This window comes from Rhodococcus sp. NPDC060084 (assembly GCF_042730335.1).
GTDB lineage: Bacteria > Actinomycetota > Actinomycetes > Mycobacteriales > Mycobacteriaceae > Rhodococcus.
Map to the genome: position 1 here is coordinate 1 of NZ_JBHWWX010000018.1, position 56,650 is coordinate 56,650.

The following is a 56,650-nucleotide window of genomic DNA, read 5'->3' on the forward strand; positions in this document are numbered from 1 at the left end:
TTGACCATCCACAAAAGCGGATGATCGCACCAAATAATTGGCACTGACATTCATCGGCACACTGTTGAGTTCTCAAAGAACACGCACACACCATCACTCGCAAGTTTCTCAACTTGTTCGATCCGGGGTTTGTTGTCCCACCGGGTTCCTCATCGGCTCCCTGGGGCGAACACCAACCTTACCAGAAGATTGTGTGTCGTGTAAACGTGCAGGCGCCTTCGTCCAACCTCGTTGCCCCAGTCCCTCAGGTCCGGGTCGGTGTCCGTGTCGCTCTGACTTGGACTAAGTTACGCGACGATGAACTGCCCTGCAAATCCCCTGGTCAGCAGCCATTCAGGGAAGGAAACCCCAGGTGAGCGGGCCTAGCGTCTACCCCGCGCACCGGGATCTTCAATCGTGACGCCGCACACATGCCACGCCGGGCCTCATCCGCGCAGGAGAGTGGGCTCGCCGGCCCCGACCCGCTCGATGTTGCCGCCCAGCTCCTGGATGATTTCCACGAACCTCGGGTAGCCGCGATCGATGTGGTAGACGTCGTGCACTTCGGTCACCCCGTCTGCGCACAGCCCGGCAAGCACCAGTCCGGCCCCTGCACGGATATCCGACGCCCATACCGGAGCACTCGACAGTTCCTCCACGCCGCGGATCACCGCATGGTGTCCGTCCGTCCGCGCGTCGGCGCCCAGACGCACCATCTCCTCCACGAAGCGGAACCGCGCCTCGAAGACGTTTTCGGTGATCATCGACGTGCCGTCCGCCACCGCCGCGAGCCCGATGGCCATCGGCTGAAGATCGGTAGGGAAACCGGGGTACGGAAGTGTCGCGAAGTTGACCGCCCGCGGACGCTCCCTCTGGACCACGCGGAACCCGTCCACGAGCGGAGCCACTTCGGCGCCGGCTCCCCGCAGCTTGTCGAGCACGAGCGCGAGGTGCTTGGGATTGACTCCGCGCACGGTCAGATCCCCGCGCGTCATCGCCGCCGCGATCCCCCACGTCGCCGCCACGATGCGGTCACCGATGCAGCGATGACTCGTGGGCGAGAGCGCAGGAACGCCGGAGATCCGAAGAGTCGTGCTCCCGGCGCCCGTGATCCGGGCGCCCATCTGGACGAGCATGGTGCACAGGTCCACGATCTCCGGTTCACGCGCGGCATTGTCGATAGTGGTGTCGCCCTTTGCGAGGACAGCAGCCATGAGGATGTTCTCGGTGGCACCCACCGACGGGAAGGCCAGCCGGATCGTCGCGCCGTGCAGTTCGTCCGCCTCGGCAACGACGCAGCCGTGCTCGATGGTGCTGTGCGCCCCCAGCAGACGGAGACCGGACTGGTGCATGTCGAGAGGGCGGGAGCCGATCGCGTCTCCGCCCGGCAGGGCGACCACCGCGCGGCGGCATCTCGCGACCAAGGGTCCGAGGACACATACGGAGGCACGGAACTGCTTCACCGCAGCGAAGTCCGCGTGGTACGACGGCTGCGCGGGGGTCGTGATCCGTACTTCGTCACCGTCGAGTTCGACCTCGCAGCCGAGACCCCGCAGGACCTCCGCCATCAAGGGCACGTCGAGGATGTCTGGACAGTTCGTAATCGTCGTGGTGCCCTCGACGAGAAGCGCGGCAGCCATCAGCTTGAGCACGCTGTTCTTGGCACCACCGACGACGACATCACCAACGAGCCGGTTTCCCCCGGTGACAAGAAAGCGTTCACTCACAGCGACACAGCCTAACGTCGTGTCTGTCTCTACAGCGGAACCGGTACCGTGGCGGCCATGGCAGTGCATCTCACCAGGATCTATACCCGTACCGGAGACGACGGTACGACGGGCCTCAGTGATTTTTCCCGGGTATCGAAGAACGACCCGCGATTGATCGCCTACGCCGATTGCGACGAGACGAACGCGGCGATCGGGGTAGTGCTCGCACTCGGTTCCGTCCCCGAGCGGCTCGTTCCCGTGCTGCAGCAGATCCAGAACGACCTGTTCGATGCGGGCGCCGACCTGTCGACGCCGATCGCGGAGAACCCGAAGTACCCGCCACTGCGCATCACCGAGCCGTACATCGACCGGCTCGAGGCGTGGTGCGACGAATTCAACGAAGAGCTGGGACCGCTCGATTCGTTCATTCTTCCGGGCGGAACCCCGGCCGCGGCGCTCCTGCACACCGCTCGCACGGTGGCGCGCCGGGCGGAACGTTCGGCATGGGCTGCGGTGGACGCCGCACCCGAGACCACGACAGTCTTGCCGGCGAAGTACCTCAACCGTCTGTCGGATCTGTTGTTCATCCTCAGCAGGGTCACCAATCCGGAGGGCGACGTCCTGTGGAAGCCCGGAGCGGGCGCGTAGGTAGGTCGATCTAGTAGGGACGGCGGCGCTGCGAGCGTCCCGACGGCCTGGACTCCACCCAGGACAGGAACGCCGTCTTCGCGCCGCTGTCCAGAGCGATCTCGTAGGATCCGTCGCCGTCGACGATCTCGAGGATCACGATGTCCTCGGTCATGATGTCCGTCTCCGCTGCAGTGGCGTACCGGCGCGAACGCACCTCGATGCCCTGGCGGGAAATCCGCGTATCCGGCCCGGGACGCAGACTCGAGAGCTTGTAGAAGGCGAGCGTCTCGTCGCCGTAGCGGATGATCCCGTGGCGCCATCCGGCGCAGTCACTGCGCGGGAGAACCCGCAGAATCGCAGCAGTGCCCCCTCCCCGAAGGGAGAAGGCACGATAAACGAGAGCCGCGACGGCAACCGCAAGCAGCACCACAAGGATGATGAGAACAATCATTCCGAGTGACACTGCTTGTCGGCTCCGTCGCGGCTCTTCGTTGTGTATCCGACGATCAGGCCCGTTCGACGGCCCGCAGGCGGCCCTTGGCCGCTGCGACTGCCGCCTCGTCCTGACTTTCGGCCAGGGTCGACTTCGCTGCCTCGACGTCGATGTCTTCGGCAAGAACGGCCGCTTCGGCAAGAACCGTCACGGTCGTGGCGGTCACCGAGAGGAATCCGCCGTCGACTGCCATGACGATACGCTCCCCGTCGGCGGTCTTGACCGACACGACACCGCCCTCGACGAGCTGGCCGAGGACCGGCTCGTGTCCGGGCATGACGCCGATTTCGCCTTCGGTGGTCTGGGCGGTGACGAGAGTCGCCTCTCCCGACCAGACACGTTCCTCGACGGCAACGATGTCTACGCGCATCTCAGCCACGCCGGCCTACTTCCCGGAGATCTTCTTGGCCGCGGCCTCGACATCGTCGAGTCCACCGCAGCTGTTGAAGGCCTGCTCCGGAAGGTGGTCGAACTCGCCCTTGCAGACGCGGTCGAACGCCTCGATCGTGTCGCTGAGCGGCACGACCGAACCGGGCTGACCCGTGAACTTCTCGGCAACGATGAAGTTCTGGCCGAGGAACTTCTGGAGACGACGGGCACGGTTGACCGTGACCTTGTCCTCTTCGGAAAGCTCGTCCATACCGAGGATGGCGATGATGTCCTGCAGTTCCTTGTACTTCTGAAGGATCCGCTTGACCTCGTTGGCGACACGGAAGTGATCCGCGCCGACGATGCCGGGCTCGAGGATGCGCGAGGTCGACGTCAGCGGGTCCACAGCGGGGTAGATACCCATCTGCGAAATCGGACGCGAGAGCTCGGTGGTCGCATCGAGGTGCGCGAACGTGGTGGCCGGCGCCGGGTCGGTGTAGTCGTCGGCGGGAACATAGATCGCCTGCAGCGAGGTGATCGAGCGACCACGCGTCGAGGTGATGCGCTCCTGGAGCTCACCCATCTCGTCGGCCAGCGTCGGCTGGTAACCCACGGCCGAAGGCATACGACCGAGAAGGGTCGACACCTCGGAACCGGCCTGGGTGAACCGGAAGATGTTGTCGATGAAGAGCAGCACGTCCTGGCCCTGCACATCGCGGAAGTACTCCGCCATGGTCAGTGCGGACAGGGCGACGCGCATACGCGTGCCCGGCGGCTCGTCCATCTGGCCGAAGACAAGGGCGGTGTCCTGGAGGACGCCCATCTCTTCCATCTCGAGGTGGAGGTCGGTGCCCTCACGGGTGCGCTCGCCGACGCCGGCGAACACCGACGTCCCGGAGAACTCACGCGCGATACGGGTGATCATCTCCTGGATCAGAACGGTCTTGCCGACACCGGCACCACCGAACAGACCGATCTTGCCGCCCTTGACGTACGGGGTGAGCAGGTCGATGACCTTGATGCCGGTCTCGAGGATTTCGGTCTTTCCCTCGAGCTGGTCGAAGGCCGGGGGCTTGCGGTGGATGCCCCACTGCTCGCCGTCGCGACCCGTTCCGGGTGCATCGAGGCAGTCGCCCAGGGCGTTGAAGACGTGGCCCTTCACGACATCGCCGACCGGCACGGAGATCGGGCGACCGGTGTCGGTGACGGAGGTGCCGCGCACCAGACCGTCGGTGGGCTGCATCGAGATCGTGCGGACCAGGTTGTCACCCAGGTGCTGCGCGACCTCGAGGGTCAGGGTCTTCGCCACGGACGGCAGAGTGACCTCTGCGTGCAGGGCGTTGAACAGTTCGGGTACGGCGCCACGCGGGAACTCCACGTCGACGACGGCGCCGATGACGCGGACGACGCGCCCGGCAAGGGCCGACGCCGCACCGGCGTTTTTGTCGGTAACTGCTGCGGTCATTGTGGTTCAGTCACTTCCTGCACTCGAGGCGAGCGCACCGGCACCGCCGACGATCTCGCTGATTTCCTGGGTGATCTGGGCCTGGCGGGCCTGATTCGCCTGACGGCTGAGGGTGTTCACCAGATCCGTGGCATTGTCCGTCGCGGCCTTCATCGCGGTACGACGGGCAGCCGACTCGGAGGCTGCGGCCTCCAGCAGCGACGCGAAGATTCGCGTGCTGACGTACTTCGGCAGAAGCGCGGACAGAAGCGTCGACGCCTCGGGCTCGAAGTTGTAGTCGGCCGTGGGTCCCTCGGATACACGATGACCGTCGCTCAGCATGTCCGAACCCAGTTCGATCTCGTCCTCGGTGACACTCACCTCGAGCGGCGCCATACGACGCACCTCGGGGATCTGGGTCAGCATGGACACGAACCGGGTGTAGACGATGTGCAGCTCGTCGACGCCCTCGATGGTGCCTTCGCCGTTGGGTGCAGGCACCTCGGAACCGGATCCGGCCATGAACAGCTCGACCAGGTGCCGGCTCGCCTTCGCAGCATCCGTGTAACGGGGTTCCTGCGAGAAGCCTGTCCAGGCACCCGCGACGGGACGCTCACGGAAGGTGTAGAACGACAGGCCCTTACCGCCCAGCACGTACAGCACAGGCTCTTTGCCCTCGCTGACGAGCAGCTGGCGCAGCTCCTCCGCCTCCTTCAAGACGTTGGAGTTGTAACCACCGGCCATACCGCGGTCGCTGGTCACAACCAGCACTGCCGCACGCTTCGGGTTCTCGCGCTCGTTGAGCAGGGGGTGATCCAGCGACGAGGACGCGCTGGCCAACTCCGAGAGGACCTTGGTGATCTCCTCGGCGTAGGGCTTCGATGCCGCCACTCGGGCCTGAGCCTTCGTGATGCGCGACGTCGCGATCAGTTCCTGCGCCTTGGTGATCTTCTTGGTCGAGTTGACCGACTTGATCCGCGAGCGCAGCTCACGCAAGTTCGCCATTCGTCGATCACACTCCCTTCACTGGACGCTGGGTCATGGCCGCCCCGTTCACTTGCGAACGGAGGTGCGCTTGACGGAGACCTGCTCCTGCGCCACTTCGTCGGCGCCGAGAGCCTCTGCTTCGGCCTCGTTCACGACGCGGCTGCCGTCGGAGGCGAGGAAGCCCTCCTTGAACTTGGCGGTCGCGGCGGTCAGTGCCTCGATCGACTCGTCGGTCAGGGCCTTGCCACCGGCGATCTGCTCGTAGACGCCCGAAGCGTTGCGATGCAGATCCTCGAGAAGCTCGGTCTCGAAACGACGGACGTCGCCGACGGGAACGGAGTCGAAGACACCCTCACCGGCAAGGTAGATCGAGATGATCTGGTCCTCGACGGCGATCGGCGAGTACTGATCCTGCTTGAGGAGCTCGACGAGCCGCTGTCCGCGCTCGAGCTGCGCCTTCGATGCGGCATCGAGATCGGAAGCGAAGGTCGCGAATGCCTCGAGCTCGCGGTACTGAGCAAGTTCCAGACGCAGGGAGCCGGAGACCTTCTTCATGCCCTTGGTCTGCGCGGCGCCACCGACTCGGGAGACCGAGATACCGACGTTGATCGCGGGACGGACGCCCTTGTTGAAGAGGTCCGACTCGAGGAAGACCTGACCGTCGGTGATGGAGATGACGTTGGTCGGGATGTAGGCCGAGACGTCGTTCGCCTTGGTCTCGATGATCGGCAGTGCCGTCAGCGAGCCGCCACCGAGCGCGTCGGACAGCTTGGCCGAACGCTCCAGCAGACGCGAGTGCAGGTAGAAGACGTCACCGGGGTATGCCTCACGTCCCGGCGGGCGACGCAGCAGCAGCGAGATGGCACGGTATGCCTCGGCCTGCTTGGTCAGGTCGTCGAACACGATGAGGACGTGCTTGCCCTGGTACATCCAGTGCTGGCCGAGGGCCGAACCGGTGTACGGGGCGAGCCACTTGAAGCCGGCGGAGTCGGAGGCCGGAGCTGCGACGATGGTGGTGTACTCCATCGCGCCGTTCTCCTCGAGGGCCTGCTTGACGCCCGCGATGGTGGAGCCCTTCTGGCCGATCGCGACGTAGATGCAGCGCACCTGCTTCGACGCGTCGCCGGACTCCCAGTTGGCCTTCTGGTTCAGGATCGCGTCGATGCAGACCGCGGTCTTGCCGGTCTTGCGGTCGCCGATCACGAGCTGGCGCTGGCCACGCCCGATCGGGGTCATCGCGTCGATGGCCTTGATGCCCGTCTGGAGCGGCTCCTCGACCGGCTGGCGCTCCAGCACGGAAGCGGCCTGCAGCTCGAGCGCACGGGTCTCGTCGGCTTCGATGTCGCCGAGGCCGTCGATCGGCTGACCGAGCGGGTTCACGACGCGTCCGAGGAAGTTGTCGCTGACCGGGACGGACAGAACGTCGCCGGTCCGCTTTACTTCCTGGCCTTCCTGGATGGACTGGAAGTCGCCCAGGATCACGGCACCGATTTCGGTGGCTTCGAGGTTGAGGGCCACGCCCAGAACGCCGCCGGGGAATTCCAGCAGCTCGTTGGACATCGCCGACGGGAGGCCGCTGATGTGCGCGATGCCGTCACTGGTGTCGACGACCACGCCGACCTCTTCGCGGGAGGCCTCCGGGGAGTAGCTCGCGGTGTAATTGTCAATCGCGCTACGGATCTCGTCGGAGGAGATCGTCAGCTCCGCCATGTTCTTCCTGCTCTCGGTATCAGGTCTTCGGAAAGATCTATGTGTGTGTTCGGAAGTGGACTACGTGAGGCTCTTGCGCACTGCCGCGAGTCGACCCGCAGCACTGCCGTCGATGACCTCGTCGCCCACCCGGACGACCAATCCACTGAGAAGCTCGGGATCGACCTCGACGTGCACCGTCACAGGCTTCCCGTAGATACGGCCCAGGGTAGCGGCGAGCCGCTCTTCCTGCGTCGCATCGAGGGGTGCCGCGCTTCGGACGTGCGCAACGGCACGATCGCGCTGTGTTGCGGCGAGCGCCGACAGTTCGTCGAGCGTCTCGGCCGGCGGCTTGCGGAGCCGACCGACGGCATGAACCGCCAACGCTTCGGTGATCGCGGTCACCTTGCCGTAGAGCAGACGCGACAGCAGCTCCCGCTTGGCCGTAACCGTGGTGCTGCGGTCGGAAAGTGTCCGCTCGAGGTCCGGGTTACCGGCCACGATGCGTCCGAGGCGGAAAAGCTCGTCCTCGACGGTGTCGAGCTGGTTCTGCTCCGCTGCCGCCTTCAGCAACGCCTCACGACCGAGCTGGACGAGAGAGTTGGTCAGGTCGGACTGTGCCGACCAGTCCTGCCCCGCCGCGGCTTTGACGGTCGCGAGGGTCGAGGCCGAAACCTTCCCCCCGAAGACCTGCTCGGCCAGCGTCACCCGAACGGCGACCGGGGCCGAGGCGTCTGCCAGCGCGCTCCGGAGAGCCCGCTGGTTGTCGAGCGCCTCGACCACCGAGAACAGTTCGGAACCGGCCTGAGCCGCAGCGGCAGTCGCGGCACCCGAGCCCAGGGCGGACTGCAACGCGGAACGCGTATGAGCGAGTGCCTCACGGCTTGCTGCGTACATGGTGCTCACTTTCCGGATGCAGAGTCAGCGCTGAGGGAGTCGAGTTCGTCGAGGAATCGATCGATCGAGCCGGCACGCTTCACATCGTCGGCGAGTGTCTCGCCGATGATCTTCTCGGCGAGATCCACCGAGCTACGTCCGAGATCGGTGCGCAGTTCGGCCACGATCTGCTGGCGCTGGGCCTGCAGCTGGTTGTGACCTGCAGCGACGATGCGGTCGCTCTCTTCCTGAGCCTGTGCCTTCATGTCGGCGATGATCTGCTGGCCCTGCGTACGGGCCTCTTCACGGATCTGCGCCGCCTCGGTACGGGCTTCGGCGAGCTGGGCACGATACTGCTCGAGCGCGGCCGCAGCCTCTGCCTGAGCTTCCTCTGCCTTCTTGATGCCGCCTTCGATCAGCTCCGAACGCTCGTCGAGAACCTTCTGGAACATCGGAAGTACGAACTTCCAGAAGACGATGCCGACGATGATCAGGGCGACGAGCGACCAAACGATGTCGTATGTCGCGGGCAGCAGGGGATTGGGTGTCTCCCCCTCCGCTGCCGCGAGAATCAGGATGCTGTCAGCCATGGTTGTCGTCGAATCAGAAGATGAAGCCGGCGACGATACCGATCAGCGCCAGTGCCTCGGTGAATGCGATACCGAGGAACATGGTGGTACGCAGCTGACCGGCCATCTCGGGCTGACGAGCCATGCCCTCGATCGCCTTACCGACGACGATGCCGATGCCGATGCCGGGGCCGATCGCAGCGAGGCCGTAGCCGACCGCACCGAGTCCACTGATGGTGGTCTCCGACTGGGCGAGGACGTCTGCTGCCTGAAGCGCAACGCTCATTGGTGTTCCATTCCCTTTCTTGTGGCCCGGCCCCGGGGATCGGCGACCGAGTCAGTCTGTGTGTAGAGATGTAGGTCGTGCAGTTCGGGGAGCTAATGCTCTTCGGCGTGCAGCGCCAGATCGATGTACACCGCTGTGAGCAGCGCGAAAATGTAGGCCTGCAGGACGATCACCAGAAGCTCGAAGAAGGTGAACGCGACTCCGCCGATGAGCGAACCGATACCGAAGAACCTCATGATGCCGTCGGAGTCGAAGAAGAAGAACTGCGTGGCGCTGAAGAACAGCACCAGCATGATATGTCCGGCCAGCATGTTCGCCATGAGACGAATGGTGAGGGTGAACGGCCGCAGCAGGAATGTCGAGACGAACTCGATCGGGATCACCAGAAGGTGAAGAGCCGGCGGCAGGTTCGGAATGACGATGCTGCTCTTGACGTAGCGGAAGAATCCGTACTTCTTGATGCCTACGTAGTTGAAGACGATGTAGGCGAGCGCAGCAAGGACGATCGGCATGCCGATTCGCGCATTCGACGAGATGTTGAGGAAGGGGATGATCGAGGTCAGGTTGAGCCCGACCACCAAGAAGAAGATGGTGACGATCACCGGCAGGAACCGGCGCCCCTGCTCTTTGCCGAGGATGTCCTCGGCAATGTGGATACGAACAAAGTCGAGCATGATCTCGGCGACGTTCTGCACGCCTCGCGGCACGATCTTCGGACTCCGCATGGCGAAGAAGAAGAAGACTGCGACGAGCAGTGCAACGACGACGCGGATAAGCATCAGTCGATCCATCTCGAAGGGGGTGCCCTCGAAGAGGATTGGCGGTGGGAAAAAATCAGCAAGTGACGGCGCGTGGAATTCTCCGGCTGCCAAGGTGGTGACGCTCAGCGCTCTCTCCCGTAGTCGGCCGCAGGCATTGCCGTCTGCGGTTCGATCGGACATTGACGATCCAACAAGTCGACCAGGTCGGCTCGCGTATTCGCCAGTGTTCCGAACCGCCGAAGCGGTTCCGCGTCCTGCCGGTGTCGGCGACTCTCGTCGACTCGGCGGTCATTGAACACGACCGCCTATGAAGTCACAACCGCGTGCTCGGCCCAGGGCCCTCGCGTGCAGTGTCACCTTCGTGAAAACCACACTACCAACTGCTCTACGACAGGGCGTAGGTGGGTACCCTACCCGCGGGTAATTGACACACGTATCTACTACTGATCGTCGTTTCCGCTGCCGGCCGACGGCTCCGGATCGACGTAGAGCGCGCGCTGGGACACCACGCCGTACGTTTCCGCACCGAGCACGATCACCAGCGCCAGCACGATCGTCAGGACGAGCGCGTTCCGGTTGTAGAAGTCCAGCGGATCGAGCGTCGCCATCACCACGATGGCGAGGATCAGCTTGAGTAGCCACGTTCCGAGCAGTACCGCGCCCGCGGTCATCGCCGGGAGTTTCGCGGTCAGCAGCACACCGAGCGCGGTGAACAGGATGAACCCGCCGCCGACGGCCGCACCGATCAGCGCTCCCCACAGGCCGGGCGTTCCCGCGACGAGCACGGACACGATCGACGCCACGACGGCCAGCGCGAGCAGTCCGAGTACGCCGTACCGGACGGCCGCGCGCATGGGTGCCGACGCGTCGGGCAGGGTGGGCAGGGAGTGTTCGGGTTCGGGAAGATCCGGGGAGGTCACAGTAATCGAGCCTAACGGACCCGGCGGAAGCGCTTCGGCGGTGCATCCCCGTCACCGTCGTGATGACGCAGCGATGGGACGGCGGTCACCACGAGCGCGAACAACAGGCCGGCGGCGGTCATCAGCACGACCACCCTGCGGTCGAGCAGCGACGAACCCACGGCTCCGAAGGCCAGGACACCGACCCACAAGTAGAGGAGCAGCACCACACGCCGGTGCGAATGGCCGATCTGCAACAGCCGGTGATGCAGGTGCATCTTGTCCGGGCTGAACGGGCTCACGCCGGCGCGCGTGCGCCGGACGATCGCGAGGAGGAGGTCGAGAATCGGGATGAACATGACAGCGCCGATCAGGATGAGCGGCGACAGGAGACCGAGAAGGTCGCGGGAACCATAGGCACTGAGGGGAATTCGGCCCGACGCGCTGGTCGAGATGGCCGCGAGCATCAGGCCGATCAACATCGAGCCCGAGTCCCCCATGAAGATCTTCGCGGGCTGGAAATTGAACGGCAGGAACCCCAGGCACGCCCCCGCCAGCGCGGCCGCGATCAGCGCCGGCGGATACGCCGAGACGTCTCCGCCCTGATCGAGCAGCAGTCCCACCGAGAACACACAGATCGCGACCGCGGCGATCAGTCCGAGACCGGCCGCGAGACCGTCGAGGCCGTCGACGAAGTTCATCGCGTTGATCATCACGGCGGCCACCGCGACCGTGATGAGTCCCCCTTGCAGCTGGTCGAGCACGAGCGTGGAACCGCTGAAGGGGTCGTAGATCACGATCCAGCTCACGCCCATCACCACCAGCACCCCGGCAGCGGTCACCTGCCCCACGAACTTGGTGAGGGCGTCGAGTCCCCACCGGTCGTCGATGATGCCCACGAGCACGATGATCGACGCCGCCACCAGCGCGGCACCCATCTCGGTGGTGTACTCGAAACCTCTGGTCAGCGCCGGCAGATGCTGCGCGAAGACGATGCCCGCCACGAGTCCGATGTACATCCCGACCCCGCCCAGACGCGGCGTCGGAGTGACGTGCACGTCACGATCGCGAGGGATCGCCACCGCACCGAACTTGATCGCCAGGATCCGGACCACTCCGGTGGCGAGAAAGGTCACCACCGCAGAGGTGAGAAGCACCAGAAGCAGTTCCCTGATGGGTACGCCCGCGCCACGTCCCGCTTGCGCGAGCAGTACGACCGAGTCGGCTGAAGTCACGTGCTCCGTTCCTCCGCCCGCTACTCCCCGCCGGAGCGCAGGCGTTCGGGATCATCGCCGAGAACCTCGGCGACGTCCTCGGCCGACACCGCGCCTTCGCGCAGGATCCGGGGGCGGTCACCGGTGAGATCGACGATCGTCGACGCGACGCCGTGTTCGGCCGGTCCACCGTCGAGATACACCCCGACGGATTCCCCGAGCTGTTCACGCGCCTGACCGGCGTCGGTGGCGGGCGGGCGACCGGAAATGTTGGCGCTCGACACTGCGAGCGGTCCGACCTCGCGCAGCAACTCGAGGATCACCGGGTGCAGGGGCATGCGCAGCATCACCGTTCCGCGGGTGTCGCCGAGATCCCACGCGAGCGACGGTGCCTGATGCACCACCAGGCTGAGGCCGCCGGGCCAGAACGCACGGATGAGTTCGCGCGCTTCGGGGCGCACGGTGCTGACGAGGCCGTCGATCGTCGTCCACGATCCGACGAGGATGGGCACCGGCATGTCCCGTCCGCGTCCCTTCGCCCTCAGCAGCGCGGAGACAGCGGAACTGTCGAATGCGTCGGCTGCGAGGCCGTACACCGTGTCGGTGGGCACGACGACGAGGCGTCCTGCCTTGAGCGCGCCCCGCGCCGCGTTCAATCCTGCGGCGCGCGAATCTGGTTTGTTGCAGTCGTACACGGTGCTCACGCACTCATCCTTCCACTAGCGCTCGAGTATTCCGTCGCGGGGCTCGGCGCCCGGGCTAACCACCAGCCGAGGAACGGACTGCCGCACGACTCGCTTCGACGTCGGTCGGCACCCGGTGCGCGACCACGAATCGGGGCTTGCCCGCCAGGTCGTAATGCTCGACGACGTCGTCGAAGACGCGGCGCTGCGCGAACAGCTCGGCGACGAGCATGCCGTTGGTGTCGTCGTGTTCCACCGCCGCCGCTCCCCCGATTCGCAACCAGCGCGCGATGTTCGAGATCATCGGTTTGATGACGGACAGTCCGTCCGGGCCGCCGAACAACGCAGAATGCGGGTCGTGCTCGGCGACTTCGGGCTCGAGGGCGGTTCCCTCGGGGATGTACGGCGGGTTGGACACCACGATGTCGACGGCGCCCTCGAGCGCGGCGAGCAGGGTGCGGTCGGTCACGTCACCCTGGTGCAGCACGATCGGCATGTCGCCGTCGTTCGCACGGGTCTCGGCGTTCTGCCGCGCCCAGGCGAGCGCCCGCGGCTCGAGTTCCACGGCGTGCACGACGGCATCCGGCCGGGCATGGGCAATAGCGAGTGCGAGCGCACCCGATCCCGTACACAGATCGAGCACGACGGGATTGCGGCGTCCGTGGCGTTCGAGAAATGCCAGCGCCCAACCGAGAAGCAGTTCCGTCTCGGGCCGGGGCACGAACACGCCGGGCCCGACGGCGAGGTCGATCTCGCCCATCGGCGACGTGCCGAGGATGTATTGGAGGGGAATGCGCTTGGCGCGCTGGTCCACCATCGCGCGGTAGGCCTCGATCATGGCCGAATCGACGAGGGGCACGAGCCCGAGCCGGCCTCGCTCGATTCCGAGCAGGTGCGCGGCAAGCAGTTCGGCGTCGACACGCGGGCTCGCGACACCCGCTTCCTCGAGCACCGACGCTGCTTCGATGATGGCCAGGCGCAGGGGTTGACGACTCACGCAGTACAGCGTGCCATGCCCACGGCCGCTCCGATGCCACGAGGTCCCCCAGGCATACCTCGCACAGGGGACTCGCCACCGACGCGGCGGGGCACGCGCTTACTCGGCGGCGAGCCGGGCCTGCCGGTCGGCGGCCGCGAGCGCGTCGAGAAGCGCATCCATGTCTCCGTCGAGCACAGCGTCGAGATTGTGCGCCTTGTAGCCGATGCGGTGGTCGGTGATGCGGTTCTCGGGGTAGTTGTAGGTCCGGATGCGCTCGGAGCGGTCGACGGTGCGCACCTGGCTCGCACGGCCCGCCGAGGCCTCCGCGTCCGCTGCTTCTTCGGCTGCGGCCTGCAGACGCGCGGCGAGAACCTGCATCGCACGGGCCTTGTTCTGCAACTGCGACCGCTCGTTCTGACACGTGACGACGATCCCCGTCGGCAGGTGGGTGATCCGGACGGCGGAGTCGGTCGTATTGACGCCCTGCCCACCCTTGCCGGACGAGCGGTACACGTCGATGCGCAGATCGCCCTCGTCGATCTGCACCTCTTCCACCTCGTCGGGTTCTGGATAGACGAAGACGCCGGCCGCGGAGGTGTGCACGCGACCCTGCGATTCGGTGACCGGGACGCGCTGCACCCGATGCACCCCACCCTCGAACTTGAGCCGCGACCATACGCCGTCCCGGACGTCGGTCTTCGACTTGATGGACAAGGTGACGTCCTTGTAGCCGCCGAGATCCGAATAGGTCGCGCCGAGGACTTCCACACGCCAGCCGGAGTTCTCGGCGTTGCGGGTGTACATGCGGGCGAGATCGGCCGCGAACAGCGCGGACTCCTCGCCGCCCTCTCCGGACTTCACTTCGAGCACCACGTCGTCCCCGTCGTGCGGATCGCGGGGCGCGAGGAGATCGGTGAGCGTGCGGTCGAGCTCGGCGACCTGCTCTTCGAGCTTGTTCACCTCGTCGGCGAAGGCGGAGTCGTCGGCGGCCAGTTCGCGAGCGGCTCCGAGGTCGTCGCGTGCGGCGGTCAGTTTGGTGTACGTGGCCATGACCGGGGCGAGCTCGGCGAACCGCTTTCCTACCCTGCGCGCAATCGACGGATCGTTGTGCAGCGCCGGGTCGGACAATTGCTGTTCCAGACCCGCGTATTCGGCCAGGATGTCGTCGATGGCCGACGGCTTGGTCTGCCCCGCCATGGGTCGCTCCGCTCTGTGATGCTGTGTGCTTCGATGCCGTGCGCCTGCTTCGGTGTTGCGGCGCTCGACGCGTGTGTATCGAGGGGTGCCCGGCCGCGCCGGTACACCGGTGGAACAAAAAAGCCGACGCCCGGCCTGTGACGAAGACAGAACCGGGCGTCGGCGTGACAGCTAGCTGTCGGCGTCGGCCTTCTTGGAAGGACGCTTGCCGTAGCGAGCCTCGAAGCGGGCGACGCGGCCGCCGGTGTCGAGGATCTTCTGCTTGCCGGTGTAGAACGGGTGGCACTTGGAGCAGACTTCGACGGTGATCCGTCCCGACTCCTTGGTGCTGTGCGTTTCGAACGTGTTGCCGCAACCGCAGACGACGGTTGTCGCCACGTAGTTGGGGTGGATTCCTGCCTTCATGGTGTCCCTTTCGTGGCCGCCGGGTCGCCTTCGCGGATCGAAGACGTGAACCGGAGCCGGACTGAGCCGTTCGATTATGCCAAACACCTGGCCCCGGGAAAAATTCCCGGGCCCCGATGTCAGTCTTCCAGAGCTCCCGGGGCGGTCTTCGCGACCGTCATCAGGAACTCGATGTTCGTCTTGGACTTCTTGAGCCGATCGATGAGCACATCGATCGCCTGATGAGAGTCCAGGCCGGAGAGCACGCGGCGCAGCTTGTGCACGACCGCGAACTCGTCGGGGCTCATGAGGAGCTCGTCCTTACGAGTGCCCGACGGATTGACGTCCACCGCCGGGAACACGCGACGCTCGGCGATCTTGCGATCGAGCTTGAGCTCGGCGTTACCCGTGCCCTTGAACTCCTCGAAGATCACAGTGTCGCCCGTGGAGCCGGTCTCCACCATCGCGGTGGCGATGATGGTGAGCGATCCGCCGTTCTCGATGTTGCGTGCCGCGCCCAGGAACCGCTTCGGCGGGTACAGCGCGGTCGAGTCGACACCACCCGACAGGATGCGTCCCGACGCCGGCGACGAGTTGTTGTACGCGCGGCCGAGGCGAGTGATCGAGTCGAGCAGCACGACGACGTCGCGTCCCATCTCGACGAGGCGCTTGGCGCGCTCGATCGCGAGTTCGGCCACGGACGTGTGGTCTGACGGCGGACGGTCGAAGGTCGAGGAGATGACCTCGCCCTTCACCGAACGCTGCATGTCGGTGACCTCTTCGGGACGCTCGTCGACCAGCACCACCATGAGGTAGCACTCGGGGTTGTTGACGGCGATCGCGTTGGCGATGTCCTGCAGGACCGTCGTCTTACCGGCCTTGGGCGGCGAGACGATGAGCGCGCGCTGTCCCTTGCCGATCGGCATGACCAGGTCGATCACACGAGTGGTCAGGATGTTCTGCTGCGTTTCGAGGCGCAGTCGCTCGTTCGGGTACAGCGGCGTGAGCTTGTTGAACTCGGGACGGCGCTTGGCCGCCTCGACGTCCCCACCGTTGACCGTGTCCAGACGCACGAGCGGATTGAACTTCTGGCGCTGGCTGCCGGCCTGCTCACCCTCGCGAGGCACACGCACGGCACCGGTGATGGCGTCGCCGCGGCGCAGGCCGTTCTTCCGCACCATGTTCATCGACACGTAGACGTCGTTGGGGCCGGCCAGGTAACCGGAGGTCCGGACGAACGCGTAGTTGTCGAGCACGTCGAGGATGCCCGCGACCGGCTGGAGCACGTCGTCCTCGCGGATCTCGGGCTCACGATCGGCACTGCCGCCGCCCTCGCCGCGCTCGCGTCCGCGACGGCGCTCGCGGAAGCGACGCCCACGACGGCCGCGGCCGCCTTCCTCGTCGTCGCCCGCCCGGTTGTCCTGGCGCGGACCGTTGTTGCCGTCGCCCTGGCTGCGATCACCCTGGTCACGATCGTTCCGGTCACGGTCCTGATGGCGGTCGTTCCGGTTGCGGTCGCCTTGGTTGCGGTCGCCCTGGTTGCGATCACCCTGGTTGCGGTCACCCTGGTTGCGATCACCCTGGTTGCGGTCGCGCCGGTTGCCACCGTCACCCTCGGAGCGGTCCTGCGACTTCTCACGAGAATGACCGTCGCCGCGCTCCTGAGAGTCGCGGTCGTTGCCTTCGGACGCCGGTGCGCCGGCATCGGTCTGACCCTGGTCGGTCTGGTCCGCGCCACGGCGGCCGCGTCGGCCGCGTCCACGCCGGGGTCCGTCGGACTCGCCTTCGGAATCTGCGCCGGTCTCGGCGTTGCGCTCCGGCTTCGTGTCGGTGGCGACAGCGCCGGTCTCGGCAGGCTTGTCGCTCGCAGGCTCGGTGCCGGCGACCGGAGTCACGGCAGCATCATCCTGCGCGGCGGCGCGGGCACGGCGAGCACGCGCGGGGCGAGCCGAGGCTTCGTCGGGCGTCTCGGTCGCGGGCTGTGCTGCAGCGGGGGCGGGCTTGGCGCCTGCGCCCTGCCGCTCCTTGATCGCAGCGATGAGATCGCCCTTGCGCATACCCGAGGTTCCCTTGATGCCGAGTTCGGCGGCGAGAGTCCGCAACTCGGCGAGCACCATGCCCGACAGGCCGGTGCCGCGCCGACCGGCGCGAACCGGAGACTGTGCGGAATCTCCGGCAGACTCGGTGGTGTCGGGAGCGGATGTGGCGATCAGGTCCGTATCTGTCACGGAGATCCTTTCCTTCCCTCGTTGCTCTACACAGAGCCGAGGGTTCGTTCCGCAGATCAGTTCCTGGCACTGAGCTGGGATTGCCGTACGAGTTCATGAATCGAACGGTCGGCACGTCCGCCACCACACCGATCCGGTGGGTGCGGCCTGGCCCTCCCCCTGAATCGGGAGCAGGTGAGGATAGACCCGGGATCGACGCCCCATGGAGCTGGAGTGAGTGTCCTGGAGAATCCGGCGACTTCGGACGCACGACGTGCGGACTTCCCACAGGATAGCGACGAACTGGACGCAGGGCAAGAATCGACGCGCACGCACAGCGGTGTGCGGTGTGACACGAACCGCGTCAGTCGACCTGCACTCCCTCGGCCACATCGAGAGGAAGGACAGTGAGATCGTCCGCCTCCGCCGCAGCCCGCAATTCGTCGGGGAACGGCTCTGTGGTCAGCGCGAGCACAGTGGGGCCGGCACCCGAGACCATGGCGGGAATCCCGGCAGCGCGCAGCGTGGTCACCCACTTGGTGGTCAGCGGCAGGGCGGGAGCGCGCTGGGCTTGGTGCAGAAGATCCTCGGTGGCCGCCATGAGCAGATCCGGCCGCTCGGTCAGGGCGACCACCGCCAGGGCAGCGCGGCTCACGTTGAACGCCGCGTCGCGGTGCGGGACGAGCGAAGGCAGCAGCCCGCGCGTGTGCGCGGTCGACGAGCGAACCGACGGCACCAGGGCGACGGCCTTGATGCCGGGGTGCACGCTCAGCGACACCGCGCGGAACCGCCGTTGTTCGCAGCCGCTGTCCACCTCGCTCCACGAGACCACCGCACCACCGAGCACACTCGCCGACGCATTGTCGGGATGCCCCTCGAACTCGGAGGCGAGCTGGACGAGCTGGGCGTCGTCGAGCACCCGCTCGGGCGCGACTTTGCGCACCAGACCGTTGGCGGCGGCGAGTCCGCCGACCGCAGCCGATGCCGACGACCCCAGGCCGCGGGAATGAGGAATCACATTGCGGCACACCACGTCGAGACCGTCGGCCCAGATGCCCGCCGCTTCGAGACCGCGCTCGACGGCGCGAACCACGAGATGCGACGGGCCCCAAGGGACCTCTTGGGCGCCTTCCCCTTCGACGCGCACGTCGAGACCGGAACCGGTTGTCGTCACGGTGATCTCGTCGTAGAGCCCGAGTGCGAGGCCGAGGCAGTCGAACCCGGCCCCCAGGTTCGCACTCGAAGCAGGAACCCGGGCGGTCACCGAGATTCCTACGGGCAGCGTTTGCGTCATGTTCTGATTCCCAACAGAGGAAGCCGTGGCGGTCAACTCAGACCAACTCGAGCGCCGACGCCACTGCGACGGGATCGACCGAAATCGGCTCGACGACGGGAACGTCGCGCAGCGCGGTGTCCGGATCCTTGAGGCCGTTGCCCGTCACCGTGCACACCACCCGCAGTCCGCGCGGCAGCCATCCGTCCTTGGAGGCCGCGAGCAAGCCGGCGATCGATGCTGCCGAGGCGGGCTCGACGAAGATCGACTCGGACTTCGCGAGCAGGTGGTAGGCCTCGAGGATCTCCTCGTCCGTGGCCGCGCGGAACGCGCCGTCGGACTCGTCCTTCGCGGTGACCGCACCGTTCCACGACGCGGGTGCACCGATCCGGATGGCTGTGGCGATCGTCTCGGGCTCCTTCACCGGGTGCCCGAGCACGAGCGGGGCGGCACCGGCTGCCTGGACACCGAGCATCCGGGGCTTGCGCGAGCTCAGGCCGTCCGCGAAGTACTCGGAGTAGCCCTTCCAGTACGCGGTGATGTTGCCGGCGTTGCCCACGGGCAGCACGTGCACGTCGGGTGCGTCGCCGAGTGCGTCGACGATCTCGAACGCCGCGGTCTTCTGGCCCTCGATACGAACCGGGTTGACGGAGTTGACGAGCCCGATCGTCGGGAACTCGGCGGTGGTCTTGCGGGCGAGTTCGAGGCAGTCGTCGAAATTACCCTCGACCTGAACGATCTTCGCGCCGTGCATGACCGCCTGTGCGAGCTTACCCATGGCGATCTTGCCCTGGGGCACGAGCACCGCGCAGCCGATCCCGGCGCGCGACGCGTACGCCGCCGCCGACGCCGACGTGTTGCCGGTGGACGCACACAGCACCGCCTGCTTGCCGGTCGCGAGTGCTTCGGTGACGGCCATCGTCATGCCGCGGTCCTTGAACGACCCCGTGGGGTTGAGGCCCTCGACCTTGATGTAGACGTCGCACCCGGTGATCTCCGACAACCGGGGGGCCGGGAGCAGCGGCGTACCGCCCTCGCACAGCGTCACCGTCTTCCAGCCGTCACCGATCGGGAGGCGACTGCGGTACGCCTCGATCAGCCCGGGCCACGGGGTGTGCACGGGAGCAGTGTTTTTTTCGGCCGCACTCATTCGGCGGATCCCTCCAGTCTCAGGACGCTGGTCACAGCAATAACGGATTCGAGCTTGTCGAGCGCGGCGACGGTGTCCGCCAGCGCCCGATCGGTGGCGCGGTGCGTGAGCACCACCAGGCGGGCGCTTTCTGCGGCACCCTCCTGTCGCACAGCGGAGATGCTGACGCCGCGGTTCGCGAACTCCGCAGCGACGGCCGAGAGCACACCGGCACGGTCGGCGACCTGCAGATTCACGTAGTACCGCGTCACGATGTCGCTCATCGGGGCGATATCGAGCTTCGCGTATCGGGACTCGCGCGGTCCGCGGCCACCGTGCACACGGTTCCGGGCCGCCATCACGACGTCGCCCATCACCGCGGACGCGGTCGGGGCGCCGCCCGCTCCCTGGCCGTAGAACATGAGCCGTCCCGCGGACTGGGCTTCGACCACGACCGCGTTGAACGCACCGCTCACCGTCGACAGGGGATGCTCACGCGGTACGAGGGCGGGGTACACCCGGGCCGAGACGCGGTCCTTGCCGTCGGGATCGGAGACCCGTTCGCAGAGTGCGAGCAGTTTGATGGTGCAGTTCAGGGCGCGGGCAGAGGTGAGGTCCGCTGCCGTGATGTTCGAGATGCCTTCGCGGTACACGTCGCTGGCGGTCACCCTCGTGTGGAAGGCGATCGACGCGAGAATCGCGGCCTTGGCCGCGGCGTCGTAGCCCTCGACGTCGGCGGTGGGGTCCGCTTCGGCATACCCGAGGCGGCCGGCCTCGGCGAGTGTCTCGGCGTAGTCGGCGCCCGTGTCGTCCATCGCGGAGAGGATGAAGTTGGTGGTGCCGTTGACGATGCCGACGACACGGTCGACCCGGTCACCCGCGAGCGACTGGGTCAGAGGACGGATGACGGGGATCGCACCGGCCACCGCGGCCTCGAAGTAGAGATCGACGTTGTGCGACTCGGCAGCCTCGGCGAGTTCACCGGTGTACGCGGCGAGCAGCGCCTTGTTGGCGGTGACGACCGACTTGCCGGCGTCGAGTGCCGCACGCACCAGAGTGCGGGGCAGTTCGATTCCGCCGATCAGTTCGACGACGATGTCGACGTCGTCGCGGGTGATCAACGCCTCGGCGTCCGTGGTGAGAAGTTCCGCCGGCACGCCCCGGTCGTAGGAGAGGTCCCGCACCGCGATCCCGCGCAGTTCGAGCGGGGCGCCGATGCGCTCACGGAGGTCCGAAGCATCATCACGGATGATCCGCACGACCTCGGCTCCTACCGTGCCGTGGCCGAGCACCGCTACACCGACGGGGCGCTGCCCCGGTGCATCGGTCACCGTTGAGTTGGTCACTCCGTAACCTCCAAGCTGAGCAGATCTTCGACGGTTTCCCGACGTAGCAGGACACGCGAGACGCCGTCCTTGACAGCCACGACGGCGGGACGAGGCAGCAGGTTGTACCTGCTGGACATCGAGTAGCAGTATGCACCCGTCGCCGCTACCGCCAGTAAATCACCGGCGCCCACGTCGGACGGCATCCACGCGTCGCGAATCACGATGTCACCGCTCTCACAGTGCTTGCCCACGACGCGGGCGACGACGGGTTCCGCGTCGCTGACCCGCGAGACGAGCCGCGACTCGTACTCGGCCTGGTAGAGCGAGGTGCGGATGTTGTCGCTCATTCCGCCGTCGACGCTGATGTAGCGGCGGGTGTGGCCCGTCCCCACTCCGACGTCCTTGACGGTGCCCACCTCGTACAGAGTCACGGTGCCCGGTCCGGCGATCGCGCGTCCGGGTTCGACGGCGATCGTGGGTTCGGGCAGGCCGACGAGGGCCGACTCGTTGCGCACGATGTCGGTGAGCTTCGCGGCAAGGTCCGCGACCGGCGGCGGGTCGTCGCTCGGGATGTACGAGATGCCGAGGCCACCGCCGAGATCGACGATGCTCATCTGCGCCGTCCGGTCGAGTCCGAACTCGGCGACGGCGTCGCGTAGCAGTCCGATCACGCGATGCGCGGCCAGTTCGAATCCGTCGACGTCGAAGATCTGCGAACCGATGTGGCTGTGCAACCCGACGAGCCGGAGGTTGCCGGTGGCGAACACGCGGCGGATGGCGGCCATGGCCGCGCCACCGGCGAGCGACAGACCGAACTTCTGATCTTCGTGCGCCGTCGAGATGAATTCGTGGGTGTGTGCCTCGACACCGACGGTGACCCGGATGAGGACGTCCTGCACGACACCCAGCTCACCGGCGATCTCGTCGAGGCGGTCGATCTCGGCCATCGAGTCGAGCACGATGTGACCGACACCGGCGCCCACTGCGCTGCGCAGTTCGTGCACGGACTTGTTGTTGCCGTGCATGGCGATCTTGTCGGCGGGGAAGCCGGCGTGCAGCGCGACCGCGAGTTCACCGCCGGACGCCACGTCGAGCGACAACCCCTCCTGGTGGACCCACCGCGCGATCTCGGTGCACAGGAACGCCTTCGACGCGTAATGCACCCGTGCCGTCGGGCCGAACGCCTCGGCGATCTCGCGGCACCGCGACCGGAAGTCGTCTTCGTCGACGACGAACAGCGGCGTGCCGTACTTCTCGGCGAGGTCGGTGACCGGCACTCCCGCGATCTGCAGGACACCGTCGTCGCCGCGACTCGCGTTGCGGGGCCACACGTGCGCATGGAGTTTGTTGAGTTCACCCGCGTCGCGGGGACGTTCCGCGAGGGTCGGGGCGTGGGGAATCTCTGCGTGCCGGGGCCCGGCCGGGTGCGCGTTCACATCCGCTCCGGAGCGGAGACGCCGAGCAGTCCGAGGCCGTTGCCGAGCACCTGGCGCGCGGCGGCACACAGCGCCAGGCGCGCGGTGTGCAGGGCGCCGGGTTCTTCGTCGCCCTGGGGCAGGATGCGGCAGGCGTCGTAGAACCGGTGGTAGGTGCCGGCGAGTTCCTCGAGGTAGCGGGCCACGCGGTGCGGTTCGCGCAGTTCGGCAGCCTTGGCGAGGACACGGGGGTACTCGCCGATGGTGCGGATGAGGTCGCCCTCGCGCTCGTGGGTGAGCAGCGACAGGTCGGCGCCTTCGGTGCCGAGCCCGAGATCGGCGGCGTTGCGTGCGATCGAAGACAGCCGGGCGTGCGCGTACTGCACGTAGTACACCGGGTTCTCGCTGGTGGTGCTCGTCCACAGTTCGAGATCGATGTCGATGCTCTGATCGACCGAGGAACGCACGAGCGCGTAGCGGGCAGCGTCGACACCGATCGCCTCGACGAGGTCGTCCAGGCTGATCACGGTGCCTGCCCGCTTGCTCATCTTGACGGTCTCGCCGCCGCGCACCAGGTTGACCATCTGACCGATGAGGACCTCGACGGTGTCGGGATCGTCACCGAACGCGGCGGCGGCTGCCTTCAGTCTCGCGATGTAGCCGTGATGGTCGGCGCCGAGCATGTAGATGCACAGGTCGAAGCCTCGCGACCGCTTGTCCTGGAAGTAGGCGATGTCGCCGGCGATGTAGGCGGCGTTGCCGTCGGACTTGATGACGACGCGATCCTTGTCGTCTCCGAAATCGGTGCTCTTGAGCCACCACGCGCCGTCCGAGAAGTACAGGTTGCCGGACGCCTTGAGTGTCTCGACCGCCTTCTCGACCGCTCCGGATTCGAACAGCGAGTTCTCGTGGAAGTAGACGTCGAAGTCGACACCGAATTCGTGGAGGGTCTGCTTGATGTGGGCGAAAATCAGCTCGACCCCGATCGAGCGGAAGACCTCGTCGCGCTCCGCGTCGGGCAGATCCAGCACGTCCGGGCGCTGCTTCAGCACCTCGTCGGCGATGTCGACGATGTATGCACCGGCGTATCCGTCCTCCGGGGCGGGCTCGCCGAGCGCCGATGCGACCAGAGACCGCGTGAAGCGGTCGATCTGGGTGCCGTGGTCGTTGAAGTAGTACTCCCGCGTGACCTCCGCGCCCTGTGCGGTGAGGATCCGGCCGAGCGCGTCACCGACGGCTGCCCAGCGGGTGCCACCGAGGTGGATCGGTCCGGTGGGGTTCGCCGAGACGAACTCGAGATTGATCTTCTTACCGGCGAGGTCGTCCCCGGCGCCGTACGCGTCGTTCTCGTCGAGGACCTTCGCGACGATCGCTCCCTGCGCGTCGGCAGCGAGGCGGATATTGAGGAAGCCGGGACCGGCGACCTCGGCCGAGTCGATGCCGTCGGCGGCGGTGAGCGCCTCGGCGAGCCACGTCGCGAGCTCACGGGGGTTGACTCCGGCCTTCTTCGCGACCTGCATGGCGACATTGGTCGCGTAGTCGCCGTGCTCAGGGTTGCGCGGGCGTTCGACGGTAAGGGTCTCGGGGAGGACGGACACGTCGAGACCACGATCGGCGAGGACGGTCGCGGCGGTTCCGTGGAGCAATTCGGCAAGGTCGGAAGGAGTCACAGGTATTCATCCTATTGGCTCGTCCGAAGGGCCGCCGACGCTCCCCCATAGCCGACGCCGGGGCCGCTGTCACCGCGACGCCCGTAGAGTTGTCGTTGCGTGCGCGCTTCGGCGGCTCGCATCTTCTTTGTCCGCCCGTCGAAAGAGCAACCAGCGATGCCCAGCGGTTCTGTCAGTGGTGGGTCCGGTAACAAGAAAACCGGAGCCAAGTCGTCGAAGGCCATCCAGGCCGCCAAGAAGCAGAGCCGCGGTTCGCGCGGCGTGCCTTCCCAACGCCAGATCCCGTGGGTGATGATCGGAGGCGTCGCTCTCGTCGTCCTCCTGATCGCGGTCATCGCGGTGAGCATCGTGCCGAAATACCAGAATCAGCAGGAGATGGCGGCGTGGTCGCCGTCCGAGTCCAATCAGGATCCTTCCTCGGCGATCGACGGTGTCGTCACGGTCGACTACGAGGCGGGCCAGCACGTCGATCCCGCGCAGCGGGTGGCGTACGACTACTCGCCGCCGTTCGGTGGGCCGCACGACTCGGTGTGGGCAACCTGCACCGGCACCGTGTACGACCAGCCCGTCCGGACCGAGAACATGGTGCACTCGCTCGAGCACGGCGCCGTGTGGATCGCCTACAACCCGGATCTGGTCGACGACGCCGCGCGCGACGCACTCGCCGGCAAGGTCGACGGCCGCACCTACACGATGATGTCGCCGTACCCCGGTCTCGATTCCCCGATCTCGTTGCAGTCGTGGGGTCACCAGCTCAAGGTCGACAGCGCCGACGACGAGCGCATCGACCAGTTCATCGCGTCGCTTCGTTTGAACCAGTACGCCTACCCCGAGGTCGGCGCCAGCTGCTCGACGCTTCCCGCGTCGTTCGATCCCGCGAACCCGCCGCCGTTCGATGCGTCCGAGCCCGGCCCGGATGCGGTCCCGATGGATGGCGGCACCGTCGACGGCACCGAGCAGATCCCTGCCGGTGGTGCCGGACAGTTCCCCACCGACATGCAGGTACCGGCCGGGAGCTGACCATGAGCGACGTCACTGCCGACCGGACCGAGCAGAGCACCGACCGCGGGCACGGGCGCTTGTTTCTGGCGCTTCTGACCGTGGCTGCCGTCGCCGTGGGATTTCTCGCCGGGTTCCTCGCACGGATCCCGCTCGAGGACCGGGCACCTGCGACACCGGCAGCGGATTCGGTCGACGCGGGGTTCTTGCAGGACATGTCGGTGCACCACAACCAGGCGATCGAGATGGCTGCGGTCGCGGTGACGCAGTCCGAGGACGACCGGGTGCGCAGCCTCGCGTACGACATCCTGACCACCCAGCAGAATCAGGTCGGTCAGATGCAGGGCTGGCTCAGCTTGTGGGGTCGCCCGCTGCTCCCGGTCGGCGACTACATGACGTGGATGGCCGAGAGTGACGGACACAGCCACGGGTCGGACGACGCCGCGCACGCGGCGGGCGGGGCGAGCAGGATGCCGGGCATGGCATCGTCCGAGGAGCTCACCGCACTGCGCGCGGCACGCGGCCCCGAACTCGATGTGCTCTTCCTCCAGCTGATGCTGCGCCACCACCAGGGCGGCCTGCCCATGATGGAGTACGGAGCTCAGTACGCGAGCACGGATGTGGTGCGCAACATCGCCCAGAAGATGGTCGACACCCAGACGGGTGAATCCGAGTTGATCACGTCCATGCTCACCGAGCGCGGCGGTCAACCGTTGCCGATGAACTGATCATCGTGGACACCTCGGGCCCGGATTATCGCGCTGACCTGCGGATGTGGAGTTGAGCGCGCAATGCGCTAGGCTAGCTCCGCACCGCCGGTCAGCCGGTGGGCCCGGATTGCCCTCGTAGCTCAGGGGATAGAGCGCTTGCCTCCGGAGCAAGAAGTCGCAGGTTCGAATCCTGCCGAGGGCACCACCACGACGGCCCCGCGTCGTTTTCGAAGCGGGGCCGTCGTCGTTCTGCTGCCGGGTGGCGGCGTGTTCGTCAGGCGCGCGCGAACCGGGCCGGTTCGGTGCCGGGCAGTCGGCGGACCCGGCCTCGCTCGATGAGCTGCCGCACGTGTGCGGACCCTTCCGCGAGTGCCATCTTCTTGCCCTGCATGGGCGTCTCGTCCCACGGGCGGTACCAGCGCATCCTCGACGTGGCCTCCCAGAGCGTGAGTTCTTCGTCGCCGAACGCGTCGTAGAGGTCGTCGAGGCGCTGGTCGTGGTGCGCGATGAGTTCCCCGGCCCGGCGGGGCAGATCGTCGATCTCCTGACGGTGCGCGGGCAGGGTCCGCCGGACGGGCAGTGTCGACACGGCCCGCAGCGAGTCCAGATACTCGCCGAGCGCGTCGCGCTCCGGGAGCGGGAAGTCGAATTCACCGACGTGCGGGGTGGTGGTGGCCAGCACATGGTCTCCGCTGAACAGCACTCCGTGGTCCTCGAGAAGGAAACACGCGTGGCCGGCCGTGTGCCCCGGAGTCAGGACGGTGCGCAACGAGCGGCCCGCCAGGGGGATCACCTCGTCCGCCGCGAGTTTGCGGTCGGGAAGGATGTCCGGACGGCCGGGCGGGTAGACCGCCGTTTCCCTGTGCCGTTCGATCTCGGGTTCGGGCGCCCCGGCGCGGCGCAGCAATTCCGCCTCCTCCGCGCTCCGGTCGGCTCCGGAGGTCATCGCCTCGAGGTGCGCGAAATCGGCCTCGTTCATGGCGACCCAACACCCCGACGCCTCACGGATTCTGCCGGTGAGGCCCACGTGATCGGGGTGGAAGTGGGTGACCACCACGCCTTCGACGTCGGTCACCGACAACCCGGCGACCGCCAGCCCGGCCTGCAGGTCCGCCCAGGACCTGTCGTCGTCCCATCCGACGTCCACGAGGACCACTCCGCCAGGCGATTCCATCACGTAGACCTGGGTGTCTCCGACGGGCAGGTCTGCCACCGGGACCGGTACGACATGTATGCCGTCTCCGATATCGCGCGCTTCGGTCATCCGTGATTCCTCCCAAAGAAGTGTGACTTCCGATCGAAGCTACACAAAAGGTTCAACTATTTTGAGGAAGGGGTTCGATGATCGCCACGATCGAGCGGATCTCCCCCGCCGGAATCTCGAAGTGCTCGGTGACCGACACGGACGTCTCGGACGTCGGACCCGCTGCGACATCGAGCACGAAGCGTGCGACGACGCTGTGGTGCCACTCGTGGAACTGCAGGTCGCGCACCCTCCGAATGGGCAGGTACTCGGCGCCGTGTTCGAGTCGGTGACGGATCTCCGCGCCGCTGTCGCCGGTGCGCTGCCCGTTCTCCACCCGCCACGCATCTGCCGCGAGACGCACGTCGGTGGCGTCGTGCCGGATGAGGGACCGGATGTACGCACGGGCCATCGCCACCCGCGGGCTCTCCCCGGGCGCGGTGGCATGCTCGGCGAGAGCAGCCATCACGGCCGGCGCCCAGTCGGCGCGACAGATCACCAGGTCGGGCAGGTATGGGTGCGGGCGGTTGTATTCCAGTGCGCTCCCGTCGATCCGGGCACAGTGCAGGCCCGCGGCCTGTGCGACCGCGACCGGTGCCGCCGAGTCCCATTCCCACTGGCCGCCCGCGTGGATATAGGCGTCGGCCTCTCCACGGACCACCGCCATCGCCTTCGCGCCGGCCGACCCCATCCGGATCAGGTCCGCACCGAGGTCGCGTGCGAGGTCGAACACGAACGCGGGTGGCCTGCTTCCGCTGATGGCGATGCGGGGGCGCCGGCGCATCGGTCGCGGTGCCGGCGCCGCATCGTCGGTGCTGTGTACGACGCCGATGGCCGGTTGTGCGACCGCTCCCGCGGTGAGCCCCTTACCGGCTTCCCACAGTGCGACGTGCACCGCCCAGTCGCTATGGCCGGGCATACCGTATTCCTTCGAGCCGTCCAGGGGGTCGACGATCCAGACGCGGTCCGCGTCCACCCGGGACGGATCGTCGGCGGATTCCTCGGAGAGCACCGCATCCCCCGGACGCGCCGCGGCGAGCCTCTCGAGGATGTAGGTGTCGGCCGCGTGGTCGCCGCGACGGCCCAGCTCACGACCACCGAGGGCATCACCCTCGATCGCTCGCACGGTCAACAACAATTCTCCTGCGCCTGAGGCAATCTCGGCAGCGAGCCGGGCGTCTTCGTGGTGGGCGTCGTCGGTCATGCCGTCAACAATTGCACGACGAGCGCTGCCTGGGCTGTCGCGGTGCCGTCACCGGGGCGCAGGACCAGCTCCGGGGCACGGGGCGGTTCGTACAGGTCGTCGATTCCGGTGAACCCGGTCAGCTCCCCCGCCCGGGCGCGCGCGTACATGCCTTTCGGGTCGCGGGCTTCGCATTCCGCCAGCGGTGTATCGACGAACACCTCGACGAACGGAATGCCGGCGTCCTCGTGCTGCTGCCGGATGCGTTCGCGGTCGGCGCGGTACGGACTGATGAGCGCACAGATCGCGACCAGGCCGGCGTCGGCCATCATCTGGGCGACCGCTCCTACGCGGCGGACGTTCTCCGCCCGGTCGGCCGGGCCGAACCCGAGATCGGAATTGAGTCCGTGCCGCAGGTTGTCACCGTCGAGGCGGTAGGCGGGGATGCCCTGCGCGATCAGGCGGCGCTCGAGTTCGACGGCCACCGTGGACTTGCCCGACGCGGACAGCCCGGTGAGCCACACGGTCGCACCCGATCGTCCCCGGTCGGCGCGCGCGACTTCCGCCGAGTGCCACACCACCCCGGCCTCACCGAGAGTCGGGCCGGTGATCATCCCGGCTGCGACGGTGTTGCCGGTCCTGTCGTCGACGAGTACGAAACTGCCGGTGGTCCGGTTGCGCCGGTACGGGTCGAACAACAAGGGTTGCTGCGTTCGCAGTTGCACCCGCCCGATGTCGTTGAGAGCCAGGGAAGTGGCTGTCTCGTCGCGGTGCAGGGTATCGACGTCGAGCCGGTAGTCCAGACGCACCACCCGCGCGGTGACGGACCGAGTGGTGTGCAGCAGGACGTAGCGGGCGTCCGGTTCCAGCGCGGCGCGGTCGTCGAGCCAGCACACCATCGCGTCTATCTCGCGTCCGGCGAGTGGCCGGTTGTTGGGCCTGCACAGCATGTCCCCGCGGCCCACATCGAGGTCGTCCTCGAGGTCGATGCACACCGCGGCGCCCGCATACGCGTGATCGAGCGCCGTGCCGCCCGGTCCCCAGATGTTGCGCACGTGCGTGCCGAAGCCGGAGGGAAGCACCACGACTTCGTCTCCGGGCGCGAATCCGCCGCCCGCGACGGTCCCGGCGTATCCGCGGAAGCCGGGACGATCGCCGCTGTGTGCCGGCCGGATCACGTACTGCACGGGCAGGCGCGCATCGATGAGATTGGTGTCGGACGCGACGTGCACCTGTTCGAGGTGGTGCAACAGCGAAGTCCCCTCGTACCACGGCATGTTCGCCGTCCGGGACACGACGTTGTCGCCGTGCAGCGCGGAGACGGGAACGAACGTGAGATCGGGAATGTCGAGTTTTGTCGCGAACTGCCGGAATTCGTCGCACAGTTCGTCGTACCGCTGCTGCGACCAGTCCACCAGGTCCATCTTGTTGATGCACAGGACCACGTGGCGCACGCCGAGCAGACCGGCGAGGAAGGCATGGCGGCGCGTCTGGCGGACGATGCCGTTGCGGGCGTCGACGAGGACGAGCGCGAGATCCGCGGTGGACGCGCCGGTGACCATGTTCCGGGTGTACTGCTCGTGGCCCGGAGTGTCGGCGATGACGAACGTCCGGTTCGCCGTGGCGAAGTATCGGTAGGCCACGTCGATCGTGATGCCCTGCTCCCGTTCCGCCCGCAGGCCGTCGGTGAGCAGCGACAGGTCGGCGCGGTCGGCACCGCGGTCGTGACTGGTGCGGGTCACCGCGTCGAGCTGGTCTTCGAACACCGCCTTCGAGTCGAACAGGAGCCGTCCGATCAGGGTGGATTTGCCGTCGTCGACGCTGCCGGCGGTGGCGATGCGCAGCGGACCCGGCATCAGAAGTAACCCTCTTTCTTCCGGTCTTCCATTCCGGCTTCGGAGATGCGGTCGTCGGCGCGGGTCGCGCCTCGCTCGGTGACGCGGCTCGCCGCGACTTCGGTGACCACCTCGTCGGCCGTGGTGGCCGCGGATTCGACGCATCCGGTGCAGGTCGCATCGCCCACCGTCCGGAATCGCACCAGGGTGTCGCGGGGGGTTTCGCCGGGCAGCAGGGTGAGGAAACGGGTGTGCGCGAGCAGCATTCCGTCTCGCTCGACCACCGGACGCCGGTGGGCGTAGTACAGGGACGGCAGGTCGACGCGCTCGTCCCGGATGTATCGCCAGATGTCGAGTTCGGTCCAGTTCGACAGCGGGAAGACCCGGACATGCTCGCCCACGCGGTGCCGGCCGTTGTAGAGGTGCCACAGTTCGGGGCGCTGGGCCTTCGGGTCCCACTGCCCGAACTCGTCGCGCAGGCTGAAGACGCGTTCTTTGGCGCGCGCCTTCTCCTCGTCGCGGCGGGCGCCGCCGAACACGGCGTCGAATCCTCCGTCCCTCAACGCCCGCAGAAGGGTTCCGGTCTGCAGCCGGTTACGACTCGCGCGGGGCCCGGCGTCCTCCACGGCCCGTCCGGCATCGAGATCATCCTGGACCGAGGCGGTCACCAGGCGAACTCCCCGGTGCGCGACCGTCCGGTCGCGGAACTCGATCACCTCGTCGAAGTTGTGTCCGGTGTCGATGTGCAGGACGGGGAACGGCGGCGGCGCCGGCCAGAACGCCTTCGTCGCGAGGTGGAGCATCACCGCCGAGTCCTTGCCGCCGGAGAACAACAGCACGGGTCTCGCGAAGGTCGCGGCGACCTCGCGGAAGATGTGCACGGACTCGGCTTCGAGCGCGCCGAGCAGGCTGAGCTCGTAGGAGGGATCCCGACGTGCACCGTCCCGAGATGGTCGTCGTGGCGGCACCGTCGTCATCGTGCGCTCCCAGCCCGGAGTTCTCGGTCCATATTTGTACCGAGTCGGTCGAAAAGGACTGCCACAGAATAGAACGAGTTTCAATTCCGGGTCAACGCCCCGATCTCGCTGTCGACGCCCGATCTCGCTACGGACGCCGGCCCCGGAGGTCCACCGTGACGGCCTCGGCGGCTCTCAGCAATGCCGATCCGCATCGCTCGACCTCCGCGCGGTCGACCTCCCGTTCGAGATGAAGTGCCAGCACGAGCGACTGATGACCGTCCGGGTCGAAGGCGGGCGCGGCGATCAGGTTGACGGGATGTGTGCGTTCCGTGTCCAGATCGGCGGGCAGCAGCACTCGTTCGCCCGGACTCGACACCAGTTCTGCGAGCATCTCCCGGAGATCGGGGGCCAGGTCGTGTGACACCACACCGGCCATCAGCGCGTAGAGGCGCCGGCCGCCGCGGGTGAGCGACTCGACGAGATAGCCGGTGCGGCGGCACTCCTCGATCACGCGCCGCAGGTGTGCGCGATCGACGGACACCGGCAGGGTCGGTTCGCGACGCAGCCACCGCTCGATACGTTCGTCGGTATCCCACAGCACGTACATGAGCCCGACCGGCGGCGCGAAGGGTAGACCTCCCCCACGCGGGCGGCCGCGGCGGCGCCGGCTCCCCCGACCACGTCGAGGATCGCGATCCGGTCGCCGACCACCGCCGACGCTGTACACATCACACCGAACTCGGAGCTCAGGGCAGCCAAGTGGCGGTGTGCGACCGGTCCCGACGCGAACCCCCGCTGCGCGGCCCGGCCCGCGACGATCAGCGCCGGGCCGAGGCCGTAGGACTTGTCGGCCGGGTCACGGATGAGGTAGCCCGCGTCGGTGAGTGCGGTGAGTATGCCCAGGCAGGTCGGCTTGCTCAGCCCGAGTTCGCGCGCCAGCTCCGAGAGTCCGAACCTGAGACCCGGCCGGGCGACGAGATGATCGAGGACCTGCACGACACGCTCGGTGGGCGGCGAACGTCGAGCGGCACCCGGCAGGGGCACTCCGATCCCCGCTTCGCCGCTGTCACTGCGACGAACCATTGACCCCTCCCTGGAACACGTTCTATCGTCGGCGCACCGGAGACTACCGCAGCGGTACATATATGGACCACAGGAGATCGACGTGCTCACCGATCCACTCACCGCGGCGATAGCCGAGGCCGAAAAAATCGTCGCCACCGCCCCGCACATCCGTACCGAGGCCGACCTCACCGAGGGCTACGGCTACCTGGCCGGAGGGATCGCCGCGTGTGTCCACGCCACGTGGGCGTACAGCAGCACCCATCCCGTGTTCGTCACCGGCACCGGCCCGTACGCGAAGATGGGCCTCGACAACCCGGACACCCTGTACTGGGGTGCGGTGGTGCGCGACAACGCCGAATACGTCGTCACCGGACGTCGCGGCACCACGTGCGACCTCAGTTTCCAGGTTCTTGCCGGCAACTACACCGATGCCGCGGTACCCGGCAACGTCACCGCCTTCGACGACCGCGCCCTGCGCATCGAGGACGACGGCAGTTTCGAAGTCCGGTTCGGGCCCGGGCCATGCGATCCCGATCGCAACTACTTCACGCTCGCGGCGGGATCGTCCCAGCTCGTTGTCCGGGAGGTCTACAGCGACTGGACGCAGCGACGCGGCACCCTGCGGATCGACCGCCTCGACACCCTCGGCACGGCACCTCCCGAGCCCACCCGCCAGGATGCGGTGACACGGTACGAGCGCGCCGGTCGCGCCCTCGTCTCGCGAGTGAAGACGTGGCTGCAGTTCCCCGAGTGGTTCTACCTGAAGCTTCCGGTCAACACCGTCACCGAACCGCGGCGGACACCGGGCGGGCTCGACACCCAGTACTCGTCGGTGGGTCATTTCGACCTGGCCGACGACGAAGCGATGGTGTTGACCCTGCCCGCGACCGACGCACCGTATCTGGGCTTCCAGATCGGAAGCCTCTGGTACATCTCGCTGGAGTACATCCATCACCAGACATCGCTGAACAACACTCAGGCACAGGTCGATCCGGACGGGATGGTCCGGATCGTGGTGTCGGCCCGCAATCCCGGGCTCACCAACTGGGTGGAAACCCTCGGGCGCAGCCGCGGCATCCTGCAGTTCCGCTGGCACCGGCTCGATCGCGAGCTTTCTTCTGCGGACGGACCGGTGGCACAGGTCGTCCCGTTCGACGAACTGCCCGGCGCGCTGCCGTTCCACGAGTCGAACCGCATCACCCCCGAGGACTGGGCCGCGCGCATCGGGGCACGTCAGGCTGCCGTCGCCGATCGGATGCTCGGATGAGCGCCGCCGGCTTGTTGGAGGATCGCGTCGTCGTCATCTCCGGTGTGGGGCCCGGCCTGGGAAGCACCCTCGCCCTGCGATGTGCGTCGCACGGTGCCGACGTCGTCCTTGCCGCCCGCACCCGTGAACGGCTCGAGAAGGTGGCTGCGGAAGTCGAGGCGCTGGGACGTCGCGCGCTGCCGGTACCGACCGACATCACCGACGACGATTCCGTCTCGGAACTGGTCGACGCGGCGGAGGGCGAGTTCGGTCGCGTCGATACTCTCGTCAACAACGCATTCTCCGTTCCGTCGATGAAGCCGTTGGCGAACACCGATTTCCAGCAGATCCGTGACAGCGTGGAGCTGACGGTGCTCGCTGCGCTGCGGCTGACCCGCTCGTTCACGCCCGCGCTCACCGAATCGGACGGTTCGGTCGTCAACATCAACTCGATGGTCCTGCGTCATTCCCAAGAGCGTTACGGCAGTTACAAACTCGCGAAGTCGGCGCTGCTGGCGATGTCGCAGTCCCTCGCCACCGAACTCGGGCCGCACGGCGTACGGGTCAACTCTGTTGCCCCGGGATACATTTGGGGACCAACCCTTCGAGGGTACTTCGAGCACCAGGCCGGGAAGTACGGCACCACCGTCGAGCAGATCTACGAGCACACCGCCGCGGCCTCCGACCTGCGGCGCCTGCCGACCACCGAGGAGATCGCGGACACGGTGATCTTCCTGGCGTCACCGATGGCGTCGGCGATCACCGGGCAGTGCATCGACGTCAACTGCGGCGAATACCACCACTGAACGGGATACGAGATGAGCGAACGCACCACCGTGGGCACCACCGACGACCTGCATGCCTCGGCGACGCGCATGACGGGCCTGACGGATTTCGGCGAGGACGAGTACCTCGAGGCACTCGAGATACTGCTCGAGTCGTACGCGCGGGACGAAACACTCACCCCGCTCGGCAGCAAGATGTCGCGGGTGTTCCTTCGTGGTGCGCTGGTCGCGCGTCTGCTCTCGGAAGCCGCCTGGGCGCAGCATCCCGAGCACCGGGACGTTCCGGTCACCCGACCCATCTTCGTCACCGGTCTGCCTCGCACCGGCACCACCGCATTGCACCGCCTCCTGGCGGCCGACCCGGCGCATCAGGGCCTCGAGATGTGGCTCACCGAGATGCCCCAGCCCCGGCCGCCTCGTGAGACCTGGGAACAGAACCCGGTATTCGCGGGGATCGAGGCCGGCTTCGCCCAGCACCACGTGGAGCATCCCGAGTTCATGGGTGTGCACTACATGTCGGCCGGGGAGGTGGAGGAATGCTGGCAGCTGCTCCGTCAGTCGTTCCGGTCGATCTCGTACGAATGCCTCGCGAATCTGCCGACGTACTCGCGCTGGCTCGCCGGGCAGGACTGGACCGGCGCCTACGCCCGGCACCGCAAGAACCTCCAGCTCATCGGGCTTCCCGACGCGGACAAGCGCTGGGTCCTCAAGAATCCGAGTCACCTGTTCGCGCTCGACGAACTCCTCACCGTCTACCCGGACGCACTGATCGTGGTGACACACCGCGACCCCCGGACGGTGATTCCGTCCGTGTGCAGCCTCGCGGCGCACGCCACCGAGGGATGGTCCGAGGCCTTCACCGGTGAGACGATCGGCCGCAGTCAGCTCGACCTGTGGGCACGCGGTTTCGACGACTTCACCCGGGCACGCGCCCGTCACGATCCCGCCCGATTCGTCGATGTCGACTACCGGGATTTCGTGGCGGACCCGTTGGGCAGCGTGGGCGCCCTGTACGACCGGTTCGGCATCCCGTTCACCGCCGGCGCCGAACGCGCGATGGCATCGCTGCACGACGAGAGTCGCAACGGGGCCCGGAAACCCGCCCATCAGTACACACTCGAGGAGTTCGGGTTGTCGGTGCGCGACGTCGACGAGCGATTCCCCTCGTATGCGTACCGCTGAGCCTGTTGCACAAAGCCGACCGGCCCCCGGTGTGCCCGATCTACCTGCGCGTTCCCGCATGGGATGATGGACACATGCCCGCACCGCTTCCCCTCGACCCCATCGCCGAAGCCCACCGTCAGTGGGTGGCCCACGGCTGGGGCGAAGTCGCGGACGGCATGGCCGCGGTGACCTCGGTGATGCGTGCGCAGCAGATCATGATGGCCCGTGTCGAAGAGGTCCTCAAACCGTTCGGTCTGACCTTCGCCCGGTACGAACTGCTGACGCTGCTGCATTTCACGAAGGCCGGGGCTCTCCCCATGGCGAAGGCCAGTGCGCGTCTGCAGGTGCACCCGACGAGCGTGACCAACGCGGTCGACCGACTCGAGGCCGCGAGTCTCGTGCGACGCACCCCGCACCCGAGCGACCGGCGCGCAACGCTCATCGAACTCACCGACCACGGTCGCGCGCTCGCGATAGAGGCCACCGAAAAACTCAACACCGAAGTGTTCGCGCGTCCCGGGATCCCGTCCGAACAGATCGACACGCTGCTGAGCATCCTCGCGACGATGCGTCACGACGCAGGAGATTTCGACACCGGGGGCACGCCCTCGAAGTGGTGAGCACCGGACGGCCGTGCTACACGAGAAGACGCCGCCTCTTCCTCGGGGAAGGGGCGGCGTCGTCGTTCTCGCTGCGAACTAGGCGTGCTTGAAATCGGGCGTGCGCTTTTCCACGAAAGCCGCCATGCCTTCCTTCTGGTCGGCGGTGGCGAACGTCGAATGGAACACGCGCCGTTCGAATCTCACGCCTTCGGCGAGGGTCGTCTCGAACGACCGGTTCACCGCCTCCTTCGCCATGATCACGGCCGGCAGCGACATCGACGCGATGGTCGTGGCAGCGTCGAGAGCGACGTCGAGCAGTTCGTCGGCAGGGACGACCCGCGAGACGAGCCCGGCGCGCTCGGCTTCCTCCGCGTCCATGTTGCGTCCGGTCAGGCACATGTCCATCGCCTTGGCCTTGCCCACCGCGCGCGTCAGACGCTGCGAGCCGCCGATGCCGGGAATGACACCGAGCTTGATCTCGGGCTGGCCGAACTTGGCGGTGTCGGAGGCAATGATGAAGTCGCACAACATCGCCAGCTCGCAGCCGCCCCCGAGTGCGTAACCCGACACGGCCGCGATGATCGGGGTGCGAGCGGACGACAGCCGGTCCCACTCCGAGAAGAAGTCCTCGGCGTACACCTCGGAGAAGGTCTTGGGTGCCATCTCCTTGATGTCGGCGCCGGCCGCGAACGCCCGCTCCGACCCGGTGAGCAGAATCGCCCCGATCTCACGGTCGGCGTCGAGTTCTTCGACCGCCGCGACCACTTCGCGCATCAACTGGCTGTTGAGTGCGTTGAGCGCCTTGGGCCGGTTGAGCGTGATGACGCCGACGCGGCCTTTGCGCTCGAGCAGGATGGTCTCGAAATCGGTCACTTGCTGTCCTCTGCGTTCGAGCGGTCACGAATGTCGTTGATGATGGCGGAGAAATCGAGCCCGCCACCACCACCGGTGTTGAACCGATGATAGAGCTCGGCGGCACGGAGGCCGAGTTCGGCCTCGACCCCGTTGGAGCGCACCGCGTTCGACGCCAGACCGAGATCCTTGTCCATCAGGGCAGCGGCGAAGCCCGGCTGGTAGTCGTTGTTGGCCGGGGTCGTAGGCACCGGGCCGGGAACCGGACAGTTGCTCGTCAGTGCCCAGCACTGGCCCGAGGCGTTGGACGCCACGTCGAACAGCGCCTGATTCTCGAGTCCCAGTTTCTCGCCGAGCACGAACGCCTCACTGATCGCGATCATCGAGACGCCGAGAATCATGTTGTTGCAGATCTTCGCAGCCTGGCCGTTGCCCGACCCGCCGCAGTGCACCACCTTGCGGCCCATCACGTCGAGGAGCGGCTGCGCGGCTGCGAAGTCCTCCTCGGTTCCTCCGACCATGAAGGCCAGCGTGCCCGCGGCGGCACCGGCCACACCGCCCGACACCGGGGCGTCGATCGCACGATGACCGGCGGCCTGTGCACGACCGGCGGCGTCGCGTGCATCGGCCACGTCGATCGTGGAGCTGTCGACGAAGAGCGTGTCGGGCTTTGCGGCTCCGAGGATTTCGTCGTACAGATCGAGGACGAGCGTGCCGTTGGGCAGCATGGTGATCACGACATCGGCAGCGGGGACGGCCTCGAGTGCGGACCCGACGACGGTGATGCCGTTCTTCGCTGCTTCCTCCTGCGCGGCGGGCACCGGGTCGTACCCGGTCACCGAGTACCCCGCCTTCGCGAGGTTCGCGGCCATCGGCCCACCCATGTGGCCGAGACCGAGGAAGGCGACGTTGGGGAGTTCACTCATCGGTCGTTCTCCTTCGGAGCGGCGAGCCCGAGTTCGAGGTCGCCGAGCGGCTGGAAGTATGCGTCGACGTCGGAAGCGGTGACGTCGGCGAGGGTCGCGGGCGACCAGTGCGGAGTGCGGTCCTTGTCGACCACCTGGGCACGGATGCCTTCGACGAGGTCGTGCGAGGTCAGGGAGGCGGACGACACCCGGAATTCCTCGTTCAGTACCTCTTCGAGGCTGCCGAGCTGCCGTGCGTGACGAAGCGAACGCAGCGTAACCTTCAGAGCAACCGGGGAATTTCCGAGGATCTGCTCGGCGGCGGTGCGAGCCTCGAGAACATCACTGCTGCGCAGGCGTTCGACGATCTCCTCGACGGTGTCCGCGGAATATGCGGCGTCGATCCAGTCGCGTTGCGCGAGCAGCGCCGAATCCGGTGCCGGCTGGGAGTATTCGGCGAGCGCGTCGTCGACCGAACCCGTCTCGAGCGCTGCGACGAACTTGTCGAGGGCGTCGGACGGCACGTAGTGGTCCGCGAAGCCGAGCGCGATGGCGTCGCCCGCCTTCATCCGGCCCGTCGTCAGCGCGATGTGGGTGCCGATCTCGCCGGGTGTCCGAGAGAGCAGGTAGGTCCCTCCCACGTCGGGGATGAACCCGATACCGGTCTCCGGCATCGCGATCGTCGAGCGTTCGGTGACGATCCGGACGTTGCCGTGTGCGGACACCCCTACGCCGCCACCCATGACGATGCCGTCCATGATCGCCACGTACGGCTTGGCGTAACGGCCGATGGCGGCGTTGAGGATGTACTCGTCGCGCCAGAACTCCTGGGAGCCGGTGCCGCCGTCACGTGCGTCGTGATAGATCGACACGATGTCGCCGCCGGCGCACAGTCCTCGCTCCCCCTCGCCACGAAGGACAACGGCGCGGACCGAGTCGTCGGATTCCCACGCCGAGAGCGTCTCCGCCATCACACGCACCATGTCGTGGTTGAGCGCGTTGATCGCCTTGGGTCGGTTGAGGGTGATGCGTCCCAGTCCGTTCTTCGCCTCGACGAGGACCTCGGGTTCGTGCCCGGTCATTGCGCTCCGTTCTGCGCCGCGGCCACCACGCTGCGCGCGACGACCACCCGCATGATCTCGTTCGTTCCTTCGAGGATCTGATGCACGCGCAGATCGCGCACGATCTTCTCGATCCCGTACTCGGCCAGGTAACCGTATCCACCGTGGAGTTGCAGCGCATCGTTCGCGACCTCGAACCCGGCGTCGGTGGCGAAGCGCTTGGCCATCGCGCACAGCTCCACGACATCCGGGGCACCGGTGTCGAGGGCGTCGGCGGCCCGCCACAGCAGGGTTCGTGCCGCTTCGAGTTCGGTACGCATGTCCGCGAGCCGGAACTGCAGCGCCTGCGAGTCGAGCAACCGGTCACCGAACGCCTTGCGTTCGGCGAGGTAGGCGACCGTCCGGTCCAGCGCGGCCTGGCCACCGCCGACGGAACACGCGGCGATGTTGAGGCGGCCGCCGTTGAGGCCGTGCATGGCGATACGGAATCCGCCGCCCTCCGTGCCGAGGAGATTCGCGGTCGGCACGCGCACGCCGTCCAGGATCACCTGGCGGGTGGGTTGCGCGTTCCAGCCCATCTTCTTCTCGTTGGCACCGAACGACAGGCCCGGCGTGTCCTTGGGGACGATGAACGCCGAGATGCCGCGCGCACCGGTGTCGCCGGTGCGGGCCATCACCACGTACACGTCGGATGTTCCTGCGCCGGAGATGAACTGCTTGACTCCGGTGAGCACGTAGTCGTCACCGTCGCGCACCGCTTTGGTGCTGAGCGCGGCGGCGTCCGAGCCGGCGCCCGGCTCCGTGAGGCAGTAGCTACCGAGATGTTCCATCGAGGTCAGCTTCGGCACCCAGCGGTGGCGCTGGTCGTCGTCGCCGAACTTGTCGATCATCCACGTCACCATGTTGTGGATCGAGATGTACGCGGCGATGGACGGGCACCCCGTGGCGAGTTCCTCGAAGATGCGGACGGAGTCGAGGCGGCGAAGCCCCGATCCGCCCACGTCCTCGCGGACGTAGATTCCGCCCATGCCGAGCGCTGCGGCTTTGCGGAGCACGTCGACCGGGAAATGCTTGTTCTGGTCCCATTCCACCGCGTGGGGTGCCAGATACTCGGAGGCGAAGTCGCGGGCGGTGTCGCGAATCGCCTTGTCGTCGTCGGAGAGGGTGAACATCGGCGTACCGCCTAGTTCATCGTCGGGATGACGAAGTGATCGGTGTCCGCGACGTGAGCGCCCTCGATATCGCCTTCCTTGACACCGGACGGCCAGCGCTGCGTGACGGTCTTGGTCTTGGTGTAGAAGCGGAATGCGTCCGCCCCGTGCTGGTTGAGGTCGCCGAAGCCCGACGCCTTCCAGCCACCGAAGGTGTAGTACGCGATCGGAACCGGGATGGGAACGTTCACGCCCACCATGCCGACCTGGACGCGGGTCGTGAAGTCGCGGGCTGTGTCACCGTCCCGGGTGAAGATCGCGACACCGTTGCCGTACTCGTGCTCGGACGGCAGTCGCAGTGCCTCCTCGTAGTCGCGTGCGCGCACGACGGTGAGCACGGGACCGAAGATCTCTTCCTTGTAGATCGACATGTCGGTGGTGACCCGGTCGAAGAGGGTCGCGCCGGAGAAGAAGCCACCCTCGTTGCCCTCGAGCACGAAACCGCGGCCGTCGACGACGAGTTCGGCGCCTTCCTCGACGCCCTGGGCGATGTAGTTGTGGACACGGTCGCGGGCGGCGGCCGTCACGAGCGGACCGAAGTCGGCTTTCTCGTCGAAGCTCGTCCCGATACGCAGTTCGGCGATGCGCTCCTGGAGCTTGGCCACGAGCCGGTCGGCGGTCTCCTCACCGACGGGGACGGCAACCGACAGTGCCATGCAGCGCTCGCCGGCCGAGCCGAATGCGGCACCGACGAGCGCGTCCGCGACCTGGTCGAGGTCGGCGTCGGGCATGATCACCGCGTGGTTCTTCGCGCCGCCGAAGCACTGGGCGCGCTTGCCGTTCTTCGCGGCGGTCTCGTAGATGTACTGGGCGATCGGGGTCGACCCGACGAATCCGAGGGCCTTGACCCGGGGATCCTCGAGCAGTACGTCGACGGCTTCCTTGTCGCCGTTGACGACGTTGAACACGCCGGCGGGCAGTCCGGCTTCGAGGAAGAGTTCGGCCAGGCGCAGCGGCACCGAGGGATCGCGCTCGGAGGGCTTGAGGACGAAGGCGTTGCCGGACACGAGCGCCGGAGCGGCTTTCCACAGCGGAATCATGGCCGGGAAGTTGAACGGGGTGATGCCCGCGACCACACCGAGCGGCTGGCGCATCGAGTACACGTCGATGCCGGTACCGGCGGATTCGGTGAACTCACCCTTGAGCAGGTGCGGAGCGCCGAGCGCCACTTCCACGACCTCGAGGCCGCGCTGGATGTCGCCCTTTGCGTCGGGGATCGTCTTGCCGTGCTCGCTCGACAGCAGCCGGGCGAGGTCGTCCATGTTGTCCTGGGCGAGTTGCAGGAAGCGCATCAGTACGCGAGCCCGCTTCTGCGGGTTCCACGCCGCCCATTCCTTCTGTGCGATTTCGGCGTCGGCGATCACGTTCTCGACTTCGGCGCGCGTGGCGAGCGGAACACGCGCCTGGACTTCGCCGGTGTTGGGGTCGAAGACGTCGGCGAAACGGCCGGATGTGCCGGAGACGTGCTTGCCGCCGACGAAGTGGGTCAGTTCTCGAATGCTCATGCGCGAACCCGTCCTTTGCTCGATAGTGGTGGCTGCGTCGTGGCAGCCGTGAAGAACCCGAAGTCTTCGCTCATCCTATAGTTGGAAGTCCATGTATGTCCAGGGTCACACCCCGTCCGCTACGCTCCGCATCATGACCCGCACGCGGAGGAACAGCACCGATGTGCTCGGGTTCCTGCTGCTGTGGGCGCTGGTCTCGCTACTCGCGTTCTCTCCCGCCGTCCCGGGCGACACGCTCGGCTCGCTACTGGCCGGTGTTCTCGTCACCCTCGTCGTGGTCGCCGCACTCACCGTCCGGCGCACCGACGATCTGTTGTTCGGACTGTCCCGCACACCTCGCGGGCCCACCGTGGCGGAACAACGGCTGCGCGGCGCGTTCCGGCGGCAATCACGTCCCGATGCCCCTGGGCGCCCGCGTCCGCGAGCGCCCAGCCCCGGTGCAGGGGCCGCGACGTCTCGTTTCGCCTGACCGGTCCCTGCTTCCTCGCGACCACACCCCTCACGAGGAAAACCGGGAGTCCCTGTGCCCAGATCATCCCAACGCGCCTCGGCACGGCGCGACAGCCACGTTCTCTCCGTCCGCGACGCGGAACGCCGGTTCGGCGACCTGCTCGTGTTCACCGCCGTCGATGTCGACGTGGCCGCGGGGACATGCTGCGCGGTCACCGGCTCGAACGGCGCCGGGAAATCCACTCTGCTGCGGTGCCTGGTGGGCGCCGACCGTCTCGATCGAGGCACTGTCACGATCGACGGTTCCGCGGCCGACGAATCCTCACCCGCCCAGCGCGCAGCGGTCGCATCCGTCCTGGGCGACGTCGCCACGTTCGCGCATCTGACGGCCCACGAGCATCTGCAACTCGTCGCCCTCGCGCACGGAGTGCCCGACCCCGCAGGTGTGGCGAGCCGAACGCTGTGCGACGTCGGCCTTGCGGACGCGTCCGATCAACTGCCGGTCACGTTGTCCAGCGGTCAGCGCCACCGGTTGGCGCTGGCATCGGCCTTCGTCCGTCCTCGGCGGTTGCTCGTGCTCGACGAACCCGAACACCATCTCGATCCCGCCGGACGGGCATGGCTCGCCGGGCGGATCGCCGACGAGAAGGCTCGCGGTTGCGCGGTCGTCCTTGCCTCGCACGATCCGGACCTGGTGGCAGCCGTCGCCGACGACACCGTGGACGCCGACTCGTGGCGCTGACCGAACGGGCTCCGGCGATTGCCGGTGCCCGTGCGCTTCGGAAGGCCAGGCGGGGGTTCGGCCGTGTTCATGCGCCCCGGACCGATCGGGTCGGCATCGTGGTGCTGTCGGCGCTGGGTGCCTATGTCGCCTCGGGGCTCGCGTGGTGGTGTGCCACTCGTCCGCCGACCTCCCTGATCGGGTCGCTCCACACCACGGCCGGTCGTAACTGGGATGCAGCGTCCTGGAACCCGGGCTGGGCCTGGGTGGTGGGCGCAGCCGTGCTCGTCGCGGGCATCGCGGTCGCACGCGCGCTCGGACCTCTGACCGCGAGCGCCGAACGCGCGTTCTGGTTGTTGTCCACCCCGGTGGACCGGGCGGCGATGCTCCGTCCCGGAGTCGTAGCGGTGTTCGCCGCCGGAGCGGGCGCGGGGGCAGCCGGTGGACGGCTGGCTGCGTTCGCCGGAACGGTCGAGCAGTGGCTACCCCTGACCGCGTGCGGGGCGGTGATCGGGCTCGGCATCGCCGCCCTCGCGCTCCTCGTCCAAGCGCGGGTCCTGCCGACTCGCACGCTGCCGGCGGTGCAGATCCTCACCGCCGCACTGGGAGGAGCAGTCGCGGCGGTGTGCGCGACCGGAACAGTGGTACCGGTGTTCGCGAACTGGCCTCCGGCGGCAGTCCTCGCGGTGCCCGCCCTGGTGATGTGTTGCGCCGCCTTGCTCCGCTGCGGCCGCATCACGGCGGCGGAGTTGAACGAACGCGCCGCGATCGCCGCGGCAGCCCGAACCTCCCTGGTCGGCCTGGACCCGACGCTCGTCGTCGGCGTCCACGACGCAGCCGCCTGGAAACGTGTCGCCGCCCGGCGCTCACGGGCGTTGCCGCCCGGCCGGACTCGCGCACTCCTCCGCGCCGACCTGCTCCGGAATCTGCGCCGTCCGTCACCGTTCGCGGCGACCGCCGTCGCCGTCTGCGCTACCTGGGCGCTGGGCACGACGACACAGCCGGTCGTGGCGGGCTGGGTGCAACTGTCGGCCGTGTACGCCGCGACTCTGGTGTTCAGCACCGGATTACGCGACCTGGCGAGCAAGCCGGACCTGCGAGCGATGCTCGGCGCTGCCGATCGTGCCCTGTACCGGCCGCTGATGGTGGTTCCGGCGTGCGCCGCCGCTGCGGTGACGGCGATGACGGCGGCGGCGACGGGGTGGTCGCCGTCCGTGTCCGCGATCGTCGCTGCGGGAGCCTGCGTCGCGGTCTACCGGCTGCGTACCCGCCCCGCCACCGCATACGACGGACTCGTGCTGGAGACCGCCGTCGGCCAGGTACCCGTCGACCTGATCCGGCAGTGGATGCGTGGGCCCGACGGTCTTGTCGCTGCGGGACTTCTTCTGGCACTGATTCTTTGAGTACGCGCCGACGATCCCGGTACCGTCTTCAGCGCAATCGGCGGTACAGGTCCTCGAGGTCGGTCATCGCACGGATGACGACGGCTTCGTCGGTGCCCCCCGCCCGCAACGCGCGGCGCAGCAGCATCGGGTCGAGGTCTTCGATCGCGGGCCGGAACCGTTCCGTGGGCAGATCGGGGAGTTCGGTGTCTTCGCCGTAGAAGTCAGCGGTGTCGGTGGCGACGGCGGCGTCGACACCGCCGATCAGCGTCGTCAGATCCACTCCGCGCAGGGTGAGTACGTCCAGCGGCTTCTCGTCGACGTGTTCGGCAAGCAGGTACGCGACCGCCGCGGCGTGCTTACAGGGCCAGCCGTCGTCGGGGCAGGTGCAATCGAAGTCCAACTCCCCCGCGCGCCGCGGAAGCAGGAGGGAACCCAGCTCTTCGGGGAGCACTCCTCCGGCCAGTCGCGCCAGCATGCCCGGGGAAGCCCGGACCTCCCGGATCAGTTCGTCGATCGCGTCGTCGTCGAGCCGGCGCACGGTCACCGTCGAGGTGAACGGGCGCAACTGACTGCCCTGGACCTCGCCTACCGCCGCACCGGGCTCGATGCGCATCGAGACCACCTGACCGGAACGCGCGTACGCGCGACCCCGCGTCAGCCGGGCCTTGTCGGCCACCTGTTCCATGGTCGAGATCAGTTCCTTCGACCACCAGCTACGGCCGATCGCACCGCGTTTGGTGCGGGTCTCGACCCTGTTGCCGAGCGCCATCAGTCACCCACCGCTTCATCGCCGAGGGACAGCAGGGACTGCAACTGGTCGGTGGACAGCTCGGTGATCCAGTTCTCTCCCACCCCGATCGCGAGATCGGCCAGTTCCTGCTTCCCGGTGAGCATTTCGTCGATTCGTTCCTCCACGGTGCCGACGCACACGAGTTTGCGCACCTGCACGTTCCGCTGCTGGCCGATGCGAAATGCGCGGTCGGTGGCCTGGTTCTCCACCGCCGGGTTCCACCACCGGTCCAGATGCACGACGTGATTGGCGGCCGTCAGGTTCAGCCCGGTGCCGCCCGCCTTGAGGGAGAGCAACATGATCGGCGGACCGTCGTCCCCTTGGAACCGGGCGACCATGTCGTCGCGCTTCGACTTGGTCACACCCCCGTGCAGGAACGGCACCGTCGTCGCGAACCGTTCGGCGAGGTACGGTGCCACGAGTTCACCGAACTCGCGGAACTGCGTGAACAGCAGGACTTTCTCGCCTTCGGCCAGCACCGATTCCACGATGTCCTCGACCAGTCCGAGTTTGCCGGAGCGGTGCCGGCCGCGCCGCAGCACGGGCGACCCGTCACCGAGGTAGTGCGCCGGATGGTTGCACACCTGCTTGAGTCTGGTCAGCGCCGCGAGGACGGCGCCCTTGCGCGCCATGCCTTCCTTGTCGCGAATCTTGCGCATCATGTCGTCGACCACCGCGCGGTAGAGAGCAGCCTGCTCGGCCGTGAGATTGGCCCGGACCGTTTGCTCGAACTTCTCGGGAAGATCGGAGATCACGTCGGGGTCCGTCTTGACGCGCCGCAACACGAACGGCGCAGACAGCGCGCGTAGTCGCGCGGCCGCCACCGGGTCGTGGTCGCGTTCGATGGGTACCGCGAATCGCGCGCGGAACGAGGCAGCACTGCCGAGCAACCTCGGGTTCGCGAAATCGAGAATCGAGCGGAGTTCTTCGAGGCGATTCTCCACGGGGGTGCCGGTGAGGGCGATGCGATGCGCCGCCGGGATGGCGCGGGTGGCCCGGGACTGCGCGGTCGCCGTATTCTTCACGTGCTGCGCCTCGTCGAGAACGACACGGCGCCAAGGCAGTTCGGCAAGCTGCGCGACATCGCGGGCGGCGATAGCATAGGTGGTCACGACCAGTTCGGCGCCGGCCACAGCCGCCGCGAGGGCTTCTCCCCGCAGTCGCTGTGCGCCGTGATGAACGTAGACACGCAGGTCCGGGACGAATCGCTCGGCCTCGCGCTGCCAGTTGCCCACCACCGACATCGGGCACACGAGCAGTGTCGGAGCGCCCGCGGTTCCGGCCTCGCGTTCGTGCGCGAGCAGGGCGAGCACCTGCACGGTCTTGCCGAGCCCCATGTCGTCGGCGAGGACCGCGCCGAGTCCCAGCCGGCTCATGAACGCGAGCCACTCCAGACCGCGCTGCTGGTACGGGCGCAGTTCTGCCACCAGTCCGGCCGGCGGTGCGATCTCCTCGGGCTGAGCCTGGCCGTCGAGCAACGTCTCGACCCAGCCGGACGCGGCGATGTCGGTGACCTCGACCGGTGGGGCGTCCTCCCCGGTGAACTGTGCGAACAGCGATCCCAGCGTGGCGTCGCGTTCGGAATGCGCCGTGACGTAGCGCGCGGCCTGCGCGAGTGCCTCGGCGTCGGCCCGCACCCACTTGCCACGCAGCTTGACCAGGTCGCTGTTCGCGGCGACCAGTTCCTCCATCTCGGTGCGGGTGAGCAGCATGTCGCCGACCGCGAGTTGCCACTCGTACGACACGATCGCGCTCATCCCCACGACGCTGTCGTCGGCGCTCACGGGCGCGACCGGCGAGTCGACCTGCAGCCGCAACGACGGATCGACCGTCGCCCAGGCCCGCGGCAGCAGAAGGGCGACGCCCGCCGCCTGCAACGCACGCGCGCCGTGCTCGACGAGGTCGATCACGACCGGGGTGGGCAGCAGCAGGTCGAGGGTATCGACGTCGCGCGGCACGTCCTGAAGCCTCGGGTAGGCGGTGATCGCGGCGCCGAGCTTGCGGATCGCGATCTGCAGAAGATGCGGATCGGTGCCGTCGACGGTCACCGGCACGGGCGCCTGCCCCTCCGAGCGCAGGCAGACTTCCAGCCGCCACAACGCGGCCACACCGATGTCGGTGTCGTCATCGGTGTCCTCCGGTTCGGCCAGACGCAGCACGAGGTCGGGTTCGTACCCGGCGAGGCTGGCGCGCCATTCGTCGAGCGCGTCCGCCATTCGCTGGGTGCCACGGGGGTGCGGACGGCCCTCCGCGAGCGCCGCGACCAGCGGATGCAGCGACGTCGACGAGCCGTGCAGGGCGCGGACGATCGGGTCCGTCAGCTCCTCGCACATGTTGTCGAGTAATGCCGACGGGCGACCGAGCTGACGCTGCACGGGAGGCATCGCGGCGGCGAGTTCGGCAGACCACGCGCGATTCTTCTCCCCGCCGAGCAGTTGCCATCGCGCCCACCACTGCTTTTCGGCGCGGACGAGTTCGGGGGCCACGCGACCTGCCTGCGCCCAGCGTTCGATGCCGCGAGCCACGTGCGCGAGGTACCGCAGGTCACCCGCGACGCCACTCGGGCGTCGCGGGAGATCGAGGAGGAGTGCGGCGGCGTCGGGTGGCGCCACAGCCACGGCGGGAACGACTCGCGGCGCGGCGTCACCCGGGAGCGTCAATTCCACGCGGTGCCGGAACGGCCGGTCGATCCATCGCCGCAGCGCCGACGGCAATGCCTCGTCGTCGGCGTCGACCGCGGGATCTCGCCACAGCATCAGGCCTGATCCCGGTGACCACAGCCCGTGCAACATGCCCTCCATGGTGCCAGCCGCGTCCGGGCGGCTCATGGCAGGGTTCTCGCTTTCGCACCGCAACTGCCGGTCGGGCACCGAACACGTGGAGCACACTGGTCGGTACACATCCGAACCCCCGAGGAGCCGCGATGTCCATTCTGGTGCAGGTTCTCGAACAGACGCCCAGCACTCGCACGCCGTGGGAACAGGTGAAGTACGGGTTCGTCGATTGGGATCACGTGACCACGCTTCGCCTCGACGGACGTTGCGGGGTGTGGCTGGACGGCACCAGGACCGGCGAGTCGCACCGGCTCGCGACCACGGCGTCGTCGCAGGAGGCGATCTTCTTCCTTCTCAATGTGTTCGACAAGATCGCGGAGTGCTCGGAGGCGGGCGGGTCGTGGATCGTGGGACACGACGGGGCCACCGTGGGATCGATCAGCGCCGCGCGTTTCCCCGCGTCGGGCGGCGACCGGCGCTCGATCTAGCCGGCATCCTCGAATTCCTCGGCGTCGAGGCAGACCCGCGCCAGGTCGTCGAGTGGGAGCGCGAGTGCGCGTGCCAGTGCGGCGACGGTCACGAACCCCGGCGTCGCCAGCCTGCCGGTCTCGATCTTCCGCAGCGTTTCCGGAGAGATCCCCGCGGATGCGGCGACGTCGGCGAGCGTGCGGTCGCGTCGTGCCTCACGGAGGAGCCCGCCGAGCCGTTTACCGGCGGCGAGTTGTTGCGGTGACAGCGGGAGACGCACCATGGATGCCAGCGTATCGGAGTCGCGTCGGACGACGGGTCCGGTATGAAAATACCGAGCAACGGTCCGGGTCTGGTATTTTTATACCAAGATTGACAAGCCCTTCCGGAAGGACACGTGCAGTGCTCGAACTGAAAACCCCGCGGGAGATCGACGCGATGCGCACCACCGGCGCGTTCATCGCCGGCCTCCTGGACGACCTCGCGCAGCGAGCCGCACCCGGCGTCAACCTCCTCGACCTCGAGCACCGGGCGCGTGATCTGATCGCCGAGCGCGGCGCCGTGTCGTGTTACTGGGATTACGCGCCGTCGTTCGGGAGTGGTCCGTTCCGCAACGTCATCTGCCTGTCGGTCAACGACGCGGTGCTGCACGGACTGCCGCACGACTACGTGCTGCAGGACGGGGACGTGCTCAGCATGGACATCGCCGTCTCGATCGACGGATGGGTCGCCGATTCCGCACGCACCGTTGTCGTCGGAACCGAGAGGCCCGAGGATCGCCGCCTCATCGAGTCCACCGAACGCGCACTCGCGGCGGGTATCGCCGCCGCGCAGCCGGGCAACCGGCTCGGCGACATCTCGGCCGCCATCGGCGCGGTTGCCGCCGAATACGGCTATCCCGTCAACACCCAGTTCGGTGGCCACGGCCTCGGCCGCACCATGCACGAAGACCCGCACGTCTCCAACACCGGCCGCGCCGGACGCGGCCTCGTGCTGCGCTCGGGCCTCACCCTGGCACTCGAACCGTGGTGGACACCGACCACGGACGAGATCGTCTTCGACCCGGACGGCTGGACCATCCGTTCCGCCGACGGCTCCCGCACCGCGCACAGCGAACACACCGTGGCGATCACCGACGACGGTCCACAGGTTCTCACCGCACCGGCCGACCGGTAGCCCCCTGTCGGTGCGCGCTGTCACCATGCCGTGGTGCCGGGGGGACGCGCAACGAAGTGGTGGATATGGGTCGTGGTGGCGGCTATCGGGACGTCCTGGTTCCGGAGCGTCTCCGATCCGGCCGACGACCCGGTGCCCGGTAGCCCGCCGCGAGAGCAACTGGCGGCACTGCTCGGGCAGGTGACCGTGTGGCCGGACCGGCCGCGGGAAAGCGGATACGAGCGCGGCTGCGGGCCGGGCGAAGGATGCGTGTTCGGCCCGGCGTGGTCGGACGACCACGACGGTGAGGGCGGTCACGACGGGTGCGACACGCGGAACAACGTGCTCGCACGCGACCTCCGTGAACCGGCGTTCCGTCCGGGCACCGACGCGTGCGTCGTCGTCTCGGGAACTCTCCACGATCCGTACACCGGTGCGCGCGTGGACTTTCGCCGTTCCGAGGCGCGCGCCGTGCACGTCGACCACATCTACCCGCTGGCGGCCGCGTGGGATTTCGGCGCGGCACGGTGGCCGGCCGATCTGCGGCGACAGTTCGCCAACGACATCGCGTACAACCTCGTCGCGGTGGACGGACCGGCCAACGAGGACAAGAGCGACCACACCCCCGCGCACTGGGTGCCACCGCGCGGGATATCGGTGTTGGTTCGCAGGCCGATACCTCACTGTCGCAGTGCGATACGGACTACCGATCACATCCGGCGACCATCGCGCGTTGGCGGACGCCGCCGGGTCGTGCCCCGACCCGTGACAGCGACATGTTCCGCCGGCCGCAGCGACGACGCCGGGAGGGCACCGCTCGGGTCATACGGGGAGATTCTGCGGAATCCATTCGGGGTCACGCTTTTCCATGAAGGCGCGCATGCCTTCTCGCGGTTCGGGGGACGTCTCGAGCGACCCGAACATCGTCTGATAGTCGAACTGCCCGTACCGCTCGTTGAGCATGCGTTTGACCTGGGCGCGCGCGAGCGGCGCGGTCTGCAGCACCTCGCGTGCCGCGGTCAGCGCGGCCACTCGCAGTTGGTCGTGCGGCACGACGCGTGAGATCACACCGAGCCGCAGTGCCTCTGCGGCGTCGAAGCGACGCGCGGACAGGAGCAGGTCACGCGCCGCCGCGATTCCGACGTGGGCGGGCAGCGCCGCCGCGAACGTCGCGTCGGGGATGCCGCGCAGCAGTTCGGGGACGCGGAAGGTGGCCCGTTCGCTCGCCACGGCGATGTCCGACATCATCGCGACGAGCAGTCCCCCGGCCTGGCAGATGCCGTTGACCGCCGAGATCACCGGCGCGCGGCTGTCCCGGATGGTCAGGAACGGCACCACATCGTTGCCGGCGAGCCCTTCGGGCAGATCGTCGCCGGGTTCGGACCGGCCGCCGAGGTCACCGCCGGGCGCGAAGACGTCGTCGACGCCCGTGATGATCAGGGCCGCGAGGTCGGGGTCGCTGTTGACCAGCCGAACCGCCCGTTTGAGGCCGTAGTACATCGCGGGGGTGAACGCGTTCCGGGCCGCGGGACGGTCGATGATGCACCAGCCGATCGCGCCTTCCCGCTCGAATCTCAACCCACCGGCACCGAGGTCGTCTCCCATGGCCGCAGCATATACGATTCTCGCCAAAAGAGAATGGCGTGTTCATGTGGTTGTCGTAGCGGCGCCGAACACCACCACTACGGTGGAGGGATGCTCTCGCGCATCACCAAGGACACCCGCCTGTGCATCTCCCTGTCGGGCCGCCCCAGCAACATCGGAACCAGATTCCACAACTACCTGTACGACGAACTCGGACTCGATTTCGTCTACAAGGCGTTCGCGCCCACGAATATCGAGGACGCGGTCGCCGGGATCCGAGGACTCGGTATCCGCGGCGCGGGGGTATCGATGCCGTTCAAGGAAGCGGTCCTGCCGCTCGTCGACGTCCTGCACGATTCCGCACGCGCGATCGAGTCGGTCAACACGATCGTCAACGACGACGGCATCCTCCATGCCTACAACACCGACTACCAAGCGGTGACCGATCTTCTGGCGGCCCATGCCGTGGATTCCTCACTGCCGGTGACGATCACCGGCAGCGGCGGTATGGCGAAAGCGGTCACGGCGGCGCTGCGGCACAGCGGTTTCGCCGAGGGCGTCGTGGTGGCGCGCAACGAACGCACCGGCCGCCCTCTCGCCCGCAAGTACGGATACGACTGGCGTGCGGACGCCTCCGCGACACCGCCGGGCCTGCTCGTCAACGCCACGCCGGTCGGCATGGCCGGTGCGCCGGAAGCCGATCGTCTCCCCGTCCCGGAGGAGGTCGTCGCCGCTGCCACCGTCGTCTTCGACGTGGTCGCGGTGCCGCCCGAGACGCCCCTCGTCCGGTTCGCCCGCGAGCAGGGAATCCCGGTGATCACCGGCGACGAGGTGATCGCCCTCCAGGCAGCCCTGCAGTTCGCCCTCTATACGGGTGTCACACCGACACCGGATCAGGTGAGGCGCGCGTCCGAGTACTCACGGTCCTGACCACCACCGCCCACCCTCGGCGGCCGTGACCCGGGCGCGGTCGCTCAGATGGTGCCGACTGCTTCGAGCCCGTCGAGCACGACGTTCGCCGCCTCGAAGGCCACGTTCATCCCTTGCCGGGTGAGGTCGTGGGTGTCGGGGTTCTGGAGTCCGAAGTTGTTGACCCACGCCCCTGTTCGCGCCGACTGGAACATGAAGGTGGTCGTCTCCGTCTCGCCCAGCAGATCACCGACGAACCACCCGGTGAAGAACGGACGCAGATCGGTGCCGTAGGTGACCTCGAACTCGTCGGCGATGACGGGCGCGGCATCGACAAGGGCACCACCGAAGGTGTAGAAGTCCCGGGTGTGCTCGGGCGTGGATCCGATGGTCACGAGCGCCTCGGGGAAATCGATCACCAGGTGTGCGACGACGGCGCCGACCAGGACGCGGCCCGGGCTGCGGTCACACCGCTCGGTCTCGGCGAGTGCCTCCGCCCAATGCGCCGCCGGGGTACCGCCGGTGACGTGCTCGTGCAGATTCGCCAGATACAGCCGCACCACCTCGACCGCCAGCGCATTCGCCCACGCCGGGTCGTCGTAGATGCCGGAGTCCAGAGTCGGCTCCGTGAGCGCGAGAATCTCGTCGAATGCGAGGACGAAGGTGCCGCGGTAGTCGTCGCTACGAGTGAGCACCTCCCGCAACGCGGCGATACGGGACCTGGCGTCGTCGAAGGTCTCGATCCCGGCGGGGTCCGTGAGCGCAGCGATGTCGGCGGTGGGGACCGTGGACACACAGGCCGACGGCGCGGGTGCCGCGGGCGCTGCCGACACGGCCGGCGCTCCGGCGACCGCAGCCGCGACGGCTGCCGCACTCAGGGACAAGGCAACACTTCTCCGTACGAAATGCGTCATTGTTCCGAATTTACACAGAAGTTGGAACAATGGAACGTGCGTGCGGATCCGTCGTGCCGCCCCCTACGCCCGGGATCTAGCCGGTCGCCACGGGCCGCCGAGGATCGGCCGCCCACTGCGACCACGAACCCGGATACAGGGCCGCGTCGATCCCGACGATCGCCAGTGCCGCGATCTCGTGGGCCGCGTTGATGCCCGAACCGCAGTAGACGGCGACGTCGCCGCCGGTGACACCGAGCCTTTCGAAACGCGCCGCGAGCTGATCCGGCGGGCGGAACGACCCGTCGTCGCGAAGATTCTCCGTGGTGGGCGCACTGACCGCGCCCGGAACGTGTCCCGCCCGGCGATCGACGGGTTCTTCGTCGCCACGGAACCGGGCCGACGACCGCGCGTCGAGCAGAACTCCGTGCGAAGGGAAACGCGCGACTTCGTCCGGGCCGACAGTCGGCAGGTGCCCCGGACTCAACGACACCGTCCCCGGATGAGGGCGTTCCCCGGGACCCGCGGCCACCTCGTGGCCGCCCGCGGTCCACGCCGACAACCCACCGTCGAGCAGACGGACGTCCGTGAGCCCCGCCCAGCGAAGCAACCACCACGCGCGAGCGGCCGCGAGTCCTCCGGACGCGTCGTAGGCGACCACCGGATCACCGTCGGAGATGCCCCAGCGTCGTGCCGCGTCCTGCAGGCGACCGATATCGGGGAGCGGATGGCGGCCGCGTTCCAGGGAGGGCGGATCCGCCAGCTCCGAATCGAGGTCGACGTAGACCGCTCCGGGGATGTGCCCCCGGTGGTACCGGTCGATGCCGTGGGAGTCCCCGAGTGCCCACCTCACATCGAGCAGCACCGGAGGCTTCCCGATGTCGATCAGGTGCGCCAGGTCGGACGCCGAGATGAGCACGTTGGTGTCGGGCATGTCTCGATCCTGGCACGGAACACGAGCGCTCCGCATCACCCACGCGCGATCCGGCAGAATGCCGCTCCGTGACCGAATCCCCGCCGAACGCCGCAGCGACGCCGACCGGCGGCACGTCACCGATATCGCGGCCCGTCACAGCGGGAATCGTGACCGCACTCGTCGGTTTCACCAGTTCGTTCGCCGTCGTGCTCACCGGCCTGCGCGCGGTCGGCGCCTCCCCTGCAGAGGCCGCCTCGGGCCTGGCCGCACTGTGCCTGACCCAGGGTGCCGGCATCCTCTGGCTGTCGCGCCGGTATCGCACTCCGATCACGCTGGCGTGGTCGACGCCCGGCGCGGCACTGCTCGCGGGTACCGGTGTCGTGGTGGGAGGCTGGCCCGCGGCGGTGGGCGCGTTCGTCGTCGTCGGCGTGGCGGTCGTGCTGACCGGACTCTGGCCGACGCTCGGACGACTGATCTCGTCCATTCCCACGTCCCTCGCGCAGGCGATGCTCGCGGGCATCCTCGTCCCGCTGTGCCTGGCGCCGGTCACCGCACTGGCCGACTCCCCCGCGGTCATCGCACCGGTAGCGCTGGTCTGGCTGATCCTGCAACGCGTGCGGCCCCGATGGGCGGTGCCGGGCGCGTTCGCAGCGGCGACGGTGGTGATCGTCGTGCACCTCGTCCGTACCGGGACCGCCGTCGCGCCCACCGACCTCGCTCCCCGTCTCGACTTCACGGCACCGGCCTGGACGTGGCAGGCACTGCTGGGAATCGCGCTGCCGCTCTACATCGTGACGATGGCCTCGCAGAACATTCCCGGCACCGCGGTGCTGAACTCGTTCGGGTACCGGACGCCGTGGCGCGCGGTGATGACGGTGACCGGCCTCGGCACGGTGATCGGTGCTCCCGCAGGTGGCCACGCCGTCAACCTGGCAGCCATCAGTGCCGCACTCGCCGCCGCACCCGACGCGGATCCCGACCCGCAGCGCCGCTGGGTGGCCGCGTGGTCCGCGGGCTGGTCGTACCTGGTGCTCGCCCTGTGCTCGGCCGGCCTTGCCGCTCTGGTGGCGCTCGCACCCGCAGGAGTCGTCGAAACCGTGGCGGGGCTGGCGCTGCTGGCCACCCTCGGCGGCGCACTATCCGCCGCCCTCCGAGACCTGCACGATCGCGAGGCCGCGGTCGTCACGTTCCTGGTCGCGGCATCCGGATTGTCGATATTCGGCGTCGGTTCTGCATTCTGGGCGCTGTTGATCGGACTTGCCGTCCGGGGAGCACTATCGTCGAGGAGTGAGCAACAGTCAGCCGACGAGACCCGCCGCACAACCTGATCCGGAGCACTTCCCGGTGCTCTGGCCCATGCAGACACGGTGGGCCGACAACGACCACTACGGCCACGTCAACAACGTCACCTACTACTCGTACTTCGACTCCGCGGTGAACGGCTGGCTCATGGCCACGACCGGGGTCGACATCCGGGAACTCGACGCGATCGGTGTGGTTGCGGAGACCTCGTGCCGCTACCTCGCCGAGCTGTCGTTCCCCGACCGGCTCCAGGTCGGTCTCGCGGTGGAGCGCCTCGGTACGCAGTCGGTCACCTATTCGCTCGCCATCTTCCGCGAGTCGGAAGGCTCGTTGCAGCCCGCCGCGACAGGCCGTTTCGTGCACGTGTACATCGACATGCAGACGCGGCGGCCGGTGCCGATTCCCGAACAGATCCGCAAAGCGGTCATGCAACTGGTCACCTCGACCGCCACGTAGGGTCACCGGCGCGCAGCGCACCGCCGACGCTATCGGGCTCCGGCCGCACGCCGAAGGAGCGGCTCGGTGCGCTGCGGGACGAGTTCGCGCATCACGAGCGACATGTCGGTGCGCTCGACGCCCGGAATCCCGAGAATCCGCTCCGCCAGCCGATAGAGATCGTCGGCGTCGCGCGCCACGATCTTCACCGACAGGTCGATCGGACCGGTCACCCCGTACACCTCGGTGACCTCGGGGATCTGTGCCAACTCCTCGACGACCGCGTCGAGCCGGTGCTGATCGACCTGGGTGGCGACATAGGCCGCGAGCGGGTACCCGAGCGCGACGGGGTCGACGCGGCGATCGAACGAGGCGAGGACCCCTTCCGACTCCCACCGGCTCAGCCGCGCCTGAACCGTGTTGCGCGAGAGTCCGAGTCGCTGCGACAACTCCACCCCGGTTGCTCTCGGCGTACGAGCGAGTTCGAGCAGCAAACGTGCGTCCGTCCCGTCCAGACTGGTCATTCTTCGCAGTGTGCCACCCCGAACCGCCCGGCGACCGTGCTTCCTGCACACTGCGCGACGCATCGATTGCGCACTCGTCCCAGAAGTGGATCATGTGAGGTACACCACTCACATTCCGGCGCGGCCCACCCGGCTCACCCGGACAGCACCCACGAGGTGACCCGATGGTTGCACCCACGACCCACCCGGTCCAGTTGATCCAGCCCGACGGGCAACGCGTCCACAACCCCGCTTACAGCGGACTGGTCGCCGATATCGGACCCGCCCGACTCCGCGACCTCTACCGCGACCTGGTCGTCGTCCGCCGGCTCGACAACGAGGCGATCGCGCTGCAGCGCCAGGGCGAACTCGGCCTCTGGGCGCCGATGACGGGCCAGGAGGCCGCACAAGTCGGGTCGGCCCGGGCACTGGAAACCGACGACTACGTCTTCACGAGCTACCGCGAGCACGCCGTCGCCTGGTGTCGTGGTGTCGATCCCGCCGACATGACCGCCCTGTGGCGCGGCTGTGCCCACTCGGGATGGGACCCGGCCACCGTCAACACGACCAATCCCGCCATCGTCGTCGGGGCACAGGGCTTGCACGCGACGGGCTACGCCATGGGAGCCAAGCTCGACGGCGCCGACATCGCCACGATCGTGTATTTCGGCGACGGCGCGACGAGCCAGGGCGACCTGTCGGAGGCGCTCGGATTCGCGGTCGGCTGGGGCGCCGGCGTCGTCTTCTTCTGCCAGAACAACCACTGGGCGATCAGTGCCCCCACGCAGATGCAGAGCCCGGTGCCGCTCGCACAGCGCGCCGCGGGCTTCGGAATGCCCGCCGTGCAGGTCGACGGCAACGACGTCCTCG

54 protein-coding genes, 1 tRNA gene and 2 pseudogenes (1 of these 57 cut by a window edge) are annotated in these 56,650 nt (G+C 67.6%); 18 read left to right on the forward strand and 39 right to left on the reverse strand.

What is annotated here, in order from left to right:
* Window positions 1–425: 425 nt before the first annotated feature.
* The gene (gene murA / locus ACFWBU_RS11820; protein ID WP_378528352.1) at window positions 426–1,706 is read right to left on the reverse strand and encodes a UDP-N-acetylglucosamine 1-carboxyvinyltransferase; all 1,281 of its coding nucleotides are present in this window, start codon (window positions 1,704–1,706) and stop codon (window positions 426–428) included.
* Between the two features lie 57 nt (window positions 1,707–1,763).
* Here murA and ACFWBU_RS11825 point away from each other — a divergent pair, with 57 nt between their 5' ends.
* A complete protein-coding gene (locus tag ACFWBU_RS11825) occupies window positions 1,764–2,336 on the forward strand; it encodes a cob(I)yrinic acid a,c-diamide adenosyltransferase (protein ID WP_169652782.1) in 573 nt (190 codons plus the stop codon).
* A 10-nt stretch (window positions 2,337–2,346) separates the two neighbouring features.
* On the opposite strand, the gene ACFWBU_RS11830 is transcribed toward ACFWBU_RS11825, so the two are convergent.
* The 21 genes from ACFWBU_RS11830 to argS all read right to left on the reverse strand — a co-directional run bounded on the left by ACFWBU_RS11830 (window position 2,347) and on the right by argS (window position 24,170).
* Window positions 2,347–2,769 (reverse strand): DUF2550 domain-containing protein, encoded by a 423-nt coding sequence (locus ACFWBU_RS11830; RefSeq protein ID WP_169652781.1) that lies wholly within the window; start codon window positions 2,767–2,769, stop codon window positions 2,347–2,349.
* A gap of 55 nt (window positions 2,770–2,824) precedes the next feature.
* Window positions 2,825–3,190: a F0F1 ATP synthase subunit epsilon gene (locus tag ACFWBU_RS11835; protein ID WP_296550078.1), complete on the reverse strand. Its 366-nt coding sequence runs from the start codon at window positions 3,188–3,190 to the stop codon at window positions 2,825–2,827.
* Window positions 3,191–3,196: 6 nt separating this feature from the next.
* Complete coding sequence (gene atpD / locus ACFWBU_RS11840; protein ID WP_072700323.1) at window positions 3,197–4,645, reverse strand: F0F1 ATP synthase subunit beta; 1,449 nt, start codon at window positions 4,643–4,645, stop codon at window positions 3,197–3,199.
* Window positions 4,646–4,651: 6 nt separating this feature from the next.
* Window positions 4,652–5,629, reverse strand: a complete 978-nt coding sequence (locus ACFWBU_RS11845) for a F0F1 ATP synthase subunit gamma (RefSeq protein WP_169622506.1) — start codon at window positions 5,627–5,629, stop codon at window positions 4,652–4,654.
* Between the two features lie 48 nt (window positions 5,630–5,677).
* Window positions 5,678–7,321 carry a F0F1 ATP synthase subunit alpha gene (gene atpA, locus ACFWBU_RS11850; RefSeq protein ID WP_169622505.1) on the reverse strand — a complete coding sequence of 548 codons (1,644 nt, stop codon included), beginning with the start codon at window positions 7,319–7,321 and terminating at the stop codon, window positions 5,678–5,680.
* Between the two features lie 60 nt (window positions 7,322–7,381).
* Window positions 7,382–8,197 carry a F0F1 ATP synthase subunit delta gene (locus ACFWBU_RS11855; protein WP_169622504.1) on the reverse strand — a complete coding sequence of 272 codons (816 nt, stop codon included), beginning with the start codon at window positions 8,195–8,197 and terminating at the stop codon, window positions 7,382–7,384.
* 5 nt (window positions 8,198–8,202) lie between these two features.
* Window positions 8,203–8,766, reverse strand: coding sequence for a F0F1 ATP synthase subunit B (locus ACFWBU_RS11860; protein ID WP_169622503.1), 564 nt, complete (start codon window positions 8,764–8,766; stop codon window positions 8,203–8,205).
* 13 nt (window positions 8,767–8,779) lie between these two features.
* Complete coding sequence (locus ACFWBU_RS11865) at window positions 8,780–9,031, reverse strand: ATP synthase F0 subunit C (RefSeq protein WP_072700316.1); 252 nt, start codon at window positions 9,029–9,031, stop codon at window positions 8,780–8,782.
* A 92-nt stretch (window positions 9,032–9,123) separates the two neighbouring features.
* Window positions 9,124–9,972, reverse strand: a complete 849-nt coding sequence (gene atpB / locus ACFWBU_RS11870; protein WP_174555795.1) for a F0F1 ATP synthase subunit A — start codon at window positions 9,970–9,972, stop codon at window positions 9,124–9,126.
* A gap of 260 nt (window positions 9,973–10,232) precedes the next feature.
* The gene (locus ACFWBU_RS11875; RefSeq protein WP_169622502.1) at window positions 10,233–10,712 is read right to left on the reverse strand and encodes a hypothetical protein; all 480 of its coding nucleotides are present in this window, start codon (window positions 10,710–10,712) and stop codon (window positions 10,233–10,235) included.
* Between the two features lie 11 nt (window positions 10,713–10,723).
* A complete protein-coding gene (locus ACFWBU_RS11880; protein ID WP_296550070.1) occupies window positions 10,724–11,926 on the reverse strand; it encodes a glycosyltransferase family 4 protein in 1,203 nt (400 codons plus the stop codon).
* 20 nt (window positions 11,927–11,946) lie between these two features.
* The gene (locus ACFWBU_RS11885) at window positions 11,947–12,609 is read right to left on the reverse strand and encodes an L-threonylcarbamoyladenylate synthase (RefSeq protein WP_169622500.1); all 663 of its coding nucleotides are present in this window, start codon (window positions 12,607–12,609) and stop codon (window positions 11,947–11,949) included.
* A 55-nt stretch (window positions 12,610–12,664) separates the two neighbouring features.
* Window positions 12,665–13,585 carry a peptide chain release factor N(5)-glutamine methyltransferase gene (gene prmC, locus ACFWBU_RS11890; RefSeq protein ID WP_378528353.1) on the reverse strand — a complete coding sequence of 307 codons (921 nt, stop codon included), beginning with the start codon at window positions 13,583–13,585 and terminating at the stop codon, window positions 12,665–12,667.
* Window positions 13,586–13,684: 99 nt separating this feature from the next.
* A complete protein-coding gene (prfA, locus tag ACFWBU_RS11895) occupies window positions 13,685–14,764 on the reverse strand; it encodes a peptide chain release factor 1 (RefSeq protein ID WP_169622498.1) in 1,080 nt (359 codons plus the stop codon).
* A gap of 171 nt (window positions 14,765–14,935) precedes the next feature.
* Window positions 14,936–15,169 carry a 50S ribosomal protein L31 gene (gene rpmE, locus ACFWBU_RS11900; protein WP_169622497.1) on the reverse strand — a complete coding sequence of 78 codons (234 nt, stop codon included), beginning with the start codon at window positions 15,167–15,169 and terminating at the stop codon, window positions 14,936–14,938.
* A gap of 119 nt (window positions 15,170–15,288) precedes the next feature.
* Window positions 15,289–17,376: a transcription termination factor Rho gene (gene rho, locus ACFWBU_RS11905; RefSeq protein ID WP_378528354.1), complete on the reverse strand. Its 2,088-nt coding sequence runs from the start codon at window positions 17,374–17,376 to the stop codon at window positions 15,289–15,291.
* 343 nt (window positions 17,377–17,719) lie between these two features.
* Window positions 17,720–18,649, reverse strand: coding sequence for a homoserine kinase (thrB, locus tag ACFWBU_RS11910; protein WP_378528355.1), 930 nt, complete (start codon window positions 18,647–18,649; stop codon window positions 17,720–17,722).
* Between the two features lie 37 nt (window positions 18,650–18,686).
* Window positions 18,687–19,778, reverse strand: coding sequence for a threonine synthase (thrC, locus tag ACFWBU_RS11915; protein ID WP_378528356.1), 1,092 nt, complete (start codon window positions 19,776–19,778; stop codon window positions 18,687–18,689).
* Window positions 19,775–21,103 (reverse strand): homoserine dehydrogenase, encoded by a 1,329-nt coding sequence (locus tag ACFWBU_RS11920; protein WP_378528357.1) that lies wholly within the window; start codon window positions 21,101–21,103, stop codon window positions 19,775–19,777. Before ACFWBU_RS11920 ends, thrC begins: the two co-directional genes overlap by 4 nt.
* Window positions 21,100–22,521 (reverse strand): diaminopimelate decarboxylase, encoded by a 1,422-nt coding sequence (lysA, locus tag ACFWBU_RS11925; RefSeq protein ID WP_378528358.1) that lies wholly within the window; start codon window positions 22,519–22,521, stop codon window positions 21,100–21,102. The genes ACFWBU_RS11920 and lysA overlap by 4 nt, the downstream gene beginning before the upstream one ends.
* Window positions 22,518–24,170: an arginine--tRNA ligase gene (gene argS / locus ACFWBU_RS11930; RefSeq protein ID WP_169622492.1), complete on the reverse strand. Its 1,653-nt coding sequence runs from the start codon at window positions 24,168–24,170 to the stop codon at window positions 22,518–22,520. The genes lysA and argS overlap by 4 nt, the downstream gene beginning before the upstream one ends.
* 156 nt (window positions 24,171–24,326) lie before the next feature.
* On the opposite strand from argS, the gene ACFWBU_RS11935 reads away from it, so the two are divergent.
* The 3 genes from ACFWBU_RS11935 to ACFWBU_RS11945 all read left to right on the forward strand — a co-directional run bounded on the left by ACFWBU_RS11935 (window position 24,327) and on the right by ACFWBU_RS11945 (window position 26,084).
* Window positions 24,327–25,190, forward strand: coding sequence for a DUF3105 domain-containing protein (locus tag ACFWBU_RS11935; RefSeq protein ID WP_169622491.1), 864 nt, complete (start codon window positions 24,327–24,329; stop codon window positions 25,188–25,190).
* Window positions 25,191–25,192: 2 nt separating this feature from the next.
* Window positions 25,193–25,897 (forward strand): DUF305 domain-containing protein, encoded by a 705-nt coding sequence (locus tag ACFWBU_RS11940; protein WP_169622490.1) that lies wholly within the window; start codon window positions 25,193–25,195, stop codon window positions 25,895–25,897.
* 111 nt (window positions 25,898–26,008) lie between these two features.
* Window positions 26,009–26,084: transfer RNA gene (locus tag ACFWBU_RS11945), tRNA-Arg, on the forward strand.
* Window positions 26,085–26,153: 69 nt separating this feature from the next.
* Here the strand turns inward: ACFWBU_RS11945 and ACFWBU_RS11950 are convergent.
* The 5 genes and pseudogenes from ACFWBU_RS11950 to ACFWBU_RS11970 form a co-directional block, all read right to left on the reverse strand.
* A complete protein-coding gene (locus tag ACFWBU_RS11950; RefSeq protein WP_378528359.1) occupies window positions 26,154–27,143 on the reverse strand; it encodes an MBL fold metallo-hydrolase in 990 nt (329 codons plus the stop codon).
* A 52-nt stretch (window positions 27,144–27,195) separates the two neighbouring features.
* The gene (locus ACFWBU_RS11955; protein ID WP_378528360.1) at window positions 27,196–28,326 is read right to left on the reverse strand and encodes a 3'(2'),5'-bisphosphate nucleotidase CysQ; all 1,131 of its coding nucleotides are present in this window, start codon (window positions 28,324–28,326) and stop codon (window positions 27,196–27,198) included.
* Complete coding sequence (cysC, locus tag ACFWBU_RS11960) at window positions 28,323–30,161, reverse strand: adenylyl-sulfate kinase (RefSeq protein WP_378528361.1); 1,839 nt, start codon at window positions 30,159–30,161, stop codon at window positions 28,323–28,325. Before cysC ends, ACFWBU_RS11955 begins: the two co-directional genes overlap by 4 nt.
* The gene (gene cysD / locus ACFWBU_RS11965; RefSeq protein WP_169652779.1) at window positions 30,161–31,117 is read right to left on the reverse strand and encodes a sulfate adenylyltransferase subunit CysD; all 957 of its coding nucleotides are present in this window, start codon (window positions 31,115–31,117) and stop codon (window positions 30,161–30,163) included. The genes cysC and cysD overlap by 1 nt, the downstream gene beginning before the upstream one ends.
* Before the next feature lie 127 nt (window positions 31,118–31,244).
* A pseudogene (locus ACFWBU_RS11970) lies at window positions 31,245–32,182 on the reverse strand (helix-turn-helix domain-containing protein).
* Between the two features lie 82 nt (window positions 32,183–32,264).
* On the opposite strand from ACFWBU_RS11970, the gene ACFWBU_RS11975 reads away from it, so the two are divergent.
* From ACFWBU_RS11975 to ACFWBU_RS11990, 4 genes are all read left to right on the forward strand, one after another.
* Window positions 32,265–33,431, forward strand: a complete 1,167-nt coding sequence (locus ACFWBU_RS11975) for a hypothetical protein (RefSeq protein WP_378528362.1) — start codon at window positions 32,265–32,267, stop codon at window positions 33,429–33,431.
* The gene (locus ACFWBU_RS11980) at window positions 33,428–34,216 is read left to right on the forward strand and encodes an SDR family oxidoreductase (RefSeq protein ID WP_169652776.1); all 789 of its coding nucleotides are present in this window, start codon (window positions 33,428–33,430) and stop codon (window positions 34,214–34,216) included. Before ACFWBU_RS11975 ends, ACFWBU_RS11980 begins: the two co-directional genes overlap by 4 nt.
* 12 nt (window positions 34,217–34,228) lie before the next feature.
* Window positions 34,229–35,377 (forward strand): sulfotransferase, encoded by a 1,149-nt coding sequence (locus tag ACFWBU_RS11985; RefSeq protein WP_169622482.1) that lies wholly within the window; start codon window positions 34,229–34,231, stop codon window positions 35,375–35,377.
* Window positions 35,378–35,451: 74 nt separating this feature from the next.
* A complete protein-coding gene (locus tag ACFWBU_RS11990) occupies window positions 35,452–35,979 on the forward strand; it encodes a MarR family winged helix-turn-helix transcriptional regulator (RefSeq protein WP_169622481.1) in 528 nt (175 codons plus the stop codon).
* A 78-nt stretch (window positions 35,980–36,057) separates the two neighbouring features.
* On the opposite strand, the gene ACFWBU_RS11995 is transcribed toward ACFWBU_RS11990, so the two are convergent.
* The 5 genes from ACFWBU_RS11995 to ACFWBU_RS12015 are packed head-to-tail and all read right to left on the reverse strand — an operon-like array spanning window position 36,058 to window position 41,495.
* Complete coding sequence (locus ACFWBU_RS11995; RefSeq protein ID WP_296551477.1) at window positions 36,058–36,834, reverse strand: enoyl-CoA hydratase; 777 nt, start codon at window positions 36,832–36,834, stop codon at window positions 36,058–36,060.
* Complete coding sequence (mmsB, locus tag ACFWBU_RS12000; RefSeq protein ID WP_169622479.1) at window positions 36,831–37,739, reverse strand: 3-hydroxyisobutyrate dehydrogenase; 909 nt, start codon at window positions 37,737–37,739, stop codon at window positions 36,831–36,833. Before mmsB ends, ACFWBU_RS11995 begins: the two co-directional genes overlap by 4 nt.
* Window positions 37,736–38,800, reverse strand: coding sequence for an enoyl-CoA hydratase/isomerase family protein (locus tag ACFWBU_RS12005; RefSeq protein ID WP_378528363.1), 1,065 nt, complete (start codon window positions 38,798–38,800; stop codon window positions 37,736–37,738). Before ACFWBU_RS12005 ends, mmsB begins: the two co-directional genes overlap by 4 nt.
* Window positions 38,797–39,951, reverse strand: coding sequence for an isobutyryl-CoA dehydrogenase (locus ACFWBU_RS12010; protein WP_378528364.1), 1,155 nt, complete (start codon window positions 39,949–39,951; stop codon window positions 38,797–38,799). Before ACFWBU_RS12010 ends, ACFWBU_RS12005 begins: the two co-directional genes overlap by 4 nt.
* Window positions 39,952–39,962: 11 nt before the next feature.
* Entirely contained in the window at window positions 39,963–41,495 is a 1,533-nt protein-coding gene (locus tag ACFWBU_RS12015; protein ID WP_169622476.1) for a CoA-acylating methylmalonate-semialdehyde dehydrogenase, read from the reverse strand.
* Between the two features lie 133 nt (window positions 41,496–41,628).
* Here ACFWBU_RS12015 and ACFWBU_RS12020 point away from each other — a divergent pair, with 133 nt between their 5' ends.
* The 3 genes from ACFWBU_RS12020 to ACFWBU_RS12030 are packed head-to-tail and all read left to right on the forward strand — an operon-like array spanning window position 41,629 to window position 44,069.
* Window positions 41,629–41,964 (forward strand): DUF6412 domain-containing protein, encoded by a 336-nt coding sequence (locus tag ACFWBU_RS12020; RefSeq protein ID WP_378528365.1) that lies wholly within the window; start codon window positions 41,629–41,631, stop codon window positions 41,962–41,964.
* 54 nt (window positions 41,965–42,018) lie between these two features.
* Window positions 42,019–42,687 (forward strand): ATP-binding cassette domain-containing protein, encoded by a 669-nt coding sequence (locus ACFWBU_RS12025; protein ID WP_378528366.1) that lies wholly within the window; start codon window positions 42,019–42,021, stop codon window positions 42,685–42,687.
* Entirely contained in the window at window positions 42,678–44,069 is a 1,392-nt protein-coding gene (locus ACFWBU_RS12030) for a DUF6297 family protein (protein WP_378528367.1), read from the forward strand. Before ACFWBU_RS12025 ends, ACFWBU_RS12030 begins: the two co-directional genes overlap by 10 nt.
* 28 nt (window positions 44,070–44,097) lie before the next feature.
* Here ACFWBU_RS12030 and ACFWBU_RS12035 read toward each other — a convergent pair whose 3' ends face one another.
* A complete protein-coding gene (locus ACFWBU_RS12035) occupies window positions 44,098–44,820 on the reverse strand; it encodes an SWIM zinc finger family protein (RefSeq protein ID WP_169622473.1) in 723 nt (240 codons plus the stop codon).
* The gene (locus ACFWBU_RS12040) at window positions 44,820–47,633 is read right to left on the reverse strand and encodes a DEAD/DEAH box helicase (protein ID WP_296551574.1); all 2,814 of its coding nucleotides are present in this window, start codon (window positions 47,631–47,633) and stop codon (window positions 44,820–44,822) included. Before ACFWBU_RS12040 ends, ACFWBU_RS12035 begins: the two co-directional genes overlap by 1 nt.
* A 131-nt stretch (window positions 47,634–47,764) precedes the next feature.
* Here ACFWBU_RS12040 and ACFWBU_RS12045 point away from each other — a divergent pair, with 131 nt between their 5' ends.
* Window positions 47,765–48,103: a hypothetical protein gene (locus ACFWBU_RS12045; RefSeq protein ID WP_169622472.1), complete on the forward strand. Its 339-nt coding sequence runs from the start codon at window positions 47,765–47,767 to the stop codon at window positions 48,101–48,103.
* Here the strand turns inward: ACFWBU_RS12045 and ACFWBU_RS12050 are convergent.
* Window positions 48,100–48,366, reverse strand: coding sequence for a helix-turn-helix domain-containing protein (locus ACFWBU_RS12050; protein ID WP_169622471.1), 267 nt, complete (start codon window positions 48,364–48,366; stop codon window positions 48,100–48,102). The two genes, ACFWBU_RS12045 and ACFWBU_RS12050, sit on opposite strands and share 4 nt — an antisense overlap.
* A gap of 119 nt (window positions 48,367–48,485) precedes the next feature.
* Between ACFWBU_RS12050 and map the strand changes: the two genes are divergently transcribed.
* Complete coding sequence (gene map, locus ACFWBU_RS12055) at window positions 48,486–49,259, forward strand: type I methionyl aminopeptidase (RefSeq protein WP_169652770.1); 774 nt, start codon at window positions 48,486–48,488, stop codon at window positions 49,257–49,259.
* Between the two features lie 72 nt (window positions 49,260–49,331).
* Window positions 49,332–50,007: pseudogene (locus tag ACFWBU_RS12060) on the forward strand (HNH endonuclease family protein).
* A gap of 53 nt (window positions 50,008–50,060) precedes the next feature.
* Here the strand turns inward: ACFWBU_RS12060 and ACFWBU_RS12065 are convergent.
* On the reverse strand, window positions 50,061–50,843 hold the full coding sequence (locus ACFWBU_RS12065; RefSeq protein WP_378528368.1) for an enoyl-CoA hydratase/isomerase family protein: 783 nt from the start codon (window positions 50,841–50,843) through the stop codon (window positions 50,061–50,063).
* A 90-nt stretch (window positions 50,844–50,933) separates the two neighbouring features.
* Between ACFWBU_RS12065 and ACFWBU_RS12070 the strand changes: the two genes are divergently transcribed.
* Window positions 50,934–51,752 (forward strand): shikimate 5-dehydrogenase, encoded by an 819-nt coding sequence (locus ACFWBU_RS12070; protein ID WP_169622468.1) that lies wholly within the window; start codon window positions 50,934–50,936, stop codon window positions 51,750–51,752.
* A 44-nt stretch (window positions 51,753–51,796) separates the two neighbouring features.
* On the opposite strand, the gene ACFWBU_RS12075 is transcribed toward ACFWBU_RS12070, so the two are convergent.
* Both ACFWBU_RS12075 and ACFWBU_RS12080 read right to left on the reverse strand, forming a co-directional pair.
* Complete coding sequence (locus tag ACFWBU_RS12075; protein ID WP_296551495.1) at window positions 51,797–52,645, reverse strand: DUF5995 family protein; 849 nt, start codon at window positions 52,643–52,645, stop codon at window positions 51,797–51,799.
* A 76-nt stretch (window positions 52,646–52,721) separates the two neighbouring features.
* Window positions 52,722–53,558 carry a sulfurtransferase gene (locus ACFWBU_RS12080; protein ID WP_169622466.1) on the reverse strand — a complete coding sequence of 279 codons (837 nt, stop codon included), beginning with the start codon at window positions 53,556–53,558 and terminating at the stop codon, window positions 52,722–52,724.
* A 122-nt stretch (window positions 53,559–53,680) separates the two neighbouring features.
* Between ACFWBU_RS12080 and ACFWBU_RS12085 the strand changes: the two genes are divergently transcribed.
* The gene (locus ACFWBU_RS12085) at window positions 53,681–54,868 is read left to right on the forward strand and encodes a benzoate/H(+) symporter BenE family transporter (RefSeq protein ID WP_169622523.1); all 1,188 of its coding nucleotides are present in this window, start codon (window positions 53,681–53,683) and stop codon (window positions 54,866–54,868) included.
* A complete protein-coding gene (locus ACFWBU_RS12090; RefSeq protein ID WP_296551499.1) occupies window positions 54,828–55,298 on the forward strand; it encodes a thioesterase family protein in 471 nt (156 codons plus the stop codon). Before ACFWBU_RS12085 ends, ACFWBU_RS12090 begins: the two co-directional genes overlap by 41 nt.
* A gap of 29 nt (window positions 55,299–55,327) precedes the next feature.
* Here the strand turns inward: ACFWBU_RS12090 and ACFWBU_RS12095 are convergent, their stop codons facing one another.
* The gene (locus tag ACFWBU_RS12095) at window positions 55,328–55,801 is read right to left on the reverse strand and encodes an Lrp/AsnC family transcriptional regulator (protein ID WP_169622465.1); all 474 of its coding nucleotides are present in this window, start codon (window positions 55,799–55,801) and stop codon (window positions 55,328–55,330) included.
* A 164-nt stretch (window positions 55,802–55,965) separates the two neighbouring features.
* Between ACFWBU_RS12095 and pdhA the strand changes: the two genes are divergently transcribed.
* Window positions 55,966–56,650, forward strand: the 5' portion of a protein-coding gene (gene pdhA, locus ACFWBU_RS12100; protein ID WP_169652768.1) for a pyruvate dehydrogenase (acetyl-transferring) E1 component subunit alpha. It continues 416 nt past the right edge of the window; only the first 685 of its 1,101 coding nucleotides appear in the window; its start codon is at window positions 55,966–55,968; the stop codon falls past the right edge of the window.

Bases quoted from the DNA above. Each gene is read 5' to 3' on its own strand.
- ACFWBU_RS11825 (WP_169652782.1), top strand. From the start codon at position 1,764: ATGGCAGTGCATCTCACCAGGATCTATACCCGTACCGGAGACGACGGT.
- ACFWBU_RS11830 (WP_169652781.1), bottom strand. From the start codon at position 2,769: ATGATTGTTCTCATCATCCTTGTGGTGCTGCTTGCGGTTGCCGTCGCG.
- atpD (WP_072700323.1), bottom strand. From the start codon at position 4,645: ATGACCGCAGCAGTTACCGACAAAAACGCCGGTGCGGCGTCGGCCCTT.
- ACFWBU_RS11845 (WP_169622506.1), bottom strand. From the start codon at position 5,629: ATGGCGAACTTGCGTGAGCTGCGCTCGCGGATCAAGTCGGTCAACTCG.
- atpA (WP_169622505.1), bottom strand. From the start codon at position 7,321: ATGGCGGAGCTGACGATCTCCTCCGACGAGATCCGTAGCGCGATTGAC.
- ACFWBU_RS11855 (WP_169622504.1), bottom strand. From the start codon at position 8,197: ATGTACGCAGCAAGCCGTGAGGCACTCGCTCATACGCGTTCCGCGTTG.
- ACFWBU_RS11860 (WP_169622503.1), bottom strand. From the start codon at position 8,766: ATGGCTGACAGCATCCTGATTCTCGCGGCAGCGGAGGGGGAGACACCC.
- ACFWBU_RS11865 (WP_072700316.1), bottom strand. From the start codon at position 9,031: ATGAGCGTTGCGCTTCAGGCAGCAGACGTCCTCGCCCAGTCGGAGACC.
- atpB (WP_174555795.1), bottom strand. From the start codon at position 9,972: ATGTCCGATCGAACCGCAGACGGCAATGCCTGCGGCCGACTACGGGAG.
- prfA (WP_169622498.1), bottom strand. From the start codon at position 14,764: ATGGCGGGGCAGACCAAGCCGTCGGCCATCGACGACATCCTGGCCGAA.
- rpmE (WP_169622497.1), bottom strand. From the start codon at position 15,169: ATGAAGGCAGGAATCCACCCCAACTACGTGGCGACAACCGTCGTCTGC.
- thrB (WP_378528355.1), bottom strand. From the start codon at position 18,649: ATGACGCAAACGCTGCCCGTAGGAATCTCGGTGACCGCCCGGGTTCCT.
- thrC (WP_378528356.1), bottom strand. From the start codon at position 19,778: ATGAGTGCGGCCGAAAAAAACACTGCTCCCGTGCACACCCCGTGGCCC.
- ACFWBU_RS11935 (WP_169622491.1), top strand. From the start codon at position 24,327: ATGCCCAGCGGTTCTGTCAGTGGTGGGTCCGGTAACAAGAAAACCGGA.
- ACFWBU_RS11940 (WP_169622490.1), top strand. From the start codon at position 25,193: ATGAGCGACGTCACTGCCGACCGGACCGAGCAGAGCACCGACCGCGGG.
- ACFWBU_RS11950 (WP_378528359.1), bottom strand. From the start codon at position 27,143: ATGACCGAAGCGCGCGATATCGGAGACGGCATACATGTCGTACCGGTC.
- ACFWBU_RS11955 (WP_378528360.1), bottom strand. From the start codon at position 28,326: ATGACCGACGACGCCCACCACGAAGACGCCCGGCTCGCTGCCGAGATT.
- cysC (WP_378528361.1), bottom strand. From the start codon at position 30,161: ATGCCGGGTCCGCTGCGCATCGCCACCGCCGGCAGCGTCGACGACGGC.
- cysD (WP_169652779.1), bottom strand. From the start codon at position 31,117: ATGACGACGGTGCCGCCACGACGACCATCTCGGGACGGTGCACGTCGG.
- ACFWBU_RS11980 (WP_169652776.1), top strand. From the start codon at position 33,428: ATGAGCGCCGCCGGCTTGTTGGAGGATCGCGTCGTCGTCATCTCCGGT.
- ACFWBU_RS11985 (WP_169622482.1), top strand. From the start codon at position 34,229: ATGAGCGAACGCACCACCGTGGGCACCACCGACGACCTGCATGCCTCG.
- ACFWBU_RS11990 (WP_169622481.1), top strand. From the start codon at position 35,452: ATGCCCGCACCGCTTCCCCTCGACCCCATCGCCGAAGCCCACCGTCAG.
- mmsB (WP_169622479.1), bottom strand. From the start codon at position 37,739: ATGAGTGAACTCCCCAACGTCGCCTTCCTCGGTCTCGGCCACATGGGT.
- ACFWBU_RS12005 (WP_378528363.1), bottom strand. From the start codon at position 38,800: ATGACCGGGCACGAACCCGAGGTCCTCGTCGAGGCGAAGAACGGACTG.
- ACFWBU_RS12010 (WP_378528364.1), bottom strand. From the start codon at position 39,951: ATGTTCACCCTCTCCGACGACGACAAGGCGATTCGCGACACCGCCCGC.
- ACFWBU_RS12015 (WP_169622476.1), bottom strand. From the start codon at position 41,495: ATGAGCATTCGAGAACTGACCCACTTCGTCGGCGGCAAGCACGTCTCC.
- ACFWBU_RS12020 (WP_378528365.1), top strand. From the start codon at position 41,629: ATGACCCGCACGCGGAGGAACAGCACCGATGTGCTCGGGTTCCTGCTG.
- ACFWBU_RS12035 (WP_169622473.1), bottom strand. From the start codon at position 44,820: ATGGCGCTCGGCAACAGGGTCGAGACCCGCACCAAACGCGGTGCGATC.
- ACFWBU_RS12040 (WP_296551574.1), bottom strand. From the start codon at position 47,633: ATGTTGCACGGGCTGTGGTCACCGGGATCAGGCCTGATGCTGTGGCGA.
- ACFWBU_RS12045 (WP_169622472.1), top strand. From the start codon at position 47,765: ATGTCCATTCTGGTGCAGGTTCTCGAACAGACGCCCAGCACTCGCACG.
- ACFWBU_RS12050 (WP_169622471.1), bottom strand. From the start codon at position 48,366: ATGGTGCGTCTCCCGCTGTCACCGCAACAACTCGCCGCCGGTAAACGG.
- ACFWBU_RS12065 (WP_378528368.1), bottom strand. From the start codon at position 50,843: ATGGGAGACGACCTCGGTGCCGGTGGGTTGAGATTCGAGCGGGAAGGC.
- ACFWBU_RS12070 (WP_169622468.1), top strand. From the start codon at position 50,934: ATGCTCTCGCGCATCACCAAGGACACCCGCCTGTGCATCTCCCTGTCG.
- ACFWBU_RS12075 (WP_296551495.1), bottom strand. From the start codon at position 52,645: ATGACGCATTTCGTACGGAGAAGTGTTGCCTTGTCCCTGAGTGCGGCA.
- ACFWBU_RS12080 (WP_169622466.1), bottom strand. From the start codon at position 53,558: ATGCCCGACACCAACGTGCTCATCTCGGCGTCCGACCTGGCGCACCTG.
- ACFWBU_RS12095 (WP_169622465.1), bottom strand. From the start codon at position 55,801: ATGACCAGTCTGGACGGGACGGACGCACGTTTGCTGCTCGAACTCGCT.